Source organism: Borborobacter xinjiangensis (genome assembly GCF_047739745.1).
Taxonomy (GTDB): Bacteria; Pseudomonadota; Alphaproteobacteria; order Rhizobiales; family Rhizobiaceae; genus Pseudaminobacter.
In genome coordinates, this window is record NZ_JBLLVA010000006.1 from 1 (window position 1) to 57,671 (window position 57,671).

The window sequence follows — 57,671 nt, forward strand, 5'->3', positions numbered from 1 at the left end:
AGGAGGTGCATTTGTTGATTGGTTTGGACTTATTGCACCTCTTCATCCGCATCGTATGAACGGACTGAACGAAGTCAACGAATACATTGACACCCAAGCAATTTTGCTGGCTGCGGCAGCCGTCGCTTGTGAATGGGTAGCCCGGCTACTTAAGCTGCGATCGGTGTGTTCAGCATCACAGGTGGCCCGAAGATACCACCCTGAGATTTCCTTGGCCCGCCTCAGCGGATCACTTGCCCTCGCCCAGGAACTTGACCGCTCCCCGGTGCAAAATGTGATGCAGCCGCTCAAGCACGTGACCCGTTCCCAGCTCGCCGACAACATATAGGCGGCTGCCTTCGAAGCGCACCGGCCAATGCATATTTCCGGCGCAGTATCCGAGTTCCAGACCGGCGGCGGCATCGGCCGCACTGAAGACCAGCCAGCGTTCCGGCTCGGCCCTGACCACTATGGCGCGCTTGTCCTCGAGAAGAAGCACGGCACCGTCGATGAGGCGTTGCGTTCGCGGCAAGGCGATCGAGCATGGAGTGCCACGATCGGTCGTCACCGAAATTCGCCGGCGCGCAATCTCCCTGTCATCCAGCAGGATGAATTCGACGCGTCCCTCGTGATCCAGCAAATGAAGCTGCGCGCTTATCCGGCTTTCCGTTGCCAATCCGACAATGGCATTCAGCTTGAGCATTCGATTTACCGATAGGTTTGGACATGACGGAACTCAGCAATGCAGTGCCGGCATCAAATGCCGAGATGCGCATCGACTGCTTCGCGGTCGTAAAGTTGTTGCGGCGATATTTCGGCTACGAATGCGCCCTTCTGGATGATCAGAACACGATCCGCCAATTGCCGGATGAATCGGATGTCCTGTTCGACCAGGATGATGCCAAGTCCAAGCGTAACCTTCAGCTCTCCCAGCTTCTCCGCGATGAGATCGACAATTGACGGCTGAATGCCTTCCGTCGGTTCGTCGAGCAGGATTAGCTTCGGCCGTCCGCAAAGGCAGCGCGCCAGTGCGAGTATCTGCTGCTGGCCGCCGGACAAGCCTCTGCCCGGCCGGTCAAGCAGATCCTTCAACACGGGAAAATGCTCCAGCATTTCGGGGATGGCGCTGCCTGCCCGCATGATCTCCCCCATCCGCATATTTTCCAGCACGGAGAGCTGCGGGAATATGTCCCTTCCCTGCGGCACATAGCCGATGCCCGCGCGGGAGCGCTCTGCGGTGCTTGCCCGCGTGATGTCCTCGCCTGCGAAATCGATGCGGCCTCCCGTTGCCTTGATCTGGCCGACCAGCGTACGAAGCAGTGTCGTTTTGCCCATGCCGTTATGGCCAAGTATTCCTACCACCTCACCTGACTTCATCTCGAAATCGATGCCGTGCAGGATCGGAATGCGGCCGTAGCCGGAGTGAAGATTCGTAACTTCAATCATCGTCGTCGACCTTGCCCAGATAGACTTCACGGACCAGTTCATTGCCCTGAACGTTCTCCATCGTGTCTTCGACGAGCACCCGTCCCTGATGAAAGACGGTTACGGTGTGGGCAATCTGCTTGATGAACTGCATGTCGTGTTCGACCACGACGATGGCTGCGGACTTGTTGACCTCCTGGATCAGAGCGGCGGTTCGGTTGGTCTCATCCGCCGTCATGCCGGCGGCGGGCTCATCCAGCAGGATGAGCTTGGGCTCGAGCGCCACCACCATGGCGAGTTCCACCCACTGGCGCTGCCCGTGCGCAAGTTCGCCGACCAGCCGGCCCGACAGGGCGGTCAAGCCGAGCCGCTCCATCACGTCCTTGCCGATCACGGCCGCGCGTGCCTTGTTGTGCCGCGACCGTGCGGCGATGGAAATGTTTTCGAGTACGGTCAGATTGTTGAAGACGTCCGGCACTTGGTTTTTTATGCCGATGCCCATCTGGCTGACCTGATGCGGCTCGGCGTGGGTGATGTCGACGCCGTCGAAAAATATTTGCCCGGTTGTCGGCTTGAGCTGCGCCGTCAGCATCTTGAAGAATGTGCTCTTCCCAGCACCGTTGGGGCCTATCAAGCATCGCAGTTCGCGCTGCTTCAGATTGAAATCAACGCTGGAGATGGCGACGACGCCGCCGAACCGCTTCTCGAGTCCGCGGGTTTGCAGCACGCATTCGGCACTCATGATGCCCTCCTTTCCTGTGTCAGCCGGACAGGCGCGGTGCCGCGCAGATGAGCACGCTGCATGAGATCGCAGGCCGAGGGCACGATGCCCTTCGGCACCAACAGCACGAAGCCGATCAGGATGATGCCAAGCACGAGATTGGCGTTGAGGAGTTGCTGAGTGCCAAGCTGCGTGGCAAGCCATTGAACGATGAAGCATCCGACGATCGGGCCGAGCAACGTTCCGGTACCGCCCACAATGACCCAGATGATGACCTGCGCCGACTGGGCAAGGCCAAACACATCCGGGCTGATGAACATTCCCCAATTGGCAAATAGGCAACCAGAAAGGCCGGCGATGCCTCCACCAAGCGTAAACGCGGCAAGCTTGTAGAAGCGCGCATCGTAGCCGAGGAGCTCGGCGCGCCGCTCGTTTTCGCGAACAGCTACCACGACCTGGCCGAAGCGGCTTTTCAGCATGATGCGCAGGCCGAGATATACCGCCAGCAGTGTCAGACCGGAGGCGTAGAAAAGCCCATCCAGTGACAGAACTTTGTCCGGAGCACCGGGCAGATTGAGCGGAGGAATGCCTGGAATGCCGTTGTAACCGCCAATCGGTGCGTTACCGATCGTATATTCCGCGCCCGACGTCGAGCCCATCAGCTTGTAAAGGATCAAGGTGACGGTAAGCGTGATAACGCCGAAATAGACGTCGGTAATGCGAGCATAGAACAGGAAATAGCCGAGCAGGGCAGCAAACAGGGCTGGCACCGCCACCGACAAGATCAATGGAATGGTGCTGTCACCGATGTTTATAACGGCGATGGCGTAGGCATAGGCGCCAATTCCGAAGAAAGCGGACTGGCCGAAGCAAAGGATGCCGCCATACCCCCAGATGAGGCCGAGGCTGAGCGCCAAGATTGCAAGGATCACATAGGACGTCAGCTCGATCATCAGGACAGGACCGGCAAGCAGGGGTATGGCAAACAGCAATGCCAGGCCCACGATGGCGGCGGCCAACAATCCGCCGGTACCACTAAAGATGTCGGTCATGATGCCCTCCTGAAGAAGCGTCCGGTGATGCCGAGCGGCATGAACCTCAGCAGGACGACAGCAGCCGCGAGCAACGCGACCTCGCCGATGACCGGAGTGGAAAGATAGGTGATTATCTGGTCGATGGCGCCGAACAGCACAGAGGCCGATACGGTTCCGGCCAGCACCGCTGGACCGCCGCCAATGACGGTGATGAACGCCTTGGCGACATAAGCGGCGCCTATGGTCGGAACTATGCCGGTGATCGGGGCCATGACGCCTCCGGCTAGTCCGGCAAGACCAGCACCTATGCCGAAGGTGGCGGCGTAGACTGCGGGCGGATTGACACCAAGCGCGGCCGCCATATCCGGGTTCTGCATCGTGCTGCGCGCTATCAAGCGGTAACGGGTATGCCGGAACACTGCCCAGATCGACGCAAACACGACAGCCGCGATCAGGACGATGATCAGCGAGTAAGCGGCGATATGATAGTTGCCGACTTGCAGAGAGCCTGCCGGCGCCGAAATGCCCTCGGTCGTATTGCCGAAAATGGTTGTCGCCAGGCCGACGAGAAACAAGCTCAACCCCCAGGTGGCGAGCATGGTGTCGCGCGGTCGGCCGTACAGAAATCGTATGACGGTCCGCTCGATAATGACGCCGATGACGCCCACCACCACGGGGCTGATGAGCAGCGTCGCCACCCAGATATTGACCCCGGCCTTGGTTGCCACAATCGCGGCGTACCCACCAAGCATGAGGAATTCGCCATGAGCGAGGTTGATGACCCGCATCATGCCGAAGATAATCGCCAGGCCGACGCTGATCAGCGCCAGGCTTGCGACAGCCCTTAAGGCTTCAATCGATAGTACAACGAGCAGGTCCATACCGGCATAGCCTCTGATGGTTGGAGGCGTTCGAACGCGACCGCGCCAAACGCCACGCAACATGTCTGGATCGATCAAACCTTGATGACGTACATCGTGTTGTCGTCAGGGTTCTTCTTGAGGTCGCACACGCCCGAAGTGTCGAGCGGTTGCTGTTGCGGGTAGCTCTCGAGGATATTGATCTTGCGGTCCTGGACCTGGCCGATGTTGATATCCATGACCACGTGGTGAGTTTGCGGATCGATCGAGAATTTTCCGCTCGGCAGATCGAGGCTTATGCCGGACTCGAGCGCCTCGATGACCGGCATCCTCTCGACCGTGCCGGCGCGCTTGACGCCTTCCGCCCACAGAAAAACCGATTGGTAGGTGGCCATCGCCAGTTCGGTCACATAAGGGTAGTCGGCGCCGAAGCGCTTATGGAAACGTTCAAGGAAGGCCTTGTTCGCCGGCGTGTCGAGTGCTTCGAAATAGTTGAAGCACAACAGGATGCCGTTGGTTTCCTCGGGCGCGAGAACCATCTGCTCGCCACCGATGGTCATGGTGGTGGACGCCATCGGGATGCGCGTATTCATCCCTGCGGCCGCCCATTGCCGATAGAAGGACTGATGCGCGCCGCCGACCAGCACTGTGTAGATCAGGTCGGGCTTAGCTGCCTGGATCTTTTGAATTGTCGAGCCGAAATTGGTGACATCGAGCGGGAAGAAATCCTGTCCCACAATCTGGCCGCCGTTTTCCAAGCAATATTTGCGAGTCCAGTCCGCAGTGATCTGGCCATAGTTGTAGTCGGCAGCCAGGGTATAGATCTTTTTGCCCCACTTGTTCATGGCGTAAGGCACGTGCTTCGACTGTTTTTGCGCCGGTGTGATGCCGGTGCAGAAGATGTTGCGATCGCAAACCCCACCTTCATACTGGGTATTGTAGAAGTAGAGCGTGTTCATTCGCCGGAAAACCGGCCGCATCACTTCGCGCGAAGCTGACGTGATGCCGCCAAATGCGGCAGCCACCTTGTCTTTCAAAGCGGCTTGCTGGGCATATTGAGGATAAAGCCGCATATCGGTTTGAGTGTCATAGGTGATCAGGCTGATCTGCTTGCCGAGCAGGCCTCCAGCCTGGTTGATTTCCTCGACCGCCAACGTGATTGCGTCCTGCATCGGCTTGCCGGCGGCATCCAGACCGCCCGACAAGTCGAGCAGGCTCGCAATACGGATCGTGTCGTCAGCGGCGAATGCACTTCCTCCCGCGCCGAGAAGACCGAGGCCCGCCGCCGCACCTGCGGTCGATTTGAGAAATGACCTGCGATTTATGTTCGTCGTTATTGTCATTTTCAGAATCCCCTGTGATTTGGCCGATCCGGATCGATCGGCCATCTGGTTTCATGCTTGAAAGTCCGTCGTGTGTTCAGGAGCCGAGCAATTCGCGCCAGGCATTGTCGAGGAACTTGACATCAGCTTCCCTCAGGCCCGAGCCACCGGCGAAGTGACCGTGGCTGGAGATGAAGGGGCGAAGTTCCGCGTTGGGCATGTTGGCGACCTCGAACTCACTGTCCTCCGGAGGGAAGTAGAGATCGCAGTTGCCGGGCATCACGATGGCTCTGGCCTTGATGGCGTTGAGCGCCTTGACGAAATCGCCGTTGTAGAGTTCGTTGTCGCTGATGTCGCCGGCCTGCCAAGTGTGGATCATCGAGACCATGTTGTTGGCGTCTCGCAGATTGAACCAATCCTCCCAGTAGCCGACAATGAAGTCCTCCACCGATTGGTAGCCGAGCTCGAGATATTCTTCCTTGCGGAAGAACTCCTGCGAGAAGCCCCAACCTGCGTAGACACGGCCCATGGCACGCAGCCCCTTGTAAGGCTGGTCGTCGTACCAACCTTCCTTGAAGGCGTCGTCCGCAGTTAGAGCGGCTTTTACCCCTTCGAGCATCACGTGGTTGTGCCGGGCTGTCTTGGCCGATCCTGCCGTCGGGCAGATGTTTTCGACCATGTCAGGATAGAGTGCTGCCCAATGGAAGGTCTGGGCGGCGGCCATCGACCAACCGGTAACGAGCTTGATCTTCTTGATGCCGAACTTCTCGGTAAGAAGGCGATGCTGGGCTTTGATGTTGTCGTAATAGGTTACGAGAGGGAATCGCGCCTTGTTGTACGGCGGAGGCTGGTTGCTTGGCGACGACGAAAGCCCGTTGCCGAATACATTGGGGATGATGATGAAATACTTGCTTGGATCGAGCGCGCTACCTTCGCGAATTACCCACTGGTTGTCATAGTGGGTCGAGGCCATGTAAGTCAGAAGGACAATGACATTGCTCTTGTCGGCATTCAGCTTGCCGAAGGTCTTGTAGGCCAGCTTTGCGTTCGGAAGCGTCATTCCTTTTTGGAGCTTGAGGTCGCCAAGCTCGAAGATTTCGTAGTCAACTTCCTTGTTGATTTTCCACGGTGCCACAGTTTACATCCTCCGTTAGACATAGATCCGCCGCTCAGCAAATCCATGTGGATTTGCCGTTATATTTTTCTACTTTGGACAAAGATTTCCCGTCCAATCCAACTGGATTGGCCGGACTTCAGCTACTTCCGATCCTGTATTTTCCTCCCAGGCGCGTCGCAGGCAACAGAACGCAAAAACCCCGCGCACTCAGGAAACCTGAGTTTGCGCGAGGTTCAATTTCGATCCTCTATGGAGCGCAGCGCTTTTGCCGCGAATTCCGGTTCTCTAGGAACCAACGTGAGCCATATGCATCACGAACACTTGCACTCTACTCTATAAGTCCATAAGCGTCAACCAGGGCAGCAGAAATTACTGCAATGGATTTTTGTTTGCTCATCGCCTGCTGCCGCAGGTAGTCGTAGGCCTCGTTTGCGCGCAGATTCCGCTGCTTCATCAGGATGTGCTTCGCCTGTTCGATCTGGCGCGACGCATGCAGCGTTTCCTCGAGTTTGGCCACCTTGTTCAAGAGCCGCCGCTCATAGCTGAAAATCTGGCGCGCCAAGGCCAGGTTGGTGAGCACCGCGGGGGGCTGACAGGGCTTGACCAGAACGGCCTGCGCATTGGAGAGCCTGAGCACGTCGGCCGGGAGCCCTTTTTCGCCGTCAACCACCGCCACGACCGGCACTGGCGGAGCGCCAGACAGCCAAGGGGCGGCCAACAGGACATCAGCGTCGATTGCAACGAGAGCAAAGTCAAAGCCCAGCGGCGGAAGGACCGGCGGCGGCCACACCATCTCAACCCGGCATCCCAAGCGTCGCACCTCGCGTAGAACCGCATCGCCCTGACCGTCGTTGGGGTGCGCGAGCAACACCGTCGAACGGCGCAACTCACTTTGAACGCCGCCGCCGGCGCGCACCGCTCGGGGTGGTGCATTGCTGGCCTGGCGCGAACCATCCGCAGTTGCGCCATCAACACTGCGGGAAGAAAGCGAGGTGTTCACGTCTGGTTCCTCAGGTTACGAAAAATGGGTCGGGCCGGAGCGCAACGACGGATTCGCGCACAATGTCGAAGTTACCGGCTTCGGATGCCTTGCCAATTCGCGTCCAAAGCTCGGCATGACTGTTCTTGTAGTCGATGCCGATGCGCCCTTGAGGAGCCGAGATCTCCCTGCCCAGAACGGCAGGGCGCAATATGTCCGTTTCCATGCTGTTTGTCTCGGCAATGGCTTGAGCAAACAGGTGAACCTGGAAGTAGGCGGCTTCGGCGCACATGTTGGTCGATGCATCCTCGCCGAATCGTTCCTTGAACAACCTGACGAAGCGGGCGTTCTCGTCATTGGACACGCTCTCGAAGTAGGCCGCCGCAGTGATGTGCCCTGCCCCCACGTCCTTGCCCATGGCGCCCAATTCGGCCTCGCTGGTGTTGAGACTGCCAATGGGCATGGTGCCTGGATTGAAGCCGGCATCCGCATAAGCCTGATAAAAGTGCGCGATCGCCTGCCCCACGATTGTAGAGAAGATCACATCGGGTTTGCGATTGCGAAGGTCGCGGATGATCGGTCTGAAGTCGTTGGCGTCGGCACCGAAGCCGATATACTCCTCTCCGACGATTGCCCCGCCTTGGCCGCATACCATGTCACGCACGATCCTGTTGGTGTGCCGCGGATAGCAATAGTCGGTGCCGATCAGATAGAACCGGTTGCCGTGCGTGGCCACCAGATAGTTGATGAGCTCGACCGTGTTCTGATTTGGCGACGAGCCGGTATAGATGATGTTCGGCGAGAACTCGAAGCCTTCGTAGCGGGTGGGATACCATAGCAGCGCATTCACCCTTTCGACCAAAGGCAATACTGCCTTGCGGCTGGTCGACGTGTAGCAGCCGAAGATGGTCGTGACCCGATCCTCGATCAACAGTTTGCGCGCGTAGTGCGAATAGAGCTCCGTGCTCGAGGTCGGGTCATAGATGATCGGAACGATTTCGCGGCCGTTGATGCCTCCCGCCGCATTGATCTCGGCGATCCCGAGCATCGTTCCCTTGAGCTGCGTCTCTTCGATTGACCCGGTGACGCCCGATCGTGAAAAAAGGACGCCGACCCGCCAGGGTTCGCTTGTGGAGCCCATGTCAGCCGCAGCCCGTGCCAGCACTGAATGCGAACATTCGACCCTCCAATGTGTGTTTCATTGCCGGCCGCACCCGGCCGTGGTCGTGCTATCGATCCTGCCGTGCCAAAGCCGCCATTCGCCAAAAACACGTTTCTCTAATGTGACATGAAACGCCACCGGAAAACAGCCCGACACGACGCGATGAGGTGATTTTCGCCTGAGCACGGCAAATGTCTTTCCTCCTCACAACATTCATGTCGCGGCCTTGTCCAGGCTCTCGTTCGATGCCCCTTGCCGATATGAAATCACCGACAGGAACCGGATCGGTAATTTCGTCAGTTCGTAGGGCCCATGAGGGGCATCCGCGTCGAAGTACAGGCTGTCCCCCTGGGTCATGCGATAGCGGTTCCTGCCATGGCCATAGACGACCTCGCCTTCCAACACGTAGAGGAACTCTATGCCGCCATGCTGGAAGATGGGGAATTCATCCGAGGGTTCGGTCAGGGTGATGAGATAAGGCTCGACGACAAGGCCGCTGCTGCTGGCACCGGAATAGCCGAGAAGTTTATAGTGATGACCGGCACGCGTCCCACGCCGTTGGACATTCACGCCCTCGCCAGCCTTGACGAAAGTCGCTTCGTCCTTTTCCTCGAAGCGCCTGAACAATGAGGTCATCGGCAGGCCGAGCGCGGTTGCCAGCGCCTGGAGCGTGTTGAGGGAGGGAGAAATGGAGCCGTTTTCGATCTTGGAAAGCATTCCTATGGAGATACCCGCTGAGGAAGCGAGTTCCATGATCGTCATGTCATGCTTCCTGCGACAGCTCCGAACTTCGCGCCCGATCGCGGCCTGCAGCATGGTTTCGCGACGGTCTCGAGGCGCATGGGGATTTTGAGAATAGAGGGGAATGAGCAAAGGCGCGCTCACACGTCGAGAAACTTTTAGTGCCTGTGTCTTTTCACCCAGCGGCGGGCCTGCCGCACTGAAGAACTCCGTCATTGCTTTCCTTTCCAGGTCGCATTGATAAGTCGAGAGGCGCCCGGTTGTTGGGCGCCTCTTGGCGGCTCACAGAACGCCGGTGAGGATGCCGACGCCGGCCAGCGAGGCGGCACCGCCCAGGCATTTGACCAGCGTGGCGCCCTTCGCCTCAGCGGCGCGGCCGAGCACGAGCCCGCCGGCAAGGCCCGCTGCATGTAGCAGCGCGGTGGCGGCGATGAAGCCGCTGCCATAGGCGAGGCCACCCACCGTCTCCGGCATCTCGGCGCCATGGGCATGGCCGTGGAAGATGGCGAAGAAGCCGACCAGCCCCATGGCGGCGGCAACCGGGGCGGTCAGCCCGAAGGCGACGGCCGCGCCAAGCACGACGATCGACAGGGCGATGCCGAGTTCGACGAAGGGCAGGCCGAACCCGGCAAGGCCAAGCCCGCCGCCGAGCGCCATGACGGCAACGAAGCTCGCCGGCACCAGCCACAATGCCCGGCCGCCAAGCTGCGCGGCCAAAAGGCCGACCATCACCATCGCCAGAACGTGGTCGAGGCCGCCCAGCGGATGCGCAAAGCCGTGCGCGAAGCCGCTCGCATGGCCTATGCCGGTGTGTGCGAATGCCAGACTTGGCACCACCGTCATGAGCGCCGACGCTGCTAGATTGACGAGTATCTTGCGGTTCATGTTTGTCTTCCTTTCATGCTATGGGCAGCTATCTTCGAGATGTCGCAACCGTGCCGTCATTTACGACGCGGGGTTGGTGAGGCGCCGAATGCCGCGTCGACGGCCAGAACGAAGAGGCGTTCGGATACCGCGCGAGCCGCTATGGCGTTGGCGGCCAGGCAGCGGATGCCCCAACCAATTCCGTTCGGCAGTTCGCTCACTCCGGTCACACATTCCGCAAAACTCAGGGATTCCGCCAGCGTCTGCCGCGACGGCAGAAGCGAGCAATCGCCAAGCAGCATGTAGTTGGCGACGACCCGCCAGTTGCCGATGGGCGACGCCGCACCAGCCAGCGCATCTCCTCCAATGCGGAAGCAATCGCGCGCCAGAAGGCGGCCTGAGCTGTCCTCGATTCTGACGTTCGAGCTCAGTTGGTCGAACCAGCGCGACCGGTCGTCGGGATCGTGCCTGGCGAAGGCATCGGCCAGAAGCAGGATGGCGCCGGGCGCCAGACGCGCGATCAACGTGTTTTCGCAGGCAGCGCCCGGGAAAAGCACCAGCGGATCGGGTGTAAGCGCCAGAAACGCCCCCTCTTCCATGATCACTTTGCTGTGCTGACGTACCGGCTGACTGTGACAGTCGTGCACGATGGTCGCGGCCTGCGTGGTGATATGAGCGGCGGCATTCGCGCCGAGTTCATAGCAACTGGACAACTGCTCGCCACGGTAAAGACCGCCCGAGGAGGACTGCTGGTATATGGTGAGAAGCGAGGGGATGGCTGCATCAAGCGCGAAGGGGCGCGTGATGTGGAAGGGATAGGACACGAACTGCCGCCCGATATGAGTGCGCGCGCCATGACGGGCGAAGGACAGTTCGAAGCGGCCGCCGGGAACGCCGACTTGCTCCCGAGGCGCCCAAGGATCCCGCTCCTGGGTTCTGGGCCAGTGCGAGGTCATCGAAACAGCACGTCCGCGATGATGCGGTCGGCAATCTCGCCGACGCCGTCGCCCGTCCGACAATTGGTGAGAACCGTCGGACGTCCGGCACGCGCGGAACGAGCTGCGGCTTCCATTTTCTCCAGATCGACTCCGACATGCACGGCAAGGTCCTTCTTGTTGACCACCAGCAGGTCGCATTTCAGGACGCCGGGACCCTTCTTGCGCGGAATGTCGTCTCCGCCGGCAACGTCGATGACGAACATCCACCAGTCGACCAGGTCGAGCGAGAAGGTCGACGCGAGATTGTCGCCGCCGCTCTCGATCAGCACCAGCTCGACGTCGGGATAGCGCGCCTCCAGGTCGTCGGCGGCGGCGATGTTGAGGGTGGGGTCCTCGCGAATGACGGTATGTGGGCAAGCGCCCGCCTCCACCGCGGCAACGCGATCCGGATCGATAAGCCCGGAGCGCCTGATGCGCTCGGCGTCCTCTATGGTGACGAGATCATTGGTGATGATCGCAAGCGAAACGCCTCGTTCGGCAAAGGCGGGAATGAGCTTTTCGATCAGCGCGGTCTTGCCCGAACCGACCGGGCCGCCGATGCCGACACGAGCCGCCCCGACACGCGATGGCGATGAAGCGCCGGTGGAAGGTCTGACGTCCATGATCTCACCTCAACATGTAAAGCTGTGTCAGCGGCAGTTCGTGTGCCGGTTCGCAGGTTGCCAATTCGCCGTCGACGAACACGTCGAAGGTCTGCGGATCGACACGGATGTTGGGACATGCATCATTGTGCAACATGTCCTTCTTGCGCAGGTCGCGGGTGCCGCGCGAAGGCAGCAGCGCCTTGCGCAGATCGAGCGTTCTGGAAAGGCCGCGCTCGATCGCCAGCGGATTGACGAAACAGGCCGAAAGCGCCTGCTTGGCGCGGCCGAAAGCGCCCCATTGCGGACGCAGCAACAATGGCTCGCACGTCATCAGCGAAGCGGCGCTGTCGCCCATCGCTCCCCATGCGATAAAGCCGCCCTTGATGACCAGCTCGGGCTTGATGCCGAAGAAGGCCGGCCGCCAGATGACGATATCGGCCATCTTGCCGTCTTCCAGCGAGCCGACATGCTCAGCGATGCCGAAGGTGCGGGCGGCGTTGATGGTGTATTTGGCGATGTAGCGCTTGATGCGCTCATTGTCGCCGAAACCCGTGGTTTCCTCTGGCAGCCGGCCGCGCTGCTTCTTCATCTTGTCGGCAAGCTGCCAGGTGCGGCAGATCACTTCGTTGATGCGGCCCATGCCCTGGCTGTCGGAGCCCAGCATGGAGATCGCACCGATGTCGTGCAGGATATCTTCGGCGGCGATGGTCTGGGCGCGAATACGGCTTTCGGCAAAGGCCACATCCTCCGGGATCGCCGGATTTAGATGATGGCAAACCATGGTCATATCGAGATGTTCGTCGAAGGTGTTGACCGTGTAGGGATTGGTCGGGTTGGTCGACGACGGCAGGCACCAGGGAACGCCCGCCACTCTGATGATGTCAGGCGCATGGCCGCCGCCGGCGCCTTCGGTGTGATACATGTGGATGGTGCGTTCGTTGATGGCGGCCAGTGTATCTTCGAGGAAGCCGGATTCGTTCAGCGTGTCGGTGTGGATCTGGACGGGAAAGTCGAGCTCATCGGCAACCGTCAGGCAGGTGTCGATGGAGGCCGGCATGGTGCCCCAGTCCTCGTGCAGCTTCAGTCCGAGGCACCCCGTCTCGATCTGCTCCACCAGCGATGCGGGCTTGTGCGAGTTGCCGCGACCCAGAAAGCCGAAATTGATTGGCCATTCCTCGGCCGCCTGCAGCATCTTGCCGACGTTGAAGGGGCCGCCGCAGTCGATGCCCACCGTGATCGGGCCAAGCGAGCCGCCGAGCATGGTGGTGATGCCGGACGCGATGGCATGATCGCAAAGCTGGGCGCTGTCGAAATGAACATGCACGTCCAGCGCGCCAGCGGTGGCAATCAGCCCCTCGCAATCGCGCACCGTGGTGGCCGCCGAAACGATGAGGCGCGGATCGACACCGTCCATGATTGCCGGATTGCCGGCCTTGCCGATGCCGACAATCTTGCCGTCCTTGATGCCAAGATCGCCCTTGACGATGCCGACCACGGCATCAATCACGGTGACATTGCACAGCAGGAAGTCGAGCGCGCCTTGGGCGCTGGTTACGCCCGCTGCCAGCCCGGCGCCGTCGCGCAGGGTCTTGCCGCCGCCATGCAGGCATTCGTCACCATAGACGGCGAAATCTTTCTCGACGACGGCGACCAGTTCGGTGTCGCCGAGCCGAACGCCGTCACCGGTCGTCGGCCCATACATTGCAGCATATTCGCGGCGGGAAACTCTTGCCATGATCGCTTTTCTCCTCAGGCGCCGCGAAAACCGCGCGTGCGTGCATTTTCAAGAGCGGCGGCCTTCACCGCCGCGTCGTCGGCTCTCCCGTTCGAAAGCGCGTTGAGACCCGACAGTTCCTGTCGGCCACCGAAGCTTGTGAGCGAAACTTCCTTTTCCTGTCCCGGCTCGAAGCGCACCGCCGTGCCGGCGGCGATATCCAGCCGCATGCCGAACGCCTGCTCGCGGTCGAAATCGAGCGCTTTGTTGACCTCGAAGAAGTGGTAATGGGAGCCGATCTGCACCGGCCGGTCACCGGTATTGACCACTGTAAGCGTGACCTTTGGGCGGCCTGCATTCAGTTCAATCTCGCCGTCCTGGGCGATGATGCCTCCCGGTTCCATGGTATCGGCGGCAGCGCCGGCCGCCGGCCGCAATGGCTCATGCACGGTAACCAGCTTGGTGCCGTCGCGAAACGTCGCCTCCACCTGCAACATCGGCAGCATCGCGGCGACACCGGGCATCACATCGGCCTGAGTGAGGATTTGCGAGCCGATCGACATCATCTCAGCAACGGATCGCCCTTCGCGAGCCCCTTCGAGGATCTCATCGGTGATGATCGCCACGGCTTCCGGATAGTTCAGCAGGAGGCCCTTGGCGCGACGTTTGCGTGCGAGTTCGGCTGCCGTGTATATCGTCAGGCGTTCCAGTTCGGTGGGGGTCAGAAGCATCGGTGACAATCCTCCTCAGGACAGTTCTTGTGCGAGATCCGCGCTATCATGGGCGGGCACTCAATTGGAAAATAGGCGCTGACCGGAGGCGCCATGCAGCGCCACGGCGATCTCGCAAAGCGGCGTGAAGGAACGAAGCGGCTCGTCATCGGCGACAGGTGCCGCACTTGCCGCTTCGATCAGTGGCAATGCCCGGCCAATCGCCGCCTGAGCTTCGATCGCGCCGATGACGCCAAGCCGCACCGCGGCCGTCGCAAGCGAGGCCACCATCTGATAACCGCCCATCGCCACCGCGGTGTCCTCGTCGAGGTCGAGCGTCCGCCAGAGCAATCCCTGAACCACGGCCAGGTGGCCGCAGGCCGAACCGGTCCGGATCAGCGCGCGATAGCTTGCCGCGCCTGCGGTGCCGAGCCGCTGATGCGCCGTCAACAGCGCCAGGCCGTTGCGCCGCGAGCCGGCCCGCAGGCCCTCGGTAAAGGTCGATGCTTCGACCTCGCGATCGAGTTCGGCAATTTCCTCCAACTTGCCGGCAAGTCGATGTGCCCGCACCAGAGCCACACGATCGGACTCGGCCCAGCGGTAGAGGATCTGCCCTTCCACAAAGCGGGCGAAATCGAACTCGCCGAGCCGATCGGCAAGGGAGGAAGAAGCTTCGAGCCCTTGCGAGAAGGCAAAGCCGCCCGATGGAAACTGGCCGTCGGCATGCTGCAACGCCACAAGCAGGCTTGCGGTTGGCACGTTCATTCGGTCTCCTCCGACAGCTCGACGCGTCCACTCGAAACCATCGGCTCGATGCGCTCCGCATAAGCCTCGGCCGGCCCATCCTGTGCGACGAGAAGATCGTCGCCATCGAAACGCACACGCCAATGAAGGTTACCGGCATGATAGCCGAGCTCCAGCGCATCGCTTGCCGAATGCGCTGACAGCCGCAGCCAACGCTGCTTGCCGGAACGCACGACGATGGCGCGCTCGGCATCCAGAAGCAGCACCGCGCCATCATAGAGCTTCTGGTCACGCGGCAGCGTGATTGCCACCTCTTCGCCCTCTTCGGTGAGGGACATGAGGCGCCGCCGGTCAAGATCATGCGGCTCGATGGTCACGAACTCGACCTTGCCGTGATGCTCCAGATCATGCAGCGTTTCGTGAAAGGCCGGATCGGTCCGGCTGCCAAGCACACTTTCAACACGGATCATTTGCCGGAACCTTTCTGCTGCTACAAGCTCATGTGCTTGCGGATCAGCTCGCCGCTGAGTTCCGCAGTCTCACCCGATGCGGCGATGCGCCCCTTTTCCAGGATGGCGAAGCGATGTCCCGCCGTGCGCGCGAAACGAATTTTCTGTTCGACCAGTATGATCGTCAACCCATGGTCTCGGTTGAGCGAGATGATCGCCCGTTCGATGTCCTCGACGATGTTCGGCTGGATGCCTTCGGTCGGTTCGTCAAGAACGAGGATGCTGGGATCCGTCGCCAGCGCGCGGGCGATTGCGAGCTGCTGCTGTTGTCCACCCGAGAGATTGGTGCCGCGGCGGTTCAGATGGTCCTTCAGGAACGGAAACAGCGTCCAGACCAAGGGCGGCACCGACATGTTGCCGTCGGCGCGGGCATTGCAGCCGAGCAAGATATTATCGAGCACGCTAAGGCCTGGAACGATTTCGCGGCCTTGCGGGACATAACCGATACCGCGCCGCGCACGTTCGTAGGTGAGGTCCCTGCTGATATCGGCGCCCTCGAACTCGATGGCGCCCGTCGTACGCACATCTATGCCGAGAAGGCTTCTGAGCAGGGTGGTCTTGCCAACACCATTGCGTCCCAACAGGCAGAAGGTCTCACCCTTTTTAATCTCGAGATTGAGGCCATGAATGATGTGGCTTGTTCCGTAGAACACATTGAGGTTGCTGAATTTAAGCATGGCTGAGCGTTGCCGATCCAAGATATGCCTCGATCACTGCGGGGTTGTGCTCGATCTCCTCGGCCGTTCCTTCGGCCAGGATCGCCCCCTGATGCATGACGGTGATGGTCCGGCAGATGCGCCGGACGAACGCCATGTCGTGCTCGATCACCAGCACGGTGTGGCGGCCCTCAAGGTCGAGCAGCAGTTCCGCCGTCTTGTCGGTTTCCGCCGCAGTCATGCCGGCCGCCGGCTCATCGAGAAGGATGATCTTCGGGTCCTGGCTGAGAACCATTGCCAGTTCGAGCCACTGAAGTTGCCCATGCGACAATTCCGAAGCCTTGCGGTTCATCAGGCCAAGCAGGCCTGTCCGCTCGGCGACGGCAACTTCCGTGTCGTTCGGCCTGGCGCGGACGCGCTGAAGCAGGTTTTCGAAGACCCGCACGCGGCGATCGCTGGCTACCTGGAGATTCTCGAGCACGGTCATTTCCTTGAAGACCGTCGGTGTCTGGAATTTGCGGCCGACGCCGCTCCTGGCGATCGCCGCCTCACCGATGCCGGTGATGTTGGTGTCACGCAGCCAGATCTCGCCCTCGGACGGCAGGGTCTTGCCGCAGAGCAGATCCAACAGCGTCGACTTCCCCGCGCCGTTCGCACCGATGATTACGCGCAGTTCGCCGTCTTCTATCGACAAGTCGACATTGCTCACCGCCGGAAACTCATCGAACCTTACGGTGAGATTCTTTGTCCGAAGAATCGGAGTGGTGGAGGTTCGGGGTTCGACTTCTGCAAAACTGTGGATCGTCACCGCTCACGCCTCCTCGGTCTTCAGGCTTTGCGTCTTCAAACCTGGCCGCCTGTCGATCAGATCCTTGAAGATCCCGGCGATTCCGTTCGGCATGACGAGCACGACGAAGACGAACAGACCACCGAGGATGATTGGCCAGACCGGCTGGAACGTCGCGCTCTCACTGGCGAGGGAACCGATGAAATTGACGATCAGCGCGCCGATGCAGGCTCCAAGCAGGGACGCGCGACCGCCGGTTGCCGCCCAGATGACCATGGAAATGCTGAAGGGAACGGCCATCAGCGATGGCGCGGCAAATTCCGCGGTCAGCGTGAAAAGCATACCGGCCAGGCCAGCCACGCCGGCCGAGATGCAGAAGATGAAGAGCTTATAGTTCTCGACATTGTAGCCGAGATAGCGTGCGCGCGCCTCGTCCTCACGGATAGCTTTCAAAACCTGGCCGATGCGGCCTGAAAGCATATAGCGCGCGGCCAAAATCACGATCAGAAGGGTGATCGCGACAAGATAATAGACGCTTGGCCCATAAGGATCGAACTCAAAGCCGCCGATCTCCAGCAGCGCCAGGCTCGCCAGTCCGTTGAAGCCGCCGGTCAGCGGCTGGTTGTTGATGATCAGCAACTGACCGATCAGCGCGAAAGCGAGCGTTATGATGCTCACATAGACGCCGGTGGTGCGACGCTTGAACATAACGTAACCGACGGCGGCCGCGAGCACGCAGGGCACCACGATCGCGGCGATCATTCCGAAGGCAACCGACCGAAACGGTATCCAGAGGAACGACCCCGGCGTGACGCAGCAAAGATCGCGTATGGCGTCCGGCTCCATATTGAGCAGCATGAGTTCCGGCACCGGATTGTTTTCAGGGATCGCCAGAGTCAGCGACATCGCCAGCATGTACGCGCCCATGCCGAAGAACAGCCCTTGGCCGAGGCTGAGGATGCCGGCATAGCCCCACGACATGCTGATGCCCAGCGCGCAGATGGAATAGACAAGATAGGTCGCGACGCGATTGGTCCAGAAACTGTTCAGCACCAAGGGAAGCGCAAGCACGACTGCGAAAAATACGATGTAGGCTGCGATGGAAGCGTTACGATAGGTCATATGCTTGTCCACGTTCGGGCCTTGGGGTCAGCGGCTCTTGGTGACGAAGAGGCCCTGCGGCTTGAAAAGGAGGATGAGGATGACGACGGTGAACAGAACTGTTCGCCCGTAAACATCATTCAGCCAGGTCGCGACGAAGCTCTGGACTTCGCCCAGTATGCCGGCGGCGGCGAAGGTGCCGATCAGATGGCCAACGCCGCCGGCAACAACCACCAGGAACGCATCAACGACATAGGGCGTGCCCATATCCGGAGAGACCGTCTTGAAGCCTGAGACAAGCACACCCGCAACCCCGGCCAGTCCCGAGCCATAGGCAAATGCAAGCGTGTTGACGCGCTTATCATTGATGCCGCAGGCGGCCGCCGTGTTGCGCGCCACCGAGACCGCGCGAAGTTGACTTCCAAAACGCGTCTTGAAGATAAGCCACCAGCTGAGGGCTCCCAAAAGCAAGGCAGCCACGAAAACGAACGTCCGGTAGATCGGAATGTTCGCGCCTAGAAAATGGAACGCCTGCTGCAACTCCGCGGGAACGGGCACGTTCTGAAGGTCAGAACCAAGCCCGTCTATCTGAATGCCGAACAGACCCAACCCGAAGTGGATGCGCACGAGTTGCTGCAAGATGAGGGCAATGCCCCATGTCGCCAGCAAGGTGTCGAGCAGCCGGCCGTAAAGCCGGCGAACGACCGTCCGCTCGATGACGTACCCGAAGGTCGCCGTCACCAGGAAGGCCAGCGGCAGGCAGAGATAGATGTTGAAGCCGAGATGCTTGGTCGCCAGAACCGTCGTGTAGGCACCGATCATCACCATTTCGCCATGGGCCATATTGATGACCTTCATCGTTCCGTAGATGATCGCCAAGCCAAGGGCGACCATGAACAGAATGGAGGCGATACTCAGTCCAATTACGAATGTTTCCATGCCGCTTTCATCTCAACAGGGTGCGCGTTTCTCGACCGGCGCGATTGCTCGCGCCGGCCCTCTACCGCCTGAGTGCGTTGCCTGCTAGAGCCTGGCGCCTTCGGCGGTACAGGTCCGCTTTTCAGCCGTCTCGCCGACGCTCGAATACGGCAGCGGCATGAGGGGCTCGGCGTACTGATCGACGATATCCAGCAGGCCGTCGGCCCGCGTCTTGCCGATACGGGGTGTCAGATATGTGTGCAGGTTTTCGGGATCGATGGTGACCTTGCCTTGCGGCGCGTCGAACGAAAGCCCACCGACATTGGCGATAACCGCTTCAGGTGAAACGTCGCCGGCCTTTTCAGCCGCCATGGCCCACATATTCACACCGATATAGACGGCCTCCATCGCCGCGTGGGTCACCGCGTCGGCGCCGGCAAAGGCCTTGAACGCTTCGACGAAGGTCTTGTTCTGAGGCGTGTCGACGGTCTGGAAGTATGGCAGCGAGACGTAGCTGCCGAGCGCATATTCAGGCCCCATGGCCTTGATCTCGACCTCCGTTGTCGTCGAGGAACACAGGGGCAGCTTGTCGAAGTCATAGCCTTGATTGCGAAGCTCGCGATAGAAGGCGACGATCGAATCGCCGACGACATTGGAGAAGATCACATCGGCGCCGCTCGAGCCGATCTTCGATACCATCGAAGCCCATTCTGTGTGTCCGAGCGGCAGGTATTCATCGCCGACCACCTCCATGCCGATATTCTGGCAGATCGTCTTCGAGGTCTTGGCCATTCCTCGGGGAAAGGCATAGTCGGAACCGACAATGAATACTTTGTTCCTGCCGAGCTTGTTCTTCAGCCATGGCAGCGAATTCTCGAGCTGCTGATTGGGCACTGCCGAACCTGCGTAAAGCACGTTCTTGGAGCATTCCTCGCCTTCATACCATGTCGGCCAGACCAATAGCCCCTTGCGCCGCTCCACAACCGGCAACACAGCCTTTCGGCTGGCCGTGGTGTAGCAGCCGAAAATGACCGGCACCTGGTCTTCCATGGCGAGCTTGCGAGCTTTTTCGCTATATATGCGCGGTTCGGAGGCTGGATCCTCGACTATCGCACGCAACTTGCGGCCGAGAACGCCACCCTTCGCATTGATTTCTTCAATTGCCATTTGGGCGCACTGGTTCATCGATTTCTCGACGATCGCCGTGGTGCCGGTCAAAGAATACATGACCCCGACCGGTATCTCGTCGGCTGCCCAAGCTCTGTCACCGAGACGCAATATCGCGGGGGTGGCCAGCCCGACGGCAGCAAGACCGGAGGCCTTCAGAAAGGTACGTCGATTTTGGCTTTTCATTACTCCTCCTAGACGCATCTTCGTGCGCTTCATTTTTGAAGCCGCCCCTTTGCGGCCGAAATCAGACTGACATAAAGAAAGAATAAATCAACCTACATGAAACATTTTTTATTATGATACATGAAGACATGCAAAATAAAAAATAGCACATCTTGCCACATTCACGAACAAATGCAGCATAATGTTATACTATGCGATGGATTGATTATATCTATCTTAAATTGACTACGAATGCCTCCTTTCAATTTCGAAAACAGCTTCAAATGCCGAACCCATACGAGGTAAGCACCGCCCCGGCTTCCACGGGCAAGCGAGCCCGGATGCACGGACGGCTTTCTTAGGAGTTGCAAGGCTGGACGCCTGCAGCCAGCCGGAGGGCGAGCAACGCGCCGCCGAACCCTGGGAACCAGTCGGAGCGCAGCGCGTACCCATGGCACGCAAAAGGCACCCTAATTCACGCATCATGCATTTCCGAAAATCGTTGCCGATTTGCGGGCCGATGCCGTGATCGGATCAAAGTAACGGCGGCCAACAGCCCTGTTGGCTAGAGCCGAAACAAAAAAACCCGCCAACTCCGTTCAGGAGTTTGCGGGCTACCCAGCCTTTAGGTGCCGACGACATTGTCCAACACCTGTGATGCAGACTTCACTCTGCGTCAATTTTTATTCTAGTCACGCATTTCTCTGTAGGTCAATAGCTCATGTGCATTGATTATCGCGGAGGCGAGATCATCCATTGGAACGCGCTTCGCCATGGCCTGCCTGCGAATATTCTCATAGGCATCGCGTTCGGTCAGACCCTGGGTTTCCATGAGAATGCTTTTGGCTCTCAGTATCCGGTTGTTGCCGGCGAGCTTGCGTTCCAGCTTGCGGATCCGTTTGCTTGCGTTCTGCCGCTCCATCCACAGTGCCCGGGCAATCGTCAGATTGGTGAGAAGGCCGAAGGGACGGATCGGACGTTCGATGACCGCCAGGGCGCCGCATTCGAGGACCACCTGAAGCGTACTCGGGTCTTCATAGGAGACAACCGCCAACAGGGCGGGATCGGAGGGTTGGATCGGCCGAAACAGCCGCAGGATTTTTTCACGATTTTCCTGCTCTATCGAAACCAGAACCACAACCGCAGATGGACTTATCGCATCCGGCAGTGGCCAGGTCGTCTCGCAACTGCAGCCAATGCGTCGAAGATGCTCCACCAGCGCCAAACCTGCCGAATCCGGCGGGTGAATAACCTGAACGCGCAGACCCTTCAGGTCCTGGAGTATCTTTGTCGACACCGAGAACGATCCACTATCCTTGGCGTTTCAATTGATGCTGCGCGCCCAACCAATCATCATATGACGCGGTCACGAAATAGGGATCCGGTCTGATTCTGGTCTCCGATTGCCACACTATGTCGAACTTGCCTTGCGAATTGATGCGCCCGATGCGAGACCATAACTCCGTATGATGGTTGTCCGGATCCACCCGCACTCGGCCTTGCGGCGCTTCGAATTCCAGGCCGGCCAGTTGCCTGGCAATTGCTTCCGGTTCGTCCTTGCCCGCCAGTTCCAGAGCCTTGGCATAGAGGTGAACCTGGAAATAGGCCGCCTCTGCACTGGCTGTGACCGGCGCCGAGGCGCCGAAACGGCTCTTATAGGCTGCAACGAAGCGCTGAGCCTGAGGCGTTGCCAGCGTCTCGAAAAATGACGCGGAGGTCAAATGGCCGGCGGCGACTTCCGGCAACATCTCGGCCACTTCCGCTTCGGTGGTCGTCAGACTGGCAATCGGCATGGTCGTGGCGTCGAAACCAGCCTCCTTGTATGCCTCATAAAGCAGGACGGCACCGGTTCCCACAACCGTCGACACGACGATATCCGGCTTCAACTTCCTGATCTGCTTGACCACATGGTCGAAGTCATGTCGGGCAGCTTCCACTGGCACATAGATCTCGTCGACGATCCGCCCATGCGCCCGCGTCACCAGATCGGCGACAACCCGGTTGTACTCATAAGGGAATACGTAATTCGATCCAATGAGAAGGAACCGTTTGCCGTAGTTTTCAATCAGATATTGCGCGAGCTGCACCGCGTTCTGGTTGGACGAAGAGCCCGTATAGAAGCACCGTGTCGAATATTCGAAACCCTCATAGAAGGTCGGGTAGAACAGCAAGCCGCGATGCGCCTCGATTTCCGGAAGGACGGCCTTGCGGGCCGATGACATATAGCATCCGAAGATGACTTTGATGCCATCTTCGGCAAGCAGGCGAACGGCAAGCTCCCGATAACGCTCCGCGGAGCATGCCGGATCGTAGAATACCGGCGCAAACTGGCGTCCCAGCACACCGCCCGCCGAATTTATCTCCTCGCTGGCCAGCAGCGTCGCGTTCGCTTCAGCCGTTTCCGCCGCCGCCGTTACGCCACTGCGGGAAAACAAAGCGCCAATTCGCCAATCATCATTCGTCATGCGATTACGTCACCCATGCACTGGTCGAAGCCGACAAAGCCATGGCAGCGGCGCAAGCCGGACGACGGCTGCCCAGGCAAAATTGGAAACGCCACTGTTTCGCAGAAGAATTTCAATATCCCGCCAAAAGCAAAAAGGCAACGCGACTTAAGGTAAGCTGGGCTGTGGAGCAAAAGCGGCACTCGGCTGGAGCGGCTTACGCGCCACTTCACGATCGCGCGATTGATCGCCTGACCGCTTGTTGGCCCGGTAGCCCCACCTTAGTCTGCTGGTCGACAGCCACGCATCGACGAAGACATCGGGCGCTCCGAGCGGCAGAGGTGCTGCGAAAGCCCCTGAAGAGTAGGAGAGCAAGCCATGGTCGCTTTCACCCTCAATGGAGAAGCGAAACGGATCGACGTCGATCCGGAAATGCCGCTGCTATGGGCTATTCGCGACGTCATCGGGCTGACCGGAACGAAGTTCGGCTGCGGGCTCGCACAATGCGGCGCCTGCACGGTGCATATCGACGGCTCGCCAACGCGCTCCTGCCAGACGGCGATCGGCGATATCGAAGGCGCCTCGATCACCACCATCGAAGGCCTTGCCGGCAGGGTCGGCAAGACGGTTCAGGACGTTTGGGTTGAGCTGGACGTGCCGCAATGCGGTTATTGTCAGTCGGGCCAGATCATGTCTGCCACCGCCCTTCTAACACAGACGCCCAAGCCCACCGACGAGGACATCGATACGGCGATGAGCGGCAATCTGTGCCGCTGCGCCACCTATCAACGCATTCGCGCGGCAATCCATGAAGCCGCCCACCGGCTGGAGGCCTGAGCCATGTTGGTATTTCCGGTAAAGCAGGACACCGTGAAGCCCAGCCGGCGCCAATTCCTGATCGGCACCGCCGCGGTCGCTGGGATCGCCGTCGGCTATCGGCTGATCGCCGCCCGGCCGGCCAGCGCGCAGGCCGCACCCGGCGTTGCCGCGGCCAACCCGTTCCAGGCCTATGTCGAGATCACGCCGGAGAACCGGATCATCATTCACTCCTCGCAATTCGAAATGGGGCAAGCCTCCTATTTCGGAATCGCCACTTTGGTGATGGAAGAACTCGATGGCGACTGGGAGCAGGTCGACGTGATCGGCGGTTCCGGCAACACCGCGCTCTACGGCAATCTCGCCTGGGGCGGCGCCATGCAGGGCACTGGCGGCTCGACCTCCATGACCTCGTCGTGGGAGCGCTATCGCAAGGCTGGCGCTGCCGCGCGCGCCATGCTAGTGGCGGCCGCCGCGAAGGACTGGAACGTGCCGGCCGACGAGGTCACGGTTACGAAAGGGGTCATCTCGCACGCGTCCGGCAAGCGCGCCAGTTTCGGCGAGTTGGCGCAAGCCGCAGCCGGGATGGCGATCCCGAACGACCTGCCGCTTAAGCCACGCGACAGGTGGAGCCAGATCGGCTCCGAGCAACTCAAGCGATACGATTCGCGCGGCAAGACCGACGGCACGCAGGCCTATACGATCGACCTCAAGATGGAGGGGCTACTGACGGCGGTGATGATACATCCGCCGACATTCGGCGCCGAGATCGAGAGCTTCGACGCCACCAAAGCCAAGGCGCTCGACGGCATTGCCGATGTCGTTCAGACGCCGCGCGGGATTGCGGTAGTCGGAAGCGATATGTGGGCTGCGCTCAAAGGCCGTGACCTCGTGGAGGTCAAGTGGAACGAGGCCAAGGCCGAAAAGCGCGGCACCGCCGAAATAATGGCGGAGTACAACAAGGCCGCCGATGGTGCGGGCGCAGCCATCGCACGCAATGACGGCGACGCCACCGCGGCATTGGCAAATGCGGCAACGATGGTCGAAGCGCGTTATGAGTTCCCCTATCTCGCCCATGCGTCGATCGAACCGCTCAATGCGGTCGCCCGTTTCAACGACGATGGCACGCTCGACGTCTGGGGCGGGCACCAGATGCCCGATCTATATCAGGCTGTCGCCGCGCAGATCGGCGCGACGACGCCGGACAAGGTGCGGCTGCATGTGATGAAGACCGGCGGCAGCTTCGGACGCCGCGCGGTTTCGGACGCCGACCTGATCGTCGAGGCTGTTGCCACTGCACGCGCGCTCGGCCCCGGCAAGCCGGTTAAGGTGCAATGGACGCGCGAAAACGACATGCGTGGCGGCCGCTACCGGCCCGCCTATGTTCATGCCATTAAGGCCGGCCTCGACAAGGACGGCAAAGTCGTCGCTCTTTACGACCATATCGTTGGCCAGTCGATCATGGGTGGCTCGCCCATGGCTGCCATGATCAAGGACGGCGTCGATCCGACCTCGGTGGAGGGCGCGGCAAACCTGCCCTACGCAATCCCGAATCTGAAGGTCGAACTAACGACAACCGACGTGAAGATCCCGGTGCTTTGGTGGCGCTCCGTCGGCTCCACGCACACGGCCTATGTCATGGAGACTTTCATCGACGAACTTGCGGCCGCCGCGAAGCGCGATCCGGTCGAATTCCGCCTGTCAATGCTGGGCGAGCATCCGCGTCACGCTGCCGTGCTGAAACTCGCGGCGGAAAAGGCCGATTGGAACAAGCCGCTGCCGCAAGGCCGTTTCCGCGGCGTCGCGCTTCATGAGAGCTTCTCGACCTATGTCGCCCAGGTGGCCGAGATCACCTACAATGGCGGCAGCGATTTCAAGGTCGATCGCGTTATCTGCGCCGTCGATTGCGGCATCGCGATCAATCCCGATCAGATCCGCGCCCAAATGGAAGGCGGCATCGGCTTTGGGCTTGGCGCGATCCTGCAGGAGGAGTTGACGCTGACGAGGGGCGTTGTCGATCAGGAAAACTACGACACCTACACGCCGCTCCGAATAGATCAGATGCCGCGCGTCGAAGTGCATATCGTGCCGTCTGATGAGCCCCCGACGGGCGTTGGCGAGCCTGGCGTGCCACCGATCGGACCGGCCGTCGCCAATGCGCTGCGCGCAGCGACGGGCAAGACGATCCGCAAGTTGCCGATCGTCAAGAACCTGTCGGCTTAGGCAGGGCGAGCCCGATGCTTCTTTGGGCTCGCCTTGTTTACCGTGCCCGATCAACGCTCAGCGCAAATACATGCGCTGAGGATCAAGCTGCCGCAGAAACTCAAGCTCTTCAGCCGCCGGCGGCTCGCTAGTCTCCAGCCCATCCGGTATCTCCGGCCTGAACGACATGTTGGTCAGCACGTCGTCGATCGACACGCCGGGGTGCAGCGACTGCACTGTCAGGCGCCTGGTTTCCGGATGGAAGCCGAAGGTGCAAAAGTTGGTGATGACCTTCAACACGCCACCGGCGATCAGGCCTGAGTCCCTGCGGGAAGTCCCGCCCATGAGATAGCCAGGGCTGGTGACGAAATCGACGGTCTCAACGAAGCGCTTGCGCTCATGCGGCATGATCACGATGGTCTCGACGAGGCTCGAAATGTCGTTGCCGCCGCCGCTGCCTGGCAGCCTCGTCGTGGGGCGACTGACATCGCCTAGATAAGAGCTGTTGACGTTGCCATATCGATCGATCTGCGCGCCGCCGATGAAGCCGATATCGACATAGCCGCGCTGCAGCAGCGCCAGCACATCCGTGGCGTTGAGCAGCATGTTGGCCTTTTCGGCGGTGCGCATCTCATTGGTGGAGAGCGGCAGCCGCCCGGGCTGGATGAACGGGCCGATGATGCCCCCTTCGAACAGGATGGTCAGGTGCGGCGCGTGGCGGTTCTGCGCCAATGTCGCGCCAAGCAGAGGCACGCCGACGCCGGCGAAAATGATCTGGCCGTCGGACATGGCTCGCCCGCACATGACCGACAGCAGCTCGGATGTCGTATAGGCCGGCTTGGTGTTCATGTTTCCCATTTTCGCCTCCTATGCCTTGCCGCCAAGACCGAGCTTGTGGACGAACTCGGTCCAGTCCTTCGGCTCGAAAACATGCTCGCGCATATGGTCGAGTGCGGCGTCGACACCGCCGCTGCGCGTCAGGTCGGCGTAGGCACCCATATACTTGTAGTCAGGATCATAATGGCCGGCGCATTCATGCGGAGCCGCACCGAACGGGCATTCGACGACCGCGTCGACCGCCATGAACGGAATCCTGGTGTGATCCGGCGCGGCCCTTATCTCGTCGTTGGAGACGATCTTTTCGGTCGTCAGGATCACGCGGTCGGCGGCCATGGCGATGTCGGCGTCCATGAAGGGCAGACCATCATATTGCGCGTTGCCATAAGCGTCCGCCCGCTGCACATGGATTAGCGCGACATTGGGGTTCAGCGCCGGCAGCAGCATCACCTCGTCGCCCGAATAGGGGCAGTGCATCGTCTCGACGGTGCTGCGCAGCGCCGCCGGCATGCTCGATCCCATCATCACCCTTGTGGGAATGAACGGCAGCCCCATGGCGCCGGCCCTGTACATCATGCCGAGGCTCATATGGCTCCATTCCTCGTAGATGACCTTGCCGTTCTCGACATAGTCGCGCATCACCCGCGACAGGCCCCAGATGATGCCCTGGCTGAACCAGCTCGTCATGTATTTATCGACGCAGCCGCCGGCGAGCAGGAAATCACCCTCGGTCGAGGTGATGCTGCGGGAAATGGTGAGATGGCGCTTTTGCTGCCTCACCAGCTCCCAGATCAGCGCGAAGGGCGTGCGCGAAAAAGTGTTGCCGCCGATCGCCACATGATCGTGTTCGTTGATCGTCGCCACCGCCTCCGAAAGGCTCATGACCTTTTCGCGCAAGCCGCGATCGCGCTTTGACAAGCGCTGGCGCAGGTCGAGATATGGCACCGAAGAGGGTGGAAGCGGCTGAGTGCCGGGCGTCATTTGTCAGTCTCCGTTGCGAGGCCTTGCACGGCACTATTCCAGGGTGATGATGATGTTGTTCTTGGCATCGAGCCGCGCCGTTCCATTCGGCGGGATGACGCAGGTCGTGTCGTATTCCTCAACGATGCACGGCCCCTTGCGCGGCTCGGTCAGCGCCGAACGCGGGACGATCGCGGTATCGAGCCAGCCATGCTCACGGCCGAAATAGGCCTTGCGCGGCGGCTGCTCGGATTTGAGATCACCGCCATGGGTCTGCGGCTTGCCCGGCTTGGCCGAACCGGGGCGCGCGGCAAGGCCGGCGACCTGGATATTGATCACCTGAACGGGCTCTTCCAGCGAGGCGCGGTGGCCATAGGTCCTTTCGTGCTCGGCGCCGAAGGCTTCCTCGATTGCAGCCAGCGTATCTCCAGTCAGCGGGCCGTCGGGAAGCGCGATGTTCATCTCGAAGGTCTGGCCCTTGTAGCGCATATTGGCAAAACGCTTGAGCTGCATCTCATGTTCGGCAAAGCCATCGAGGCGAAGCTGATTACGTGCCTTGTCCTCCAGCTGCGCCCAGCTTTGCAGCCAGGCATCGGGCTCGATGTCGCGCAGCAGCCGGCGCACTGTCTCCACGTAATAGTGCTCGACATCCGCATGAAGCAGGCCATAAGCCGAGAACAATCCAGCCGAAGGCGGCACCAATATTGTCTTGATACCGAGTTCGTTTGCCATGCCGGCGGCAAACAGCGCGCCGTTGCCGCCGAGGGCGAACAGGGTGAACGAGCGCGGGTCACGGCCGCGTTCGGAAGAAACCGCCTTGATGGCGCGGATCATGTTGGAAATGGCGATCTGCCGCGCGCCATAGGCAGCCGTCGTCACATCGACGCCCAGCGGTTTGGCCAGCATACGGTCGAAATGCTCGCGCGCGCGCTCCGCATTGAGCTTCAGTTCGCCGCTGACGAGATAGCCCGGATTGATGTAGCCGAGGATCACATTGGCATCGGTGACAGTCGGGCGGTCGCCGCCCCGGTCGTAGCACACCGGGCCGGGATTGGCGCCGGCGCTTTCCGGTCCGATCTGCATCGACCCGCCGGCATCGATCCAGACGATCGAGCCGCCCCCCGCGCCGACTTCGGCGACGTCGATCGCCGGGACCGCCAGCAGATAGCCGCCCCCGGTGAGCAGGCGCGAGGAGATCATGATGCCGCCGCCAACTGAATATTGCTGCGACAGGACGAATTCGCCCTTTTCGGCGACCGATGCCTTGGCGGTGGTGCCGCCCATATCGAAGCTGATGATATCCGGATAGCCACTTTCGGCGGCATGGCGCACCGCACCGACGACGCCTGCGGCCGGGCCGGACTCGACGATGTTGACCGGCTTTAGCGAAGCTTCTTCCGCGGTCGTAAGACCGCCATTGGATTGCATCAGCAGGATCGGCGCCTTCATGCCTTCGCCCCGCAGCGTATCGCCAAGGTTCTGCAGATAGGAGGCGACGATAGGCATGATGTAGGTGTTGACGACGGTCGTGGAGGTCCGCTCGTACTCCTTCATCTGCGGCAACACTTCCGAACTGATGCTGTAAGGCAGGCCGGGAGCCAGTTCGCGAATGACCTCGGCGACCAAACGTTCATGGACCGGATTAGTATAGGAATTCAGTAGGCATACGGCGATGCCTTCGACCTTCTCTTCAAGCAGACGCCGGACAACCGCTTCCACCTCGGCGCGGGCCAGCGGCGTGGTGACCTCGCCTTTCGCGTCCACCCGCTCATCGACCGTAAGCCGCAAGTAACGCTCCACCAGCGGGGCCGGCTTGTCCCAATGTAGATCGTAGAGCTTGGGCATGCGCAGGTTGCGGATTTCCAGAATGTCGCGAAATCCCTTTGTGGCGATCAGCCCGATGCGCGCGCCCTTCAGTTCAAGGATGGTGTTTGAACCGACGGTGGTGCCATGCAGGAATTCGCTGATGCGATCTATGCTTAGTCCAGCCGGCTCAAGCGCTCCCGCAAGGCCTTCGGTGATTGCCCTGGCGTAGTTGTCGGCGGTCGACGACACCTTCTTGGTGAAGGTCTCACCCTTTTCATTGACCACGACAAGATCGGTAAAGGTTCCGCCGATATCGATGCCCACGCGGCATCCGGCCGGTCTAGGTCTGTCCAACATATCGCTCTTCCTGAAAATCGGTTTCGGCCTCAATGGCCCCAGTTCACGAATTCGACCGCGCCGCCGCGCGCCGCGCTCATCGCTGCGCGCAGCCGCAGCGTTGCCGATTGATCGACTGCGAGAGCCCCGTCCTCGAGGACGACGCCATAGTCCTCCCGCGCGGCGTTGCGGCTGACGATTTCATCGCGGACATCCTTCAGAACCGCCGCCGGGTCGCGTTCGAGCGGATTTCCCCAGCCGCCACCGCCCGGAAGCACGTAGCGGAATTCGTCACCTTCGTTGACGTTGATCGTCACCTTCGAGCCAATCGAACCGTTGGTCGTATGCGGATTGAGGCTGACGGAACCGGGCTGGCCGGCCTTGCCGCCATAGAGTCCGTAGGGACGCGTAGTCTGGCGATCGGCGCGGATCTGCAGGATCGCGCCGGGCACCTTCACGCGGTAATCGCGGTAGAACGGCGCGCCGCCGCGGAATTTACCAGCGCCGCAGCGATCCTGCGCGAATTCGTAGGCCAGTATTTCGATCGGATGCTCGGATTCGATCTGCTCGACGGACTGCGAGGCCATATTGACGAAGATGTTCGAGATGCCGTCGATGCCGTCAGCCCATGGCCGGCCACCCCAGGTGCCACAGGAAAAATCGACATAGACGAAGCGCTGGCCGTTCGGGTCGAAGCCCGCGACGGTCACGCCGACATTGCCGCCGTCGGACGCCGCAAAAACCCGGTCCGGCACCATTTTGGCGAGCGCGCCAAACGCACAATCGACCATGCGGAAACCAGTGAGCGCGCGCGCCGCGCAAGCTCCGGGCATGGCGACATTGGCGATGGTTCCCTCCGGTGCAATGGTCTTGATGATGCGGAAGACGCCGTCATTGTTGGGAATTCCGCCCGGCAGGATTGAGCGAAGCGCAGTGTATGACGCGGCTTCTGTGACCGAAAGCGTGCAGTTGATGGCGCCCCTCACCTGCGGCGCGCTGCCGGTCCAGTCGAACTCGACCGTTTCGCCCTGCTTTCTCACGGTGACGAAAAGACGTATCGGCACGCCGATATCCATGCCGTCGTCGTCGATCCAGTCTTCGAAGGAATATTCGCCGTCCGGCAGTTCACCCACGGCAGCGCGGGCCAGTCGCTCGGTATAGTTGGTGATCTCGCTCATGTAATGGCGCGAGGCGGCAAGGCCGTAGCGGGCGGTTAGCGCCAACACCTTGCGCTGGGCGATCTCACAGGCGGCAAGCTGCGCGCGAAGGTCGCCGAGGAGTTGGACCGGCAAGCGCACGTTGGTTCTGATCAGGGTCCACAACGCCTCATCATGCTTGCCGGAATCGATCAGCTTCAGCGGCGGGATGCGCAAGCCTTCTTGGAAGATCTCGGTGGAATTGACCGAGTTCGAGCCGGGAACGTGGCCGCCCACATCGACATGATGAGCCGTGGTCGCGGCAAACGCGATGAGTTCCTTGCCGGAGAAGATCGGCTTGAGAATGAAGATATCCGGCAGATGCATACCGCCTTCGAACGGATCGTTCAGGACGAAGACGTCACCGTCGTGGATGTCGCCCCGGAACTTTTTCATCACCGCCTGGAGGGCGGTACGGATGGAACCGAGATGCACCGGCAATGTCAGGCCCTGGGCGACCAGGCGGCCCTCCGCATCGGCAATGCCGGTGGAGAAATCCATGTTGTCGCGCAGCACGCCGGAATAGGTCGTGCGGCAGATTGTGACGGCCATTTCGTCGGCGATGGAAAACAGCTCGTTCTTGAAGAGCTCGAAATTGATGAACTCGTCGCCTTCCGGCTGGATTACGGACAGAGCCGTCATTTCAGAACTCCTCACCTGTGTCGCGTTTCCTAAGTAAGTATTCTTTTACATCGGCGATTGTCAATGCCCCTTGAACCGTTCGACGTGCGAATTTCTGACCCGGAACCGCGACGGGAAATAAGGGATACCGATTGCGCCGGAGGCGCTGCGGAGCGCATCTGGAACCAGCAAATGCTTGACAGTGAATTTTGTAAGTATTCTATTACTTACGCGGCGTAAACCGCCGCGGCGTCACTGGAAGCGGAAACGATCCTAACTGAACTCCCTGTACGCCCTGGCCAGGGCGTTACCGGAAGAGTGTGATTTGTTGCCCGAACTCCAGCCGTTTCCATCACCATAAAAACAAAAATGGGAGTGAATGCATGAAGAATCGCAAAACACTGATCGCCTCGGCCTTGGCGCTGGCGCTTTCAATGTCGGCAGCCTATGCGGATACAATCAAGATCGGCGTGAACCAGCCGCTCACCGGGGCCGTCGCCGCTTCCGGCAATTATGTGAGCAACGGTGCGAAAATCGCCGCCGACCAGATCAACGCCAAGGGCGGCGTTCTCGGACAGCAGATTGAACTGATCATCGAAGACAACAAGAGCAACCCCACCGAAGCCGCTGCGGTGGCCGAAAAGCTGATCGTGCGCGACGAGGTCGTGGCCATGATGGGCGCATGGGGCTCCACCCACACGCTTTCGGTCATGCCCAAGCTGCTGGAATATGAAGTGCCGATGGTGGTGGAGACCTCCTCATCCGACAAGATCACCACTTCGGGCAATCCCTGGATCTTCCGCATAGCTCCCACCAGCAAGATGCTTGCCGGCTCGTTCGCGCCCTTTGTCGAGAAATTCGGGATAAAGAAGGCGGCGTTCCTTGCCGTCAACAATGATTGGGGCCACAGCAACACCAACGCCTATTCCGACATGCTGGCCGAACATGGCGTCTCCACCGAACTGCGCGAGACCATGGATGCGGCGGCGGTCGATGTTTCCGCGCAGCTTGCCAAGATCAAGGCGTCAGATGCCGACACCTTGCTGGTTACCACCGAGATCGAACAGCTCACGCTGATCTTCAAGCAGGCCCAGGCGCTGAAGCTGCCGCAGCGAATCATCGCCACCACCACCTCCTCGACACCCGATCAGGCGATCGAACATGCCGGCTCGGCGGCTGACAATGCCTATTTCACGGTGCTGTTCGCTCCATGGTTTCCGGAAATGGCTCCGAACCCCGATGTGGCGCGCGCCTTTGCCGAAGAGTGGGAAAAACGCGACTATGTTTTTGCCGGCCGCATCGAAGGCCAACGCGGCTACGACGCCATCCTGACGATCGCCGCGGCGATTGAAAAGGCCGGAAAGCCCGAGCCCGAGGCCATTCGCAATGCACTTTGGGAAATCGAGGTGAAAGGCGTCAACAGCAATGTGAGATTCTACAAGGAAGGGCCGGAAGGCCAGGAAAGCGGTCAGAATGCCGCGAATATTTTCGTGGTTCAGGTCAAGGGCGGCAAGGTCGTCAAACCGGAATTCTGAGTAGAAACCGCGCGAGCCGTGGCAAAGCGGCTCGCGCGAAAGCTCCGCGCCGCACTTATCAGCGCGAAAACAGCTTCCGCCTGATCTCGCCGAGCCAGGATTTCACCGCGATTGCGAGACTTCCGGCAAGCCGCAATTCGCTTGCCTCTCGAGGCTCCGGATCGCCCGCCTCCGGTGACAGCGACCGCCGCAGGTTCTCTGTGAACTGCGCCGTGATCGCCCCGATGAAATGGGTGACGATGCCTGCTCGCGCAAATTGGCCGAGTGCGCCGGAAAGCGCGTATTTCACATCCAGATCAACGCGCGTGGCCGCACCACCGTGCTCTTCATGCAGGGCGTAGCTGAGCTCACCCTGTGCCAATGAGGCGCTGCGCTCATCGCGCCCTGCGCCATGGATTACGCCGGTCATGGTCCGGTCGTCGCGCTGCTGGTTGGCAACGCCCGCGAATTGCGCGCCGATCGGCCCCATCTTGATGCGCATATTGACCTGATAGTTCCCCTCCTCCGTCTCGCCGACCAGTGCGGCGCCTGGGATGCAGCGGATCATCGCCGGCACATTGCCGAATTGGCGCCAGATCACATCCTGCGGGTGGTCGATGACGAAGGACTGCTTGACTGATGGAGCCGACGCTCCGATCTTGCCCGGCGTGGCCAATTGCGCCTTGGTAGCGGAGGATGCGGTCGCCGGCTGGGGCGGCGAAATTACTGGTTTGGCGGTCGTTTCGTCGGCCGCGCCATGCCCGCACCCAGCCGGACCAAGGCCCACCGAGCGTGGTGGGGCGACCACACCATTTGCCTGTCGGGCCACAATGACGGACCGCACCGCCTTGACGATTCCCGAATAGCCGGTGCAGCGGCACAGATTGCCGGCAAGCTCCTGCCTTATGCGCTGCTCGTCGGCATCGCCCAGCCGCTCGACGATGTCGCGCGCCATGATCAGCATGCCTGGCGTGCAAAAGCCGCATTGCAGCGCATGATGCGCATTGAAGGCCTGCCGCAGCTCGATCATCAGCGGATCTTCGTCGAAATCCTCGATGGTGCGCACCTCGGCACCGCCGCAGCCGGTGGCATTGCTGATGCAGGAACGCACCGGCACACCGTCGACAATGACGGTGCAGGCGCCGCAGACACCCTGCTCGCAGCCGAGATGCGTGCCGGTCAGGTGCAAATTCTCGCGAAGCAGATCGGCGAGACTGGTTCGCGGCTCGACCGCCTGCGTGACCGAAGCACCGTTGACGGTGAGGCGAAGGCTGTTCATTGCATCACCTGTCGCAGGGCGCGTGCAAAGGCGTTGCCATGCATGGCGTTCTTGATCGGGTCGTTCGAAACACGCAGGCCGGCCACATGCTCTCTGCCTCTTTCAAGCGCTTCCTCGACTGCGGCCGACGCCGTGGCGGCGGGCATGAACGCGTTGATATCTCCCACGATGAGCGGACTTGAATCCGTCGCTCCGATAACACCCCTGCAGATGCGCAGTTCCGGATCGACAACGACTGCTGCCATAGCCTCGGCGAATTCGCCGACCTTGCGGCAGAACTTGAAATAGCCAAACCGCGCCTTTTGCGAGAATTTGCGGATACGGATTCCAACCAGGAACTCGGCATCGTCCAACGCCACCCCGAACGGCGTTGTCATGAAGCCTGCGAGTTCTGTGCGGCGCTCGCCCTTTTCGGTGGCGACGATCAATTCGGCGCCGAGCGCAGTCAAGGTCGTCATCCAGTCCGCCGCCGGATCGGCATGCACCAGGCTGCCACCGATCGTTCCGCGATTGCGCACCGCGCGATAGGCGATGCCGCCGGCAACCGATCTCAGGAAACCGTTGGCGGCGTCCGGCAGGCGGCCATCCTCGAATGAAGCGTGTGTGATGCAGGCGCCATAGACGATCGCGTCGGGCTCCTCGCGAAAGCGGGTCAGTTCCGGAATCGCCGTAACGTCAATCAGTTGATTGGGCTGCGCCAGCCGAAGATTGAGCATCGGTCCGAGCGACTGGCCGCCGGCCACGATCTTGGCGCCGCTATTGTCTTTCAGAAGCCGCACCGCCGCGGCCACCGTCGCGGGCCGGCTGTAGCTGAACTCGACCGGCTTCATGACGGCGAGACCCCGGCCGCCCTCGCGGCAGCGATCACGGCAAGCAGCCGGTGCGGCGTCACCGGCGTCGTGGTCACTTCGGCGTCCAGGGGGCGCAGCGCATCGTTGATGGCATTGGCGATCGCTGCAGGCGGCGCGATCGCCCCGCCCTCCCCTAGTCCCTTGACGCCATGCGCCGTGAAAGGCGACGGCGTTTCCATGTGAATGATCCGGATGTCCGGCACCTCGCAGGGGCCCGGAATGATGTAGTCGACAAAGGTGGAGGCCAGAGGCTGGCCGTCCTCATTGTAGGGGGACTCCTCATAAAGCGCAGTGCCGATGCCTTGCGCCACGCCGCCGATGATCTGGCCATCGACGATCAGCGGATTGACCAGCACGCCGCCATCCTCGACCACGACGTAATCGAGGATGTCCACCGATCCGAATTCCGGATCGACCGCAACGGTGACCGCATGGGTGGCATAGCTGAACGTACCGCTATCGACCTGCGGCTTGTAGCCGGCGGTCACTTCAAGCCCCTCATGCGCGACGCCGGCAGGCAATGTTTCAGGCTGCTTGTACCAGGCATGCGCGACCTCGGCCAAGGTAACGCTGCCGCCCGCACTCGATATAAGCCCGTCCACGATCTTCACCTGATCCGGCGAGGTCTGGAGCAGATGCGCGCCGATCGCCTTCGCCCGTTCGGCGATGATCTGGCATGCCTTGGAAACCGCACCGCCCGCCATCACCATCGATCGCGAGCCCCAGGTGCCGGTCGAATAGGGTGTCAGCGCGGTGTCGCCATGCACCAGACTGACCTTTTCCGGATCGATGCCGAGAATTTCGGTGGCGAGCTGCGCCATCGAGGTTTCCATGCCCTGCCCGTGAGAGTGGACGCCGATGCGCAGTTCAAGTCCGCCGTCGGGGGTTACCCGCGCCGTCGCCTGCTCGAAGCCGGGGACCATTGGAATGCCCCAGCCGGCATAGACGGACGTGCCGTGTGCCGCCTGTTCGCAATAGGTGGCGAAACCCACGCCAAACAGCTTGCCATCGTCGCGCTCTTCCCGGCTGCGCAGGGCAGGCAGATCGATCGCCTCTACGGCCTTGCGCACGCTTTCGGGATAATCGCCGCTGTCAAACAGCTTGCCGGTGATGTTGGTGAACGGCATCTGCTCGGGCCGCACCAGATTGGCGAGCCGCACCTCGTATGGTTCGCGGCCGGCTTCGCGCGCTATCGCATCGATGATCAGCTCGATGGCAAAGCACACGCCGGTGCGGGCCACGCCCCGATAAGGCGTGAAGGGCGGCTTGTTGGTGGCGACCGAGAGCGTTCGGCAGGCGTAGTAGGGCATCAGATAGGGGCCTGGCAGGATGCTGGCGATCTGCGCCGATTCCAGACAGGCCGAGAACGGCCAGACCGAATAGGCGCCGACATCGACGGCAACATCCGCCTCGATGCCCAGCAGCCGGCCTTGAGTATCAGCATAGCCGGTGATCCTGTAGTGATGTTCGCGCGTATTGGCGGCCGCAACCAGATGCTCGCGCCGATCCTCCAGCCAGCGGAACGGACGCTTGCGGGTCATGGCCAGCCAGGCGATGCAAACTTCCTCCGGCTGCAGAATACATTTGAAGCCGAACGCGCCGCCGACATCGGGCGCAATCACGTGCACCTGACGCTCCTCGAGACCGAGGCATTCGGCAAGACCGGTGCGCATCATGTGCGGCATTTGCGTGGACGTGTAGACGACAAGCTGGTCCAGGCGGGAATCCCACCAGGCAACAGTGCCCTTGCCTTCCAGCGGCACCATGCATTGGCGGCTCAGGCGGATTTCACGTTCGACCTTGATCGGAGCCTTGTCGAGAACGGCGCGGTCGCCTTTCTCAATTCTGGTCTCCAGATAGATGTTATCGGACCAGCTTTCGTGAACGCGCACCGCGCCCTCTTCCTGAGCGCTGGTCGAATTGGCCAGCACCGGTAGCGTCTCGATCTCGACATTCAGCCGGGCAACCATGTCCTCGGCCAGAGCGCGTGTATCGGCCACGCACATGGCAACCAGTTCGCCGGCAAAGCGCACTTTGCCCTCGGCCAATGGTGGTTGGCTCGATGGCTTGAAGCCTGGGAGACCGGAGACGGCACGGATCGGCTTGACGCCGGTCAGGTCGGCTGCCGTGAATACGCGGTCACGGCAGTCCTCAGGGACTTCGACAGAAAGAATCCTGCCATGCGCGATCGGGCTGCGGAAAAACGCGACGTCCTGAAGGCCGGGCATGGGGATGTCGCCCACGAACAGCCCCCGGCCGCGCATCAGCCGCTCGTCTTCCTTGCGCGGAAGCCGCGCGCCGATGCCGCGCTTTTCCGTTTCAGTCATGCTCACCCCACACTGGCAGCGGCCGCCTCACCGAAGCCTATGCCGCCTCATGCTCTGTCAGCGCCAACTTGCGATATTGTTCGGGATCAGTGGCGCCCTCGCAGTTTATGACGAGCACTCTCGCCCGCTCGTCAAGGCCGAACAGCCGGCGTGCATTGTTGTCGTCGCAGATGGCGAGCACTCCGGCGAGGCCCGCGCCTCCGGTCTCGCCGGCAACGATCGACGGGTCCTCATCCTTTGGCCGGGCCAGAAGGCGCATCGCTGCAATCGCGGCATCGTCGCTGATGCGCAGGAACCCGAACGCACCAGATTCGATCGTCGGCCAAGCGAGATGCGAAACGGCCGCGCAGGACAATCCGCCCATGATGGTTTCAAGGTCGCCGTCCACGACCATCGACTTTTCGGCAATCGCGCTGGCAAAGACGCAATCGGCAGTAATTGGCTCGACGATGATGAATTTCGGCGAACGCTCGCCCAGAATTTGGTGCAGCGACGAGATCATTGCCGCAGCCAGGCCGCCACAGCCGGCCGTCAGCATCATGTGGGTCGGCAGGTCGTCGCCGAGCTGCGAAACAAATTCCCGAGCCATGACCGAATATCCGGTCATGCAAAGAGCGGGAATCTTGGTGTAATGCGGGGTGGCGGAATCCGAGATCATCATCGCGCCGGGCGTGGTCCGGGCGTCATTTTCCGCCGCCTCATAAGCCTCGTCATAGATGCCGTCGATCCGGACGACCTCCGCGCCTTCATTGCGCAGAGCCCGCTCGCGGCCTGCACTCACGCCAGATGGAATATAGATACGCGCATGGCAGCCCATGCGCCGCGCCGCACTTGCGACCGAGAAACCATGATTGCCGTCGGTGGCGCAGACCAGCGCGATGTCGCTGAGGTTTTCGCGATATCTGCCTTGGAGCAGGTCGAGATCGGCAATTTCGCGGCCAAGTCGCTTGCTCAGCAGGTCGGAGACTTCGCTGACGCTGGCAAATACCGCGCCGAGTGCCTTGAAGCTCGCCAGACCGAGCCGCCGCCCCTCGTCCTTGCAGTAAAGGGCGCCCAACCCGAGAAACCTGGCGGTGCCCGGCAGGCTATGGAGCGGCGTCACCTGATAGTCCGGCCAGGACGATATTCGGGCATAGGCCTTCTTCGAATCCTCAGCGGTGAAGCCGCTGAGCTCGGCCAGTCGTGCCGACTGAACGTTCAGCCGTTCATTGAGCATCGCCGCGCCTTCGAACCGGCCGCCTAGTTCCAGAATTTGCTTCTCAGGCATGTTTCCTCCCTCAGGGCATGCCGGCATGCCCTTGTCGCAAGCGGAGCGGCGTGGTCGAAATCACGCCCGCCGCCCCATCCTTTTCGATGTTGCCGGGCTATTTGCGGCCCGGCTTCAACCTTAGTGCTCCGGCTCGAGAACGATCTTGCCGAACACGGTCCGGGCTTCGGCCATGCGATGAGCCTCGGCGGCATCCTTCAACGGCAGCTTGGCGCCGATGATCGGGCGGAGCTTCTTGGCCTCAAGCAGCTTCACGATGGTCGCCAGCTCGTTCATCGTTCCATGGTTGGAGCCGATGATGGACAACTGCTTGTGCCAGACATGGGCGACGTTCATGCTGACGCGATAGCCGGACGATGCCCCGCAGGTGACCAGCCGGCCGAAGCGGGTGAGACTCATGACACTGTCTTCCCAGACATCGGCGCCGATATGTTCGAAGACCACGTCGACGCCGCGCTTGCCGGTCAGGTTGCGCACTTCCTCGCGGAAGTTCTGCTTCTTGTAGTTGATCATGTGGTCGGCGCCGAGCTCGAGGCCCTTCTCGCACTTCTCGTCGGTGCTGGCCGTGCCGATGACCCTGAGGCCGTGAAGCTTGGCGATCTGAAGTGCGGCAAGGCCGATGCCGCTACCGACCGCATGGATAAGAATATCCTCGCCTGCGCGGATGTTGGCGCGCGCCAGCTTGTGCCAGGCAGTCAGAAAGGTGATGTTGGTCGCGGCGCATTCGGCGAAGTCGAGACCCTTGTAGAGCGGCACCAGATTTTGCGAGCGCACCGTGCAATATTGCGCATAACCGCCCCAAAGCGCCGAGCCGTAATATTTGTAGTTCAAGCAGACATTCGGCTCGCCCCGGCGGCAGGATTCGCAGTGGCCGCAGCCGACAGTCGCATAGACAACGACCGGATCTCCGACCTTCACATTCGTCACTTCCGAGCCGATCTCGGCCACTTCGCCGGCAATGTCGCCGCCCGGAATGTGCGGGAAGCGCAGGTTCGGGCGGTAGTCGCCCTTGCGCCCGATAATATCGAACCAGTTGACCGAGGTCGCGCGCACCTTGACGAGCACATCGGTGCGACCCAGGGGAATGGTGTCGACGTCTTCATACTTCAAGACGTCCGGCGAACCATATTCGTGATAAAGAGCTGCCTTCACTTAAATAACCTCCACTTGGAAACTTGATACGCCAGTTGCGATGCCGCGGCTCAGATCGCAGCTACCGCCTCGGCGAGCTTGTCGGTGATGAACAGGTGTCCGATCTTGTGCGTGATCATGAAGTCGATTTTGGACGCCAGCGCGACGGCCTGCGGCGTGCCGCCACAACCCCAGAACACCGGCACGTCGTCTTCAGCCATCTCGAACACGCCAGTATCGAAATCGGTCTTGTTGAGATCGACGCCGATCAGAGACGGATCGCCGATATGGACAGGCGCGCCGTGCGTCGCCGGAAAGCGTGATGTGACCTGCACCGCCCGCACGAGCTGGTGGCGCTTGACCGGTCGCATCGAGACAACCATCGGGCCGGCGAAGCGGCCCGCCGGAACGCAGGGAACGTTGGTCGTGTAAACGGAAACGATCTTGTTTTCGTCCTGATGGCGAAGCGGGATTCCGGCATTGAGCAAACCCTGCTCGAATGAATAGCTGCAGCCGATCAGAAAACCGACGAGATCATCGCGCCAGTAATGGGTGATATCGGTCGGCTGGTCGACCAGTTCGCCTTCCTTATAGACGCTGTAGCGCGGCAGATCGGTGCGCAGATCACCCTTGGCCCATTGCGTGATCATCGGGCTGCCGGGGTCGGTCACTTCGACGATTGGACATGGCTGCGGATTGCGCTGGCAGAAGATCAGGAACTCAAGCGCGACTTCCTTGGGCAGGATGATCAGATTGGCCTGAGCATAGCCGCGCGCTAGACCCTCGGTGCCACCGCTCCAGCGACCCTCACGAAAAATCGCCCTCAACTCCTGGGGCGACAGGCCCTCGAGTTCCTGCTTCGTGACCGTATCGGCCTTTATCTTCGATACCACCGTCATGATTATTCCCTCTGGCAGTCCTCTGTTTCACTGGTTAAGTAATAAACTACTTACTTATAATTTGAGCGTCAACCCCGCCGCCGATTGGTTTGAGAAAAAAGATCGGCAAGGACGGTTGTGGCTCAATTGTTTTTCGCGACTGCCCTCACCTGCGTAGGAAGGGGAACAGGACGTAAGTCATTGTCCGGCTTGAGCTCTGGCGCCAACAAGACCACCTCTGGCAACGGTTCTCCGGTGCCAGCTATGCAGATGGGATAGATATTTGCCGGCTAAGTTTTTCGTCTGCTAGGCGGCTTCGTCCTCGCCTTCGACGCCGAGATAGGCGTGGCGCACATGCGGATTCTGAATCAATTCCTCGCTACTGCCGTGGAGCGTCACATGACCGGTTTCCAGAAGATACGAGCGATCGCACATTTCCAGCGCGGCATAGGCGTTCTGCTCGACCATCAGAACGGTTGTGCCTTGCCCGTTGATCTCCATGATATAGTCAAATGTCTTTTGCACATTGTTGGGTGCGAGGCCGAGTGACGGTTCGTCGAACAGGACGAGCTTGGGCCGCGACATCAGTGCACGTCCGATCGCCAGCATCTGCTGCTCGCCGCCCGAAAGCGTTCCTCCGGCCTGGTTGCGCCGTTCTCCAAGCACGGGAAAGCGGTCGAACACCGCATCCATGTCATCGGCCATCTGCTTCCAGTCGGTACGGCGATAGCAGCCGATTTCGAGATTTTCCTGGACGGTCATGTAGGGGAAGATCTTGCGTCCTTCCGGGCAGTGGGCGATGCCCATTTCCAGAATGCGACGGGGCGAGGCATTGGTGATGTCTTCCCCGAGGAACGTTATGCGCCCGCTGATCGGCGGCAACAGGCCCGAAATGGCCTTCAGCGTCGTGCTCTTGCCCGCGCCATTCGCTCCGATCAAGGTAACGAATTCGCCCTGCTTAACCTGCAGCGAAACCTTGTGCAGGACATTGACGCTGCCGTAGCGACATTCGATATCTTCGACTTCAAGCATTTTTCTGAGGTCCATGTCCGAGGTAGGCGCTCACCACTTCCGGATTGTTCTGGATTTCCGCAGGTGGACCATCGGCTATGATCTTGCCGTGGTTGAGGACGACGACGCGATCGGAAACGCCCATCACCATGCGCATATTGTGTTCGACGAGCAGGATGGTGATTCCGCGCTCGCCGATCTTCTTCAACAATTTGCGAAAGCTCAGGGCCTCGGTCGGGTTCATGCCGCAGGCCGGTTCATCCAGCAAAAGCAGCGACGGCTTGGCGGCGAGCGCGACGGCGATCTCAAGCAGCCTTTGCTCGCCATAAGGCAGGGACCCGCCGAGTTCGTCGGACCTGTGGTTCAGGCCGACGAAATCGAGAATCTCGCGGGCCTCCTGGCGCAACTGCCTTTCCCTGCGGCGGATCTTCGGCAGGTTGAGCAGCGTCTCCCAGGTCGGAGCTGCACCGGCTTTGTGCAAGCCGATCATGACATTGTCGAGCACCGTATCGTTGCCGAAGACGCTGGTCTTCTGAAACGTGCGCACCAGCCCCGCATCGGCGATCTGATGGGGCTTTAGCCCGTTCAGGCGGCGTCCGTTGTAGATGACCTCGCCGCCGGTCGCGGCAAGGAAACCGGAAATGACGTTGAACGCCGTGGTCTTGCCGGCCCCGTTCGGGCCGATCAGGCTGACGACCTCGCCTTGATTGACAGAGAAGGTTGCGTCCGAAATGGCAACCAGCCCACCGAAGTGAACGGCAAGATTATTGACGGCAAGCACCGGCGCGGCTTGGGTGTGAGCGTGCATGTTCATCCCTTCTGTTCCGACACGCGACTATCGAGGGCGGGTTGGGCACCGGCAGCACTGTCCTGCTGCTTGTTGGCCCACCATTTCTTCACCGCCGGAACGATGCCTTGCGGAAGGAAGAAGACGATCAGGATCATCAGCGCGCCGTAGAGGATCCACTGCACTTCCGGCAGCGTGTGGCCGCGCAGGAATTCTGGCAAGAGACCGAAGATGACGCCGCCGACGATCGGGCCCGCCAAAGTGCCCTTGCCGCCCGATATGACCATGATGACCATGGTGACGGTGTATATGAACAGGAACACGTCCGGATCGACGATGCGGACATAATGCGCGTAGAGCCCGCCTGCCCCGCCGGCGATTGCCGCCGAAACGATGGCCGCCATGACCAGATAGCGCGTCACGTCGACGCCGACGGATTTGGCCAGGGGTTCATTTTCGCGCAACGCAATCATCGCCCGCCCAAGCCGCGATTGCACGATACGCTGGATGAGCAGGAAGGCAAACACGGCGACCGCAAGCACGATGTAGTAGACGGCCACCTTGCGCTGCAGCGGACCATCATCGAGCCACGGAATGCTAAAGGCCATCGACGGGATATTGTTCAGCGCCATCGGGCCCTCGGTCAGGTCGACCCAGTTCAGCGCAATGAGACGCACCACTTCGGCGAAGCTTATGGTGACTATCACGAAATAGGCGCCGCGCACCCGAAACGACAGCTTGCCGACGAACCAGCCGCAAAGCCCGGCCAGGGCGACGGCGCACAAGAGACCGAACCACACCGGTTTCGGCTCGAACACGAAAGTGTAGCTGTCGGTGAGTTGCAGATCGAAGCCAAGCGTGACCAGCGCGCTGGTATAGGCACCGATGCCGAAGAAGGCGACATGGCCGAGATTGAGCTGGCCGGTAAAACCCAGCAGCAGGTTGAGGCTCATCGCACCGATGGTGAAAACGCCCATCATGATGAGTACGTGGAAAACGTATTGATCGCTGAGGATCAAGGGCAGGCAGGCGAGAAGCGCCACGAAGAGCCATTGCAAGGTCGTGGTCATCCGATACGCTCCGATCTGGCAAACAAGCCGGTAGGTTTGACCATCAGCACGAGAATGATGACCAGGAAGCCCATCGCATCACGGTAGCCCGACGAGACGTAGCCGGCGCCGAATTCCTCGACGAGGGCGAGGATGAAACCGCCGATAGCCGCACCCTTCATGTTGCCGAGGCCGCCCAAAATGACGATCGCGAACGCCTTCAGCACGGCAAGATTGCCCATCGACGGCATGACGATGAAAATAGGGCCAAGCAGTGCGCCAGCCGCCGCCGCAAGGCCGGAGCCAAGTGCGAAAGTGGCAAGATAAATAACGTTGATGTTGATACCCATCAGTGCGGCGGTATCGCGGTCCTGGAATGTGGCCCGCATTGCCTTGCCAAGCCGCGTGCGCTGGATCAGCATCTGCGCTCCCACGATCAGCACGACGGCGACGACGAAGACGAAGACGCGCGACCACGCCACGGAAACGACCCCGAGCGAAAGTGGCTCGGCCGGGAACGGTGTGGGAATGGTCTTGGCTATCCCGGTCCATGCCAACTGCTCGACATTCTGCATGATGATCCAGACGCCGATCATCACGAGCATGGTGGTGTCGATGTCGGCACCCCGAAGCTTGCCGAGCAGCGTAAATTCGATGACGGCGCCAAGCAGGACGCCGAGTACGATGGCGATGACGATCGCCAGCAAAAAATTCACGCCAAGAACGACGGAGAACAAGTAAACCATGTAGGCGCCGAAGGTGTAGAGTTCGCCATGGGCGAAGTTCACCACACGCATGATGCCGAAAATGAATGTCAGGCCTATCCCGAGGAGGGCATAGGTAGACCCTAATACCGCGGCATTGACGAGATGCTGTAATAGCTGTTCCAAGCTGAAACTTCCCTGTCGAGTCTTGGCGTGAAGGTTGAGGGCGCAGCCTCCGGAGTTCCGCTGGAACTCCGAAGCGATGCCGCGCCCGCTACCGGAACCCGGCTACAGCTTCGGTAGCACCAGGCTGCCGTCCTTGACTTCGATGACGTAGACGTTGGGGGAGTTCTGGCCGCTTTCGCTGCCTTCCACGCCCACCTTCTCGAACTTGATGTTTCCGTTCACGCCCTTGACGTCGACCTGCCACAGGGCGTCCCGGATCGCCTCCGGCTCGGCCTTGCCGGCCTTCTCGATCGCGGCGGTAATCGCCGTCATAGCGTCGTAGCCGCGGAAACCATCGGACAGGCCGGACTTGTCATAGCCATGGCTGTTCCAGGCGTCGATGTAGGCCTTGGCAACGTCGGGATTGGTGGCGGCCTCGGGGAACCAGGGCGCGAAAAACAGAAGGTGGAAGCTGCCTTCCGCAGCCGTGCCAAGCTGCTCGGCCAGGCGGTCCGGGAACTGCGATCCGCCAGTGGTGATGATGCGGCGCTTGAGCCCCTGCGCCTGCGCCTGCTTGAGCACCAGGCTGAGCTGCTCGAAGCCCGTGGTCACGAAAAGCGTATCGCCGTCCGACGCCTTAAGCTTGGCGAGCTGGGCCGAGATGTCCTGCGCTGCCGGGTCCATGGTCTCGACCATTCCGGTCTCGATGCCCTGGTCTTTCAGCATCTTGCCGAATTCGACCGAAGCGCCCAGGCCCCAATCGTTGTTGACCACGAGGAAGTCCGCTTTCTTGATGCCGAACTTGGCAGCCAGCGGCGCAAACGCCTTGGCTTCCATTTCCGAAGTCGGCGCCAGGCGGAACACCCAGGGGTTGCCTGCACTGGTGATCTTGCTCGAAGAAGCCGTCTCGACCACCATCGGCACGCCATATTCTTCGAGTTTCGGCATGACCGCCAGGGTGAACGTGGAGCCCCAGGCGCCCATCATGGCCACGACCTTGTCGCGCGTGATGAGTTTTTCGGCCGCAGCCGCGGCCTCGCTCGGATTGCTCTTGTTGTCTTCGATAACCAGTTCAACCTGCTCCCCCAGCAGGCCGCCCTTGGCGTTGATCGCTTCAATCGCCAGCTTGGCGCCATCGGTGATGAAATTGCCAGATGCTGCGACGGATCCGGTCAGCGGCTGGTTGATTCCGATCTTGATCGGGTCGGCTAACGCGGTGCTTGCTGAGAGCGCCAGAGCCAGCGCCACGAGTGATGATTTTATCAGTTTGGCCACTTACTTACTCCTCCCTAGAGTGCCTAAGTAATAAAATACTTACAAATTTTGATTGTCAACACCGTTCATTCGAATTCGCGCATATGCATGCGCTCCTCGGTCCTGAAAACCACGGATTTCGGGCCCGCGACGGCCTTGCGAAAAATTGTCGGAAGCCCATGGCCAACAGTGCGGATCACACCGGTGTGACGGGTTGACATCTCCTGGATGAAGCAGTCTCTTACTTCCTGGCGCGACCCGCCTCAGACCTGACCATCCACAGGCCGCACCAGTGAAACCCAACGCCTACAGCCTTCAGCTTGAACAAAACGCCGCAAATTACGTGCCGCTCAGCCCGGTATCGTTTCTTGCACGATCCGCCTTGGCCTTCCCCGACAAGGTGGCAGTGGTGGATGGCGACAGGCGCTTCACCTATCGGGAATTTCATCAGCGCTGCCTGCGGCTTGCTTCGGCTCTGGAACGGCGTGGCATCGGAAAAGGCGATACGGTGGCGGTGCTGGCGCCGAATGTTCCGGCACTGCTGGAGGCTCATTACGGCATCCCGCTCGTCGGTGCCGTGCTCAACGCTTTGAACACGCGCCTGGACGCTGCGGCGATAGGGTTCTGCCTTCAGCACGGAGGAGCGAGGCTGATCCTGGTCGATGCAGAACATTGCGAGATGATCGAAGCAGCACTCGCCAGAATCGACGCGACCATCCCAGTCATTGTGATCGGCGGCGCGCAAGGTGGCGACGAATACGAGGAACTCCTCGCCTCCGGCGACCCTGCCAGCGTCACATCCGGTATCACTGACGAATGGTCTGCAATCACACTCGGCTATACCTCAGGCACAACCGGCGATCCGAAAGGCGTCGTCTGCCATCATCGTGGCGCCTATCTTAACGGGCTTGGCAATGCGCTGGCCGCCCATCTCGATGAGAACTCGGTCTATCTCTGGACCTTGCCGATGTTCCACTGCAACGGCTGGAGTCATACCTGGGCGGTGACGGCCGTCGGCGGCACCCATGTCTGTCTGCGCAAGATCGATCCAGCAGCGATCTTTGCGCTGATCTCCCGTGAGCGGATAACGCATATGAGCGCGGCGCCGGTGGTGCTCAACATGCTCGCCAATGCGCCCGAGATCGCCGGCCTTTGCTTCGAGCAGCGCGTGAACGTGCTGACGGGTGGCTCCGTACCGCCCACCGCGGTGATGGAAGCGGTGGAGCGCGCCGGCTTCAACGTCATGCATATTTACGGGCTGACGGAATCGACAGGACCCAGCCTGATCTGCGAATGGCACCGGGAATGGGACGCGCTGGGCCTCGAACATCGCATGCAACTCAATGCCCGCCAGGGCGTCAATCTGGTCACGCTCGAAGAGGCGATCGTCGCCGATCCGGATAGCTGCATCGAAGTAGCGTGGGATGGCAAGACCATGGGCGAGATCATGCTGCGCGGCAATACGGTGATGATGGGCTATCTGAAAAATCCGTCAGCGAGCGCCAAGGCACTGGCTGGCGGCTGGTTTCACACCGGCGATCTCGCGGTGCGCCATCCCGACGGCTATATCGAGATCAAGGATCGTAGCAAAGACATCATCATTTCCGGCGGAGAAAACATCTCTTCCGTCGAGATCGAAGAGATACTCTATCGGCACCCGGCCATTCTCGAAGCGGCGGTGGTGTCGCGTCCGGACGAGAAATGGGGTGAGCACCCCTGCGCCTTCATAAGTTTCAAGGAAGGCGCCACACCGCTCGGCACGGCGGAACTTACCGACTACTGCCGCGCGAACCTTGCCGGGTTCAAGGTGCCGAAAACATTCGTATTCGGGGCGCTGCCAAAAACGGCGACGGGCAAGATACAGAAATATCTGCTGCGCGGTCGGGCTTACAATATGAGCTAGATCAAGTTCGGATCACGGCTTCGTCGGCGAACACAAATAGCACATGACCACGTCGAGCACATGCTGGCGCCGGGTTTCGAGCCATTGCCGATCGGTCAGATCGATCTGCAAGGTCCATGACATGGTGTATTTGTTGGAAAGGTGGACCCAGCACAGCGAAAATATGGTCAGCCAGAGCTGCACCGGATCAGGCTTGCGGACGAAAACTCCCGATGCGTGACCTTTTTCCAGAAGCGAACTGACGGAACTCGACAATTTCGTGGTCATCATCGGTACCAGATCCGACTCCTTCAGATATTTCGCATGAAGGATGTTCTCGTTCATGACGATGCTGATCAGGTCGGGATGATCGTGAAAATGCTTGAAGGTGAAGTCGATCAGGCGCTCCAGGCCCTGCTTAGGATCGTCGTCTTCGATATGCAGGTTCTGTTCGGCGAGGCGAACCTCCCGATAAACCTCTTCAATAACCGCGATGTACAACTGCTCCTTGTCGTTGAAGTAGTGGTAGAGCAGCCGCATGTTGGCTTCCGCCCTTTTGGCGATGTTCTCGACCCTGGCTCCGTTGAATCCCTTTGCCGCGAATTCGACAACCGCCGCATCAAGGATGCGCTTCTTGGTGGCGACGGGATCGCGCGGAATGTAGGAATGCTTGCGCCCCGCATTGCCGCGACCCTTTCCGTTCTTGACTGCAGGCGCGTCGGTCATTGCCCCCTCTTGAAGATAGTCGGCCCAATCGCCGCCACGATGCCGGCCGGATGGTCGGCATACGGTGCACGGCACGTCGGTGAAGTAATCCCTTACTTAAACCAACTTAACCGTTTGGACCGACTGCTTCAACCTGTGATTATGGCGTGCGTTCGGCTTGACAGGAACCGGACAGGGGTTGTCACCTTTACTAAGTCGAGGTGACGGGAACATATCGTGGGCTGGCTTCTCTGGGAAATCGTACCCATATGAGGCTCAGACACGGGGCATGACCATGCAGCCGTGATTCGGTCCGGTCCAAAAACACGCATGGCCCGTCCGGCTTCGCTTGACCCCACTTTGCGGAAACGCCAGTCATGACCAGTGCATCCTCTTTATCGGCCGACAAGCGCGATCCCGGCAGCTCGCCGCCGGCCTTTCGCAACTCATACGCGCAGTTGCCCGACCGGTTCTACGAGCGCATCGATGCAAATCCGGTCGCCTCACCCCGCCTCATCCGCGTCAACAGTGCGCTCGCCGAGGAGCTTGGCCTTGACGTGGACTACTTGGCCAGCCCCGAAGGTGTGGCCATGCTCGCAGGCAACAAGTTTCCTGATAGCGCCCGGCCCATAGCGCTTGCCTATGCGGGCCATCAGTTCGGCAATTTCGTGCCTCAGCTCGGCGATGGTCGCGCTCTGTTAATCGGCGAGGTCGTCGATCGCAATGGCACGCTTCGCGATCTCCAGCTCAAAGGCTCAGGCCCAACCAGATTTTCGCGCAACGGCGATGGCCGCGCCGCTATAGGGCCGGTCCTGCGCGAATATCTGGTCAGCGAGGCCATGTGGGCGTTGGGCATACCGACCACGCGGACGCTGGCAGCCGTCACGACCGGTGAAACGGTATATCGCGAGACCCGCCTTCCCGGAGCGGTGCTGACGCGCGTCGCCGCAAGCCATATCCGCATCGGCACCTTCCAGTACTTTGCCGCGCGGCAGGACGCCGAAGCCCTGAAAACCTTGGCCGACTACACGATCGAACGGCATTTCCCGCAAATCGCCGGGCAGGAGCAGCCTTATCTCGGCCTGCTGGAGTCGGTTATCGCCGTGCAGGCAGATCTCATTGCGCGCTGGATGCTGGTCGGCTTCATCCATGGCGTCATGAATACCGACAACATGAGCATTTCAGGCGAGACCATCGACTACGGTCCCTGCGCTTTCATGGACGCCTACAATCCGATGACGGTATTCAGCTCGATCGACCAGCTCGGCCGCTATGCCTTCGCCAACCAGCCGCACGTCGCGGTCTGGAACCTCGCTCGTTTTGCCGAGACGTTGCTGCCGTTGCTGAACGACGATCAAACCAAGGCGATCGCGCAGGCGGAAGACGCACTGCGGCAATTTCAATCACGCTACGAAGCAGCCTTTCATCAAGGTTTGAGAAAAAAACTCGGGCTGCTGACCGAAGCCGATACGGACATTGGCCTCGCGCGTGACCTTTTTGAAACGATGGCGCGCAACCGGGCGGACTTCACCCTGACGTTTAGGTATCTTGGCGACGACATCGATTCCCCGGAGGGCACAGGCCTCACCCGCTCCCTTTTTGCCAACCCCGCCGAATTCGACCTGTGGGCGACTGGGTGGAGGCAAAGACTTGCGCAGGAACCGCAGCACGCAATGGCCCGTCGGCAGGCAATGATGTCCGTCAATCCGAAGTATATTCCACGTAACCACCGGGTCGAGGCGGTCATCAAGGCAGCCGTGGAATCTTCCGATTTCACGCCCTTCAAAGAGCTGCTTTCAGTGCTTGTTCGACCTTTCGACGAGCAACCGACAATGGCGCAATACGCCGCCCCTCCTGAGCCACATGAGCGCGTACTCCAGACCTTTTGCGGAACGTGACTGACTTCAGCAGGCCCTGATCTCTGGTGCCTGCCGTGCAGGACAAAGCTCAGCACGCATTAGGCCTCTCGTTCCGCACTATCAATTGATGGTGCAATTTCCCCCCGGATGCTCTTTGTTGCGATGGAGGGCTGGAAAGGAGCATCCGATGCCAGCATTTCCCCACAAGCTCAGCAGCTTGATCGAGCAGTATATGTACAGTCACGACGGCAGGGAGCGGGCCATATCGACGGCCAGGGCGGCAAAGGCTATCCGCACGTTGATGGCAGTTTGCCCCATTTCGGGTAAGGAACTGGAAAACGCCATTGCCGAGGCAGCCATCAGGCACGGGCACTCCGTCCAATTCGATTTGCGCGAGCTTGATGAGGCGTAATGAGCCTCCATAACGTTTCCGTGACGTTCTTCGAGCAAATCGAGCGAAGGCGGCTCCTAAGGTTCCGGTTGTCGCAAGCCTAGCATATCTGAATAGGTTCGCCGATTTGAACAGGCTGTGATAGGAGGAGGAGCGCATTCTGCGTCAGCCTCTTGCCTTTGCACCTGAAAGAACTACGGCATGGCATCCATCTACAGCAGTCTTGTTGCAGCACTGTCGCACCGGGATATCGTCTCGGATGCGGAGAAGTCGTTGATCGAGACATTCGTGGGACGCACGAAGTCTTTTTCGGTAAATGACGAAATTGTTGCTGAAGGATCCACGCCAACCGAAGCGTGCCTGGTGCTCTCAGGCTTTGCAGGAAGAATTCATTATTTTCTGGACGGCAGGAGGCAATTCTCCGCGCTTCATCACTCAGGCGATTTTGTCGACCTTCACAGTCTTGTCCTGAAGGTTATGGATCATTCCGTGGTGGCGCTTTCGCCCTGCACTGTCGTGTTCATCACCCATGACAGTATTCGATCGGCGACCGAAAAGTCCCCGCACCTTGGCCGGCTTCTTTGGATGCTGACCGTTGTGGATGCGGCAATCCACCGAGCATGGTTGGTATCTCTTGCGAGGCGGCCCGCCGCCGCCCACGTCGCTCATTTCATGAGTGAAGCCTTTACGCGTCTCAGCGTAGTGGGCTTGACTGACAACAACTCCTTCGCCTTTCCGATTCGGCAAGGAGACCTGGCAGACCTCACCGGAATTTCGGCCGTCCACCTCAACCGTTCGGTGCAAACGTTGCGCAAATCAGGGCTCATCAAATGGAAAGACGGCATTTTGACGATTCCTGATCCAGAGGCCTTGTTCGCCTTTGCCGAATTCAATCCGACCTATCTGTCATTGACCAAGAGACCCCGCTGAATTCCAAGCTGCGGCGCGGCAACTTGCGTCCGCGTCGGGGGACGTGATCCGGCTCATACGTCCCCTACTCGCCGGCACGCTCATATATCGCCGCTGGAAACAACCCCGTCGTGGCCCACGGTGGCCGACAGCCCAGATCGACGCTTGAAGCTTTCGCGTTCGCGCACGAGCGAACTGTCCACCGCTCGTCCCACCTCCCACGTGTCCCGGAACGGACCGGCCGCGAATGGGTTGGATCTTCAGAAGCAACCGATTCTATGGAGCACCCCATGAACGGCCCCGTCCCTGATCCCAACAACCCCCGACCGACGCCAGCCAATCCCAATCCCGAGCCGGCTCGACCGCCCTCGCCCCCGGAAACGCCTCCACCGCTCGAGCCGCCTGGAGTTCCTTCGCCTTCACCCGATCCGGTTCCTGCGCCGGAGGAAGAGCCGATCCAGATACCTCCTGGAACACCACCCGAGGTTCCCTCCGAACCCAGCTTTCCCGGGCCCCGGGCGTTTGCGAGAGGCGTGATGTTTGTCGCCGCAACGGCCTTCAGAACGATGCTGCTGGGGGCCGCATTGTCGCTTGTCGGGCTAGCCGGTCCAGCATCCGCCAATTCGCAGGAAGACAGTGCGAGCCAACCGGAGGCGGCCAATCCCTGCCAGATCAAGCCTGAGCAGAACGGTGAGGATCAAACTGAAAGCGAGCCGAGGGAGGATCAATCCCTCTCCGAGGCGCTTGATCGATGCAACGGCGTGCTTGTACCTCCGAAAACCGGCGACCGCGAGATCGAAGAGCCGCCGCCAGATACCGGGACCACTCCCGTTATTCCTCCGGAAAGTCTGCCCGAACAGCCCTCGGAATGAGCAGCCGCGGCGACTCGGCACTGGCAACTGGTTCTCGAGCCGCGTCGCGAGATGGCAAAGGGCCAGCCTGGTGCGACGTCAGCGGACTAAGCTCAATGAGCACTTTGGAGCTGAACTGACACGCTGCGCCCCTGCAGATGCTCCAGGAACATAAGAAAAATTTCGCGCTCCGTCGTGATGTCCAACCGGCTATAGATACGCTTTTTGTGCGCCTTCACAGTCTCCAGAGCGCAACCCAGCCGCTCGGCGATTGCCTTGGTCGGGTGGCCCTCGAGCATTGCGCAGATGATCTCGTGTTCCCGCTTGCTGACCTGACCGACGAGAAAGGTTTGCTTGTAGGCATCCAATGTGCCCCCTCCCGGCCGCGAGCTCTGATCGAGCACGCATAGCCGCCCACCCGGGGAGATTGCGAAGGACTCGTCCAGGCTGGTGAGCGAGACCCTGCCGCTATCGATTTCGAGGTTGGTGCTGTCCCAGGCAAGCGCCGCCCTTATCCTATCTGCAAGCGAACGGTCGAGCTGACAGGCCTGTCGCCATTCGCGGTTGGCAAACACCGTTTCGCCGGCCCGGTCGAGGATGGTAACGGCATTCGGCTGTACGCCGCGCGTGCCACGAGTGACGGCATTGCGGAAGATGAGCTGGTTGTTGGCGCGATGAAGTCGCGTAATGCCGGAATAAAAGCGGCGCACGGTTCTTGCCGCCTCCTCGGTGAAGCTGTTCGTTCTTTCCATGAACAGTGCCACCGTGCGCCTGCCAGGCGATGGCAGCAGTACCCCGATCTCATCGACAAGTCCCATCGGGTTGTAGAAATCGCTGAAGTAGTTGCCGTAATTTTCGAAGCGGCCGCGCACTTCGTTCATGGTCACCACACCAGGGCGGCCGGTGCTTTGCCAATACCTCGAAAGAGGGCAGTTCAGGCTGAAGCCCTGCTCGTAGGACTTGCACGCCGTCTCGGGCGTATCGCAAGGATCGATGCACACGGCCCTACCGTCGCGTCCGATATGGTAGACTTGGGCAAAGTCGCTGGGAAAGAGCGTCCGCACGATATCGAGGACGCCGCGGTGAAATCTCGGTGTGCCCAGCGTCTCGGCCATCCGGCCGAAAACGGCCGCGGCGCCCAGCTCGTCAACAGCCATGGTTTTGTCGTCCCTCGCGCTGGTCGGGCCCCGATTACCCCGATCGTGGGATTCAAGCGAACGATGACGATAATGTAGAAGAAAGGAGGGGTCCAGCCGCGTGTGCCAGACAAAAGGTTCGGATTTCCCGAGTGCTTGGTTCGCCAAAGCCGGTGCCCGTGTTGCGGGCGCGTTTCAGGCGAAAAATCACAAGGCGGGATCAACCCGCGTGCGAGATATGGGAGCGAGACTTGGGCAGCAGGATGTTTATCGGGAATAAATGGGTCGACGCTACGAGCGGGCGGACTATCCCATGCGTCAATCCGGCCAACGAAACCGAGTTCGACACCGTTCCGGCCGGCGGCAACGAGGACGTCGACGCCGCCGTTCGTGCGGCGCGGGCCGCATTCGACGGCGGCTGGAAACGATCGGATCCGGCTAGGCGCGCGGAGCTGCTGCGCAATCTTGCCCGCAATATTAGGGAAAGCCGCGAACGGCTCGGCGAGTTGGAGACGATCGACAACGGCAAGCCGCTGGCCGAAGCGCTTTATGACGTCGACACAGCGGCGCAGATTTTTGACATGTATGCCGATCTTACCGAGCAGTTTGGGGGCTGGCGCGGCACCGAGCTCGAACTGCCGGTTGACTACCTAAAGACCACGGTCACCTACCAGCCGCTCGGCGTCGTGGCCCTGATCACGCCATGGAATTTTCCGATCGAACAGTTCACGTGGAAGGTCGCGGCCGCGATCGCCGCCGGCTGCGCCTGTGTCGTCAAACCTTCCGAGGTGACATCACTGACGGCGCTGGCCCTGGCCGAGCTCGTCCAAAACTCCGGCTTTCCGGCTGGCGTGCTCAATGTGGTGACCGGCTATGGGCGCGAGGCCGGTGAAGCCCTGGTCCATCATCCCGGCGTGGACAAGGTCAGCTTTACCGGCAGTACGGCGACAGGCCGGCGCATCATGTCGCTTGCAGCGGCGACGCTGAAGCGCGTCAGCCTCGAGCTTGGTGGCAAGTCGCCCGTCATCGTGTTCGGCGACGTCAAGCTCGATCGGGCGGTCGAATGGGTGATGTTCGGGGCTTTCGTCAATCAGGGGCAGGTCTGCACGTCGACCTCGCGGCTGCTGCTGCATGAAAGCATCGCCCCATTATTTCTCGACAAGCTCAAAGAGGGCGCGCAGTCGATTGTCGTCGGCGACGGCCGCACCGCGGGCGTGCAGATGGGCCCTTTGGCCAGCGCCGAGCACTACAACAAGGTGACTGGATACGTAGCTGCCGGTCTCAACGAGGGTGCTGAGCTGCTGACTGGCGGCGGCAGGCCGAAGGGACTGAACAACGGCTATTTCCTCGAACCCACGATCTTCACCAAGGTCGAACCGCATATGTCGATCTGGCGCGACGAGATTTTCGGGCCGGTGCTGAGCGTTAAGACGTTCACGGATGAGGCTGAGGCCATCGCGCTGGCCAACGACACGGATTACGGCCTGGCTGCGACGGTGCTTTCGGAGGATGTCGCCCGCGCAGAACGGGTGGTGGACCAGATCGATGCGGGAATTACCTGGCAGAACTGCAACCAGATGGTGGTAATGCAGGCTCCGTGGGGCGGCATGAAGAAGAGCGGCTTCGGCCGCGAGCTCGGAAAGTGGGGCTTGGAGGCCTTTCTAGAGGTCAAGCAAAGGACCAGATGGCTGCCCGATGGCGGACTCGGCTGGTACCGGCCGGCAGCCTAGCCACTTCACTGCTATCAGGCCCTAGCGGCCGAAGCACTTCGACCGACATCAAAGTCCAAGGAGACGATCTTGCACGCCAACTATCACCAGTCGGGACACGAGGCCTGGGAACAGGATCGCAGGCATCTCATCCATTCCTTCAGTAGCCTGGCCGCCAACAAGCAGGAAGGTTGCACGGTCATCGCTGGGGCCGAGGGCGTCCATGTCACGGATGCCGAGGGCAACCGCTTCTACGATGGCATCGGCGGCCTCTGGTGCGTCAATGTCGGCTATGGCCGCGACGAGATCATCGATGCCATCGCCGAGCAACTGCGCGAATTGCCGTTCTATTCGGCGTTCAACAATCTGACCAATAAGCCTGCCTCGGCATTGGCGGCCAAGATCGCCGCTCTGGCGCCTGGAACGCTCAATCACGTGTTCTTCGGCACCGGCGGATCAATGGCCAATGATTCGGCCGTACGGATGATCCACCATTATTTCAACAGGATCGGCAAACCTTACCGTAAGAAAATTCTCTCGCGGCAAAACGCCTATCACGGCAGCACGCATCTGACGATTGCGCTCACCGGGCCGATTTACCAGCATGGCTGGGACGGCGCGACGGATCTGGTGCACTACCTGTCAGCCCCGCACAGCTATCGCCGGCCTGAAGGGGTAAGCGAGGACGGCTTTCTAGACTTCCTCATTGCCGAGATGGAAGACGCCATCCTGAAGCTCGGGCCCGACAACGTCGCCGCCTTCATTGCCGAGCCGATCCTTGGCGCCGGCGGCGTCATCGTGCCGCCGGAGGGCTATCACAAGCGCACTTGGGAGATGTGCCGAAAGTACGGAATCTTCTACATCTCCGACGAGGTCGTGACTGCGTTCGGACGACTCGGACACATGTTTGCGTCCTATGACAAATTTGGTGTCCAGCCAGACATAATCTGCACCGCCAAGGGCATCTCGTCCGGTTATCAGCCGCTGTCGGCGACGATAGTTTCCGACGATATCTTTGACGTGATCAGCGGTGAAGACGCTGCCTTCTATCATGGCTTCACCTATAGCTGCCACCCGGCGGCCTGTGCGGCGGGGCTGAAGAATATCGAAATACTGGAACGGGAGAACATCTGCGAACGGGTTCGCGAGACCGGCCCGATCTTCGAACAAACGCTCAAGAAGCTCGAAAACCTCGATCTGGTGGGTGAAGTGCGCGGCAGCCATTTCATGATGTGCATCGAAAATGTCGCCGACAAGGCGACCAAGGCGCTACTGCCATTGGAGGCCAATGTCGGCAAGCGCATCGCACAGAATTGCCAGAGGCGTGGCTTGATCGTCCGTCCGCTCGGTCATCTGAACATCATGTCCCCCCCGCTCATTCTCGAGCCAGCCCAGATTGAGGAGATCGGCGACATACTGCACAAGAGCATTGCCGCGACCATGGATGATCTGGTCAGGGAAGGCGTGCTTTAAGCCGGTCTGAGGCTGCAGGGAGGAAGGAAACGTATATATGACCTCATCGGCGACAACGGACCGGACCCCCGCGGCTATCGACATCTCTGGTGTCGTGAAGGTGTTCGGCCAAGGGCAGAACTGCGCGACCGCCCTGAGGAATGTGTCGCTGACGATCCGCGACAATGAGTTCTTCACGCTGCTTGGCCCCTCCGGATGCGGCAAGACAACGCTGCTGCGCATTTTGGCGGGCTTCGAGGCAGTCACTCAAGGCTCGGTGTCGCTTTTTGGGCAAAACATTGCAGGACTGCCGGCCAACAAGCGGTCGGTCAACACGGTGTTCCAGCACTACGCATTGTTCCCGCATATGACGGTCGGGGAAAACGTCGCCTACGGCCTTCGCCGTCTCAAGCGGCCAACCCACGAGATCGAACAGACGATGGCGCGCTCGCTGCAACTGGTGAAGATGGAGAAATTCATGCAGCGCCGCCCCGCTCAGCTATCAGGCGGCCAACAGCAGCGCGTTGCGCTGGCCCGCGCTCTTGCCCCGCATCCGAAGGTCCTGCTGCTCGATGAGCCTCTGTCGGCGCTCGATTTGAAGCTGCGGCAAGCCATGCGTACCGAACTCAAGCAGCTCCAGAAGGCCACGGGCATCACCTTCGTGTTCGTCACCCACGACCAGGAGGAAGCGCTATCGATGAGCGACCGAATTGCCGTCATGTCGGAAGGCGAGGTCCAGCAGGTCGGCACGCCGACCGAGATCTACGAACACCCGGTCAACAAATTCGTCGCCTCGTTCATCGGTGACGCGAATTTCATCGAGGCGGAAATCGAGAGGGTGGAGGACGGGGTCGCGTCCTGTCGCACCCCGCGTGGCCGCCTGCTTGAGGCCCGCAATGGCGGGGACCACAAGGCCGGCGACAGGGGAACGTTGTTTCTGCGTCCGGAAAAGGTACAGATCGGTGGGGCAAACGGCACCGGGCTACCGGGAACGATCCGGCTGGTCGACTATCTCGGTCAGTCGACATTCTACCATGTCGATATCGGCGAAGACGCGCCGATCATGGTCGAGGGGCGCAACAAGG

52 protein-coding genes (1 of these 52 running past the window's edge) are annotated in these 57,671 nt (G+C 60.4%); 11 read left to right on the plus strand and 41 right to left on the minus strand.

The genetic code is table 11. The features are described 5' to 3' along the window. Positions 1-229: 229 nt before the first annotated feature. The 24 genes from ACLKMW_RS08990 to ACLKMW_RS09105 all read right to left on the minus strand — a co-directional run bounded on the left by ACLKMW_RS08990 (position 230) and on the right by ACLKMW_RS09105 (position 22,722). Positions 230-682, minus strand: a complete 453-nt coding sequence (locus tag ACLKMW_RS08990) for an urease accessory protein UreE (RefSeq protein WP_415724113.1) — start codon at positions 680-682, stop codon at positions 230-232. 53 nt (positions 683-735) lie between these two features. Continuing rightward, positions 736-1,425, minus strand: a complete 690-nt coding sequence (locus tag ACLKMW_RS08995) for an ABC transporter ATP-binding protein (protein ID WP_415724114.1) — start codon at positions 1,423-1,425, stop codon at positions 736-738. Next, positions 1,418-2,146, minus strand: a complete 729-nt coding sequence (locus tag ACLKMW_RS09000) for an ATP-binding cassette domain-containing protein (protein WP_415724115.1) — start codon at positions 2,144-2,146, stop codon at positions 1,418-1,420. The genes ACLKMW_RS08995 and ACLKMW_RS09000 overlap by 8 nt, the downstream gene beginning before the upstream one ends. Continuing rightward, the gene (locus ACLKMW_RS09005) at positions 2,143-3,177 is read right to left on the minus strand and encodes a branched-chain amino acid ABC transporter permease (protein WP_415724116.1); all 1,035 of its coding nucleotides are present in this window, start codon (positions 3,175-3,177) and stop codon (positions 2,143-2,145) included. The genes ACLKMW_RS09000 and ACLKMW_RS09005 overlap by 4 nt, the downstream gene beginning before the upstream one ends. Continuing rightward, entirely contained in the window at positions 3,174-4,040 is an 867-nt protein-coding gene (locus ACLKMW_RS09010; protein WP_415724117.1) for a branched-chain amino acid ABC transporter permease, read from the minus strand. Before ACLKMW_RS09010 ends, ACLKMW_RS09005 begins: the two co-directional genes overlap by 4 nt. A gap of 74 nt (positions 4,041-4,114) precedes the next feature. Next, positions 4,115-5,362: an urea ABC transporter substrate-binding protein gene (locus ACLKMW_RS09015; protein ID WP_415724118.1), complete on the minus strand. Its 1,248-nt coding sequence runs from the start codon at positions 5,360-5,362 to the stop codon at positions 4,115-4,117. A 76-nt stretch (positions 5,363-5,438) separates the two neighbouring features. Continuing rightward, positions 5,439-6,476, minus strand: coding sequence for an alpha/beta fold hydrolase (locus ACLKMW_RS09020; protein WP_415724119.1), 1,038 nt, complete (start codon positions 6,474-6,476; stop codon positions 5,439-5,441). A 310-nt stretch (positions 6,477-6,786) separates the two neighbouring features. After that, entirely contained in the window at positions 6,787-7,458 is a 672-nt protein-coding gene (locus ACLKMW_RS09025) for an ANTAR domain-containing response regulator (protein WP_415724120.1), read from the minus strand. Positions 7,459-7,468: 10 nt separating this feature from the next. Further along, a complete protein-coding gene (locus ACLKMW_RS09030; protein WP_415724121.1) occupies positions 7,469-8,578 on the minus strand; it encodes a transporter substrate-binding domain-containing protein in 1,110 nt (369 codons plus the stop codon). Positions 8,579-8,812: 234 nt separating this feature from the next. Then, positions 8,813-9,556: a helix-turn-helix domain-containing protein gene (locus tag ACLKMW_RS09035; RefSeq protein WP_415724122.1), complete on the minus strand. Its 744-nt coding sequence runs from the start codon at positions 9,554-9,556 to the stop codon at positions 8,813-8,815. 66 nt (positions 9,557-9,622) lie between these two features. Continuing rightward, on the minus strand, positions 9,623-10,225 hold the full coding sequence (locus ACLKMW_RS09040) for a HupE/UreJ family protein (RefSeq protein WP_415724123.1): 603 nt from the start codon (positions 10,223-10,225) through the stop codon (positions 9,623-9,625). Between the two features lie 56 nt (positions 10,226-10,281). Further along, on the minus strand, positions 10,282-11,160 hold the full coding sequence (locus tag ACLKMW_RS09045; protein ID WP_415724124.1) for an urease accessory protein UreD: 879 nt from the start codon (positions 11,158-11,160) through the stop codon (positions 10,282-10,284). Beyond that, complete coding sequence (gene ureG / locus ACLKMW_RS09050; RefSeq protein ID WP_415724125.1) at positions 11,157-11,804, minus strand: urease accessory protein UreG; 648 nt, start codon at positions 11,802-11,804, stop codon at positions 11,157-11,159. Before ureG ends, ACLKMW_RS09045 begins: the two co-directional genes overlap by 4 nt. Before the next feature lie 4 nt (positions 11,805-11,808). Then, the gene (ureC, locus tag ACLKMW_RS09055; RefSeq protein WP_415724126.1) at positions 11,809-13,521 is read right to left on the minus strand and encodes an urease subunit alpha; all 1,713 of its coding nucleotides are present in this window, start codon (positions 13,519-13,521) and stop codon (positions 11,809-11,811) included. Positions 13,522-13,535: 14 nt separating this feature from the next. After that, on the minus strand, positions 13,536-14,231 hold the full coding sequence (locus ACLKMW_RS09060; RefSeq protein WP_415724127.1) for an urease subunit beta: 696 nt from the start codon (positions 14,229-14,231) through the stop codon (positions 13,536-13,538). A 60-nt stretch (positions 14,232-14,291) separates the two neighbouring features. Then, on the minus strand, positions 14,292-14,975 hold the full coding sequence (locus ACLKMW_RS09065) for an urease accessory protein UreF (protein ID WP_415724128.1): 684 nt from the start codon (positions 14,973-14,975) through the stop codon (positions 14,292-14,294). Next, on the minus strand, positions 14,972-15,424 hold the full coding sequence (gene ureE / locus ACLKMW_RS09070) for an urease accessory protein UreE (RefSeq protein ID WP_415724129.1): 453 nt from the start codon (positions 15,422-15,424) through the stop codon (positions 14,972-14,974). The genes ACLKMW_RS09065 and ureE overlap by 4 nt, the downstream gene beginning before the upstream one ends. A 20-nt stretch (positions 15,425-15,444) precedes the next feature. After that, positions 15,445-16,140: an urea ABC transporter ATP-binding subunit UrtE gene (gene urtE / locus ACLKMW_RS09075; RefSeq protein ID WP_415724130.1), complete on the minus strand. Its 696-nt coding sequence runs from the start codon at positions 16,138-16,140 to the stop codon at positions 15,445-15,447. Further along, positions 16,133-16,876: an urea ABC transporter ATP-binding protein UrtD gene (gene urtD, locus ACLKMW_RS09080; protein ID WP_415724286.1), complete on the minus strand. Its 744-nt coding sequence runs from the start codon at positions 16,874-16,876 to the stop codon at positions 16,133-16,135. Before urtD ends, urtE begins: the two co-directional genes overlap by 8 nt. 54 nt (positions 16,877-16,930) lie before the next feature. After that, entirely contained in the window at positions 16,931-18,028 is a 1,098-nt protein-coding gene (urtC, locus tag ACLKMW_RS09085) for an urea ABC transporter permease subunit UrtC (RefSeq protein WP_415724131.1), read from the minus strand. A 27-nt stretch (positions 18,029-18,055) separates the two neighbouring features. After that, the gene (gene urtB, locus ACLKMW_RS09090; protein WP_415724132.1) at positions 18,056-18,946 is read right to left on the minus strand and encodes an urea ABC transporter permease subunit UrtB; all 891 of its coding nucleotides are present in this window, start codon (positions 18,944-18,946) and stop codon (positions 18,056-18,058) included. An 84-nt stretch (positions 18,947-19,030) separates the two neighbouring features. Then, a complete protein-coding gene (locus ACLKMW_RS09095) occupies positions 19,031-20,278 on the minus strand; it encodes a transporter substrate-binding domain-containing protein (protein WP_415724133.1) in 1,248 nt (415 codons plus the stop codon). Between the two features lie 667 nt (positions 20,279-20,945). After that, positions 20,946-21,554: an ANTAR domain-containing response regulator gene (locus tag ACLKMW_RS09100; RefSeq protein WP_415724134.1), complete on the minus strand. Its 609-nt coding sequence runs from the start codon at positions 21,552-21,554 to the stop codon at positions 20,946-20,948. A 13-nt stretch (positions 21,555-21,567) separates the two neighbouring features. Continuing rightward, positions 21,568-22,722 (minus strand): transporter substrate-binding domain-containing protein, encoded by a 1,155-nt coding sequence (locus tag ACLKMW_RS09105; RefSeq protein ID WP_415724135.1) that lies wholly within the window; start codon positions 22,720-22,722, stop codon positions 21,568-21,570. A gap of 357 nt (positions 22,723-23,079) precedes the next feature. Between ACLKMW_RS09105 and ACLKMW_RS09110 the strand changes: the two genes are divergently transcribed. Both ACLKMW_RS09110 and ACLKMW_RS09115 read left to right on the plus strand, forming a co-directional pair. Beyond that, the gene (locus tag ACLKMW_RS09110; protein WP_415724136.1) at positions 23,080-23,538 is read left to right on the plus strand and encodes a (2Fe-2S)-binding protein; all 459 of its coding nucleotides are present in this window, start codon (positions 23,080-23,082) and stop codon (positions 23,536-23,538) included. A gap of 3 nt (positions 23,539-23,541) precedes the next feature. Continuing rightward, complete coding sequence (locus ACLKMW_RS09115) at positions 23,542-25,740, plus strand: xanthine dehydrogenase family protein molybdopterin-binding subunit (RefSeq protein ID WP_415724137.1); 2,199 nt, start codon at positions 23,542-23,544, stop codon at positions 25,738-25,740. A 57-nt stretch (positions 25,741-25,797) separates the two neighbouring features. Here the strand turns inward: ACLKMW_RS09115 and ACLKMW_RS09120 are convergent, their stop codons facing one another. From ACLKMW_RS09120 to ACLKMW_RS09135, 4 genes are read right to left on the minus strand one after another with little or no spacing between them, the layout of a single operon-like run. Further along, positions 25,798-26,577 carry a CoA-transferase subunit beta gene (locus tag ACLKMW_RS09120; protein ID WP_415724138.1) on the minus strand — a complete coding sequence of 260 codons (780 nt, stop codon included), beginning with the start codon at positions 26,575-26,577 and terminating at the stop codon, positions 25,798-25,800. A 9-nt stretch (positions 26,578-26,586) separates the two neighbouring features. Next, a complete protein-coding gene (locus ACLKMW_RS09125) occupies positions 26,587-27,537 on the minus strand; it encodes a CoA transferase subunit A (RefSeq protein ID WP_415724139.1) in 951 nt (316 codons plus the stop codon). A 33-nt stretch (positions 27,538-27,570) separates the two neighbouring features. After that, complete coding sequence (locus ACLKMW_RS09130; protein ID WP_415724140.1) at positions 27,571-29,679, minus strand: hydantoinase/oxoprolinase family protein; 2,109 nt, start codon at positions 29,677-29,679, stop codon at positions 27,571-27,573. Between the two features lie 29 nt (positions 29,680-29,708). Then, complete coding sequence (locus tag ACLKMW_RS09135) at positions 29,709-31,496, minus strand: hydantoinase B/oxoprolinase family protein (RefSeq protein ID WP_415724141.1); 1,788 nt, start codon at positions 31,494-31,496, stop codon at positions 29,709-29,711. Positions 31,497-31,858: 362 nt separating this feature from the next. On the opposite strand from ACLKMW_RS09135, the gene ACLKMW_RS09140 reads away from it, so the two are divergent. Then, positions 31,859-33,010 carry an ABC transporter substrate-binding protein gene (locus tag ACLKMW_RS09140; RefSeq protein ID WP_415724142.1) on the plus strand — a complete coding sequence of 384 codons (1,152 nt, stop codon included), beginning with the start codon at positions 31,859-31,861 and terminating at the stop codon, positions 33,008-33,010. 58 nt (positions 33,011-33,068) lie between these two features. Here ACLKMW_RS09140 and ACLKMW_RS09145 read toward each other — a convergent pair whose 3' ends face one another. The 11 genes from ACLKMW_RS09145 to ACLKMW_RS09195 all read right to left on the minus strand — a co-directional run bounded on the left by ACLKMW_RS09145 (position 33,069) and on the right by ACLKMW_RS09195 (position 45,713). Continuing rightward, entirely contained in the window at positions 33,069-34,268 is a 1,200-nt protein-coding gene (locus ACLKMW_RS09145) for a xanthine dehydrogenase family Fe-S subunit (protein WP_415724143.1), read from the minus strand. Then, positions 34,265-35,098: an FAD binding domain-containing protein gene (locus ACLKMW_RS09150; protein WP_415724144.1), complete on the minus strand. Its 834-nt coding sequence runs from the start codon at positions 35,096-35,098 to the stop codon at positions 34,265-34,267. The genes ACLKMW_RS09145 and ACLKMW_RS09150 overlap by 4 nt, the downstream gene beginning before the upstream one ends. Then, a complete protein-coding gene (locus ACLKMW_RS09155) occupies positions 35,095-37,446 on the minus strand; it encodes a xanthine dehydrogenase family protein molybdopterin-binding subunit (RefSeq protein ID WP_415724145.1) in 2,352 nt (783 codons plus the stop codon). The genes ACLKMW_RS09150 and ACLKMW_RS09155 overlap by 4 nt, the downstream gene beginning before the upstream one ends. Before the next feature lie 37 nt (positions 37,447-37,483). Further along, positions 37,484-38,713, minus strand: coding sequence for a diaminopropionate ammonia-lyase (locus tag ACLKMW_RS09160; protein WP_415724146.1), 1,230 nt, complete (start codon positions 38,711-38,713; stop codon positions 37,484-37,486). Positions 38,714-38,833: 120 nt separating this feature from the next. Further along, positions 38,834-39,865, minus strand: coding sequence for a zinc-binding dehydrogenase (locus ACLKMW_RS09165; RefSeq protein ID WP_415724147.1), 1,032 nt, complete (start codon positions 39,863-39,865; stop codon positions 38,834-38,836). 50 nt (positions 39,866-39,915) lie between these two features. Beyond that, positions 39,916-40,743 carry a putative hydro-lyase gene (locus tag ACLKMW_RS09170; RefSeq protein ID WP_415724148.1) on the minus strand — a complete coding sequence of 276 codons (828 nt, stop codon included), beginning with the start codon at positions 40,741-40,743 and terminating at the stop codon, positions 39,916-39,918. 285 nt (positions 40,744-41,028) lie between these two features. Next, positions 41,029-41,754, minus strand: coding sequence for an ABC transporter ATP-binding protein (locus ACLKMW_RS09175; RefSeq protein WP_415724149.1), 726 nt, complete (start codon positions 41,752-41,754; stop codon positions 41,029-41,031). After that, positions 41,747-42,541, minus strand: a complete 795-nt coding sequence (locus ACLKMW_RS09180) for an ABC transporter ATP-binding protein (protein WP_415724287.1) — start codon at positions 42,539-42,541, stop codon at positions 41,747-41,749. Before ACLKMW_RS09180 ends, ACLKMW_RS09175 begins: the two co-directional genes overlap by 8 nt. Positions 42,542-42,543: 2 nt before the next feature. Then, positions 42,544-43,590, minus strand: coding sequence for a branched-chain amino acid ABC transporter permease (locus tag ACLKMW_RS09185; protein ID WP_415724150.1), 1,047 nt, complete (start codon positions 43,588-43,590; stop codon positions 42,544-42,546). Further along, positions 43,587-44,459: a branched-chain amino acid ABC transporter permease gene (locus ACLKMW_RS09190; RefSeq protein WP_415724151.1), complete on the minus strand. Its 873-nt coding sequence runs from the start codon at positions 44,457-44,459 to the stop codon at positions 43,587-43,589. Before ACLKMW_RS09190 ends, ACLKMW_RS09185 begins: the two co-directional genes overlap by 4 nt. 102 nt (positions 44,460-44,561) lie before the next feature. Further along, complete coding sequence (locus ACLKMW_RS09195) at positions 44,562-45,713, minus strand: ABC transporter substrate-binding protein (protein ID WP_415724152.1); 1,152 nt, start codon at positions 45,711-45,713, stop codon at positions 44,562-44,564. Positions 45,714-45,984: 271 nt separating this feature from the next. Between ACLKMW_RS09195 and ACLKMW_RS09200 the strand changes: the two genes are divergently transcribed. Beyond that, positions 45,985-47,595 carry an AMP-binding protein gene (locus ACLKMW_RS09200; protein ID WP_415724153.1) on the plus strand — a complete coding sequence of 537 codons (1,611 nt, stop codon included), beginning with the start codon at positions 45,985-45,987 and terminating at the stop codon, positions 47,593-47,595. A gap of 12 nt (positions 47,596-47,607) precedes the next feature. Here ACLKMW_RS09200 and ACLKMW_RS09205 read toward each other — a convergent pair whose 3' ends face one another. Further along, positions 47,608-48,300, minus strand: a complete 693-nt coding sequence (locus ACLKMW_RS09205) for a TetR/AcrR family transcriptional regulator (protein ID WP_415724154.1) — start codon at positions 48,298-48,300, stop codon at positions 47,608-47,610. 356 nt (positions 48,301-48,656) lie between these two features. On the opposite strand from ACLKMW_RS09205, the gene ACLKMW_RS09210 reads away from it, so the two are divergent. The 4 genes from ACLKMW_RS09210 to ACLKMW_RS09225 all read left to right on the plus strand — a co-directional run bounded on the left by ACLKMW_RS09210 (position 48,657) and on the right by ACLKMW_RS09225 (position 52,310). Next, complete coding sequence (locus ACLKMW_RS09210) at positions 48,657-50,177, plus strand: protein adenylyltransferase SelO (RefSeq protein WP_415724155.1); 1,521 nt, start codon at positions 48,657-48,659, stop codon at positions 50,175-50,177. Between the two features lie 148 nt (positions 50,178-50,325). After that, positions 50,326-50,550 carry a hypothetical protein gene (locus ACLKMW_RS09215; RefSeq protein ID WP_415724156.1) on the plus strand — a complete coding sequence of 75 codons (225 nt, stop codon included), beginning with the start codon at positions 50,326-50,328 and terminating at the stop codon, positions 50,548-50,550. Positions 50,551-50,730: 180 nt separating this feature from the next. After that, positions 50,731-51,459, plus strand: a complete 729-nt coding sequence (locus tag ACLKMW_RS09220; RefSeq protein ID WP_415724157.1) for a Crp/Fnr family transcriptional regulator — start codon at positions 50,731-50,733, stop codon at positions 51,457-51,459. 515 nt (positions 51,460-51,974) lie between these two features. Next, positions 51,975-52,310 carry a hypothetical protein gene (locus ACLKMW_RS09225; RefSeq protein WP_415724158.1) on the plus strand — a complete coding sequence of 112 codons (336 nt, stop codon included), beginning with the start codon at positions 51,975-51,977 and terminating at the stop codon, positions 52,308-52,310. 92 nt (positions 52,311-52,402) lie between these two features. Here the strand turns inward: ACLKMW_RS09225 and ACLKMW_RS09230 are convergent, their stop codons facing one another. Continuing rightward, on the minus strand, positions 52,403-53,446 hold the full coding sequence (locus ACLKMW_RS09230; RefSeq protein WP_415724159.1) for a helix-turn-helix transcriptional regulator: 1,044 nt from the start codon (positions 53,444-53,446) through the stop codon (positions 52,403-52,405). Between the two features lie 242 nt (positions 53,447-53,688). On the opposite strand from ACLKMW_RS09230, the gene ACLKMW_RS09235 reads away from it, so the two are divergent. The 3 genes from ACLKMW_RS09235 to ACLKMW_RS09245 all read left to right on the plus strand — a co-directional run. Next, positions 53,689-55,155: an aldehyde dehydrogenase family protein gene (locus ACLKMW_RS09235; RefSeq protein WP_415724160.1), complete on the plus strand. Its 1,467-nt coding sequence runs from the start codon at positions 53,689-53,691 to the stop codon at positions 55,153-55,155. A gap of 69 nt (positions 55,156-55,224) precedes the next feature. Continuing rightward, positions 55,225-56,607 carry an aminotransferase gene (locus tag ACLKMW_RS09240; protein WP_415724161.1) on the plus strand — a complete coding sequence of 461 codons (1,383 nt, stop codon included), beginning with the start codon at positions 55,225-55,227 and terminating at the stop codon, positions 56,605-56,607. Between the two features lie 37 nt (positions 56,608-56,644). Further along, positions 56,645-57,671 carry the 5' portion of an ABC transporter ATP-binding protein gene (locus ACLKMW_RS09245; protein ID WP_415724162.1) on the plus strand. The gene runs 83 nt beyond the window's last position, so only the first 1,027 of its 1,110 coding nucleotides appear in the window; the start codon lies at positions 56,645-56,647; its stop codon lies beyond the right edge, outside the window.

Coding starts and splice junctions, on each gene's coding strand:
- ACLKMW_RS09145 (WP_415724143.1), bottom strand. CDS start 34,268: ATGAACAGCCTTCGCCTCACCGTCAACGGTGCTTCGGTCACGCAGGCG.
- ACLKMW_RS09095 (WP_415724133.1), bottom strand. CDS start 20,278: ATGAAAAGCCAAAATCGACGTACCTTTCTGAAGGCCTCCGGTCTTGCT.
- ACLKMW_RS08990 (WP_415724113.1), bottom strand. CDS start 682: ATGCTCAAGCTGAATGCCATTGTCGGATTGGCAACGGAAAGCCGGATA.
- ACLKMW_RS09175 (WP_415724149.1), bottom strand. CDS start 41,754: ATGCTTGAAGTCGAAGATATCGAATGTCGCTACGGCAGCGTCAATGTC.
- ACLKMW_RS09125 (WP_415724139.1), bottom strand. CDS start 27,537: ATGACGCCCGGCACTCAGCCGCTTCCACCCTCTTCGGTGCCATATCTC.
- ACLKMW_RS09035 (WP_415724122.1), bottom strand. CDS start 9,556: ATGACGGAGTTCTTCAGTGCGGCAGGCCCGCCGCTGGGTGAAAAGACA.
- ACLKMW_RS09015 (WP_415724118.1), bottom strand. CDS start 5,362: ATGACAATAACGACGAACATAAATCGCAGGTCATTTCTCAAATCGACC.
- ACLKMW_RS09105 (WP_415724135.1), bottom strand. CDS start 22,722: ATGACGAATGATGATTGGCGAATTGGCGCTTTGTTTTCCCGCAGTGGC.
- ACLKMW_RS09225 (WP_415724158.1), top strand. CDS start 51,975: ATGTTTGTCGCCGCAACGGCCTTCAGAACGATGCTGCTGGGGGCCGCA.
- ACLKMW_RS09065 (WP_415724128.1), bottom strand. CDS start 14,975: ATGAACGTGCCAACCGCAAGCCTGCTTGTGGCGTTGCAGCATGCCGAC.
- ACLKMW_RS09140 (WP_415724142.1), top strand. CDS start 31,859: ATGAAGAATCGCAAAACACTGATCGCCTCGGCCTTGGCGCTGGCGCTT.
- ACLKMW_RS09160 (WP_415724146.1), bottom strand. CDS start 38,713: ATGCCTGAGAAGCAAATTCTGGAACTAGGCGGCCGGTTCGAAGGCGCG.
- ACLKMW_RS09030 (WP_415724121.1), bottom strand. CDS start 8,578: ATGGGCTCCACAAGCGAACCCTGGCGGGTCGGCGTCCTTTTTTCACGA.
- ACLKMW_RS09185 (WP_415724150.1), bottom strand. CDS start 43,590: ATGACCACGACCTTGCAATGGCTCTTCGTGGCGCTTCTCGCCTGCCTG.
- ACLKMW_RS09230 (WP_415724159.1), bottom strand. CDS start 53,446: ATGGCTGTTGACGAGCTGGGCGCCGCGGCCGTTTTCGGCCGGATGGCC.
- urtB (WP_415724132.1), bottom strand. CDS start 18,946: ATGGAAACATTCGTAATTGGACTGAGTATCGCCTCCATTCTGTTCATG.
- ACLKMW_RS09205 (WP_415724154.1), bottom strand. CDS start 48,300: ATGACCGACGCGCCTGCAGTCAAGAACGGAAAGGGTCGCGGCAATGCG.
- ACLKMW_RS09180 (WP_415724287.1), bottom strand. CDS start 42,541: ATGCACGCTCACACCCAAGCCGCGCCGGTGCTTGCCGTCAATAATCTT.
- ACLKMW_RS09135 (WP_415724141.1), bottom strand. CDS start 31,496: ATGACGGCTCTGTCCGTAATCCAGCCGGAAGGCGACGAGTTCATCAAT.
- ACLKMW_RS09210 (WP_415724155.1), top strand. CDS start 48,657: ATGACCAGTGCATCCTCTTTATCGGCCGACAAGCGCGATCCCGGCAGC.
- ACLKMW_RS09150 (WP_415724144.1), bottom strand. CDS start 35,098: ATGAAGCCGGTCGAGTTCAGCTACAGCCGGCCCGCGACGGTGGCCGCG.
- ACLKMW_RS09060 (WP_415724127.1), bottom strand. CDS start 14,231: ATGCTTCTGACCCCCACCGAACTGGAACGCCTGACGATATACACGGCA.
- ACLKMW_RS09215 (WP_415724156.1), top strand. CDS start 50,326: ATGCCAGCATTTCCCCACAAGCTCAGCAGCTTGATCGAGCAGTATATG.
- ACLKMW_RS09155 (WP_415724145.1), bottom strand. CDS start 37,446: ATGACTGAAACGGAAAAGCGCGGCATCGGCGCGCGGCTTCCGCGCAAG.
- ACLKMW_RS09010 (WP_415724117.1), bottom strand. CDS start 4,040: ATGGACCTGCTCGTTGTACTATCGATTGAAGCCTTAAGGGCTGTCGCA.
- ACLKMW_RS09120 (WP_415724138.1), bottom strand. CDS start 26,577: ATGGGAAACATGAACACCAAGCCGGCCTATACGACATCCGAGCTGCTG.
- urtE (WP_415724130.1), bottom strand. CDS start 16,140: ATGCTTAAATTCAGCAACCTCAATGTGTTCTACGGAACAAGCCACATC.
- ACLKMW_RS09110 (WP_415724136.1), top strand. CDS start 23,080: ATGGTCGCTTTCACCCTCAATGGAGAAGCGAAACGGATCGACGTCGAT.
- ACLKMW_RS09220 (WP_415724157.1), top strand. CDS start 50,731: ATGGCATCCATCTACAGCAGTCTTGTTGCAGCACTGTCGCACCGGGAT.
- ACLKMW_RS09130 (WP_415724140.1), bottom strand. CDS start 29,679: ATGTTGGACAGACCTAGACCGGCCGGATGCCGCGTGGGCATCGATATC.
- ACLKMW_RS09005 (WP_415724116.1), bottom strand. CDS start 3,177: ATGACCGACATCTTTAGTGGTACCGGCGGATTGTTGGCCGCCGCCATC.
- urtC (WP_415724131.1), bottom strand. CDS start 18,028: ATGACCTATCGTAACGCTTCCATCGCAGCCTACATCGTATTTTTCGCA.
- ureC (WP_415724126.1), bottom strand. CDS start 13,521: ATGGCAAGAGTTTCCCGCCGCGAATATGCTGCAATGTATGGGCCGACG.
- ACLKMW_RS09235 (WP_415724160.1), top strand. CDS start 53,689: ATGTTTATCGGGAATAAATGGGTCGACGCTACGAGCGGGCGGACTATC.
- ureE (WP_415724129.1), bottom strand. CDS start 15,424: ATGATCCGTGTTGAAAGTGTGCTTGGCAGCCGGACCGATCCGGCCTTT.
- ACLKMW_RS09000 (WP_415724115.1), bottom strand. CDS start 2,146: ATGAGTGCCGAATGCGTGCTGCAAACCCGCGGACTCGAGAAGCGGTTC.
- ACLKMW_RS08995 (WP_415724114.1), bottom strand. CDS start 1,425: ATGATTGAAGTTACGAATCTTCACTCCGGCTACGGCCGCATTCCGATC.
- ureG (WP_415724125.1), bottom strand. CDS start 11,804: ATGGACGTCAGACCTTCCACCGGCGCTTCATCGCCATCGCGTGTCGGG.
- ACLKMW_RS09115 (WP_415724137.1), top strand. CDS start 23,542: ATGTTGGTATTTCCGGTAAAGCAGGACACCGTGAAGCCCAGCCGGCGC.
- ACLKMW_RS09045 (WP_415724124.1), bottom strand. CDS start 11,160: ATGACCTCGCACTGGCCCAGAACCCAGGAGCGGGATCCTTGGGCGCCT.
- ACLKMW_RS09170 (WP_415724148.1), bottom strand. CDS start 40,743: ATGACGGTGGTATCGAAGATAAAGGCCGATACGGTCACGAAGCAGGAA.
- ACLKMW_RS09040 (WP_415724123.1), bottom strand. CDS start 10,225: ATGAACCGCAAGATACTCGTCAATCTAGCAGCGTCGGCGCTCATGACG.